The organism is Rhizobium azibense (assembly GCF_004342325.1).
GTDB lineage: Bacteria > Pseudomonadota > Alphaproteobacteria > Rhizobiales > Rhizobiaceae > Rhizobium > Rhizobium etli_B.
Window position 1 is genome coordinate 1 of sequence record NZ_SMBJ01000019.1, and the last position, 55317, is coordinate 55317.

General features: G+C 58.4%; 47 protein-coding genes and 10 pseudogenes. 30 read left to right on the forward strand and 27 right to left on the reverse strand.

Features of this window, described 5'->3' with window-relative positions; translation table 11 throughout:
- Together EV130_RS30265 and EV130_RS30270 are read right to left on the reverse strand one after the other, a co-directional pair.
- A pseudogene (locus tag EV130_RS30265) lies at nucleotides 1-287 on the reverse strand (IS3 family transposase); the annotation flags it as partial.
- Nucleotides 288-320: 33 nt separating this feature from the next.
- Nucleotides 321-1009, reverse strand: a pseudogene (locus EV130_RS30270) (transposase).
- A gap of 277 nt (nucleotides 1010-1286) precedes the next feature.
- On the opposite strand from EV130_RS30270, the gene EV130_RS33685 reads away from it, so the two are divergent.
- Complete coding sequence (locus EV130_RS33685; RefSeq protein ID WP_063824132.1) at nucleotides 1287-2903, forward strand: hypothetical protein; 1617 nt, start codon at nucleotides 1287-1289, stop codon at nucleotides 2901-2903.
- Nucleotides 2904-2934: 31 nt separating this feature from the next.
- Here the strand turns inward: EV130_RS33685 and EV130_RS30280 are convergent.
- A pseudogene (locus EV130_RS30280) lies at nucleotides 2935-4114 on the reverse strand (IS256 family transposase).
- Nucleotides 4115-4167: 53 nt separating this feature from the next.
- Here EV130_RS30280 and speD point away from each other — a divergent pair.
- From speD to EV130_RS30290, 3 genes and pseudogenes are all read left to right on the forward strand, one after another.
- Nucleotides 4168-4653, forward strand: a complete 486-nt coding sequence (gene speD, locus EV130_RS30285; protein WP_018247191.1) for an adenosylmethionine decarboxylase — start codon at nucleotides 4168-4170, stop codon at nucleotides 4651-4653.
- Between the two features lie 173 nt (nucleotides 4654-4826).
- Nucleotides 4827-4925, forward strand: a pseudogene (locus EV130_RS34315) (IS630 family transposase); the annotation flags it as partial.
- Between the two features lie 138 nt (nucleotides 4926-5063).
- Nucleotides 5064-5351: pseudogene (locus EV130_RS30290) on the forward strand (reverse transcriptase domain-containing protein); the annotation flags it as partial.
- Nucleotides 5352-5491: 140 nt separating this feature from the next.
- Here EV130_RS30290 and EV130_RS34320 read toward each other — a convergent pair.
- Nucleotides 5492-5707 carry a hypothetical protein gene (locus EV130_RS34320; protein WP_348646384.1) on the reverse strand — a complete coding sequence of 72 codons (216 nt, stop codon included), beginning with the start codon at nucleotides 5705-5707 and terminating at the stop codon, nucleotides 5492-5494.
- Here EV130_RS34320 and EV130_RS32795 point away from each other — a divergent pair.
- Nucleotides 5661-6056 (forward strand): hypothetical protein, encoded by a 396-nt coding sequence (locus EV130_RS32795; RefSeq protein ID WP_155774533.1) that lies wholly within the window; start codon nucleotides 5661-5663, stop codon nucleotides 6054-6056. The two genes, EV130_RS34320 and EV130_RS32795, sit on opposite strands and share 47 nt — an antisense overlap.
- 393 nt (nucleotides 6057-6449) lie before the next feature.
- Here the strand turns inward: EV130_RS32795 and EV130_RS30305 are convergent, their stop codons facing one another.
- The 3 genes from EV130_RS30305 to EV130_RS30315 all read right to left on the reverse strand — a co-directional run bounded on the left by EV130_RS30305 (nucleotide 6450) and on the right by EV130_RS30315 (nucleotide 8660).
- On the reverse strand, nucleotides 6450-6977 hold the full coding sequence (locus tag EV130_RS30305; protein WP_004678573.1) for a nuclear transport factor 2 family protein: 528 nt from the start codon (nucleotides 6975-6977) through the stop codon (nucleotides 6450-6452).
- A 229-nt stretch (nucleotides 6978-7206) separates the two neighbouring features.
- Nucleotides 7207-7461 (reverse strand): ferredoxin, encoded by a 255-nt coding sequence (locus EV130_RS30310; RefSeq protein WP_004678571.1) that lies wholly within the window; start codon nucleotides 7459-7461, stop codon nucleotides 7207-7209.
- 20 nt (nucleotides 7462-7481) lie between these two features.
- Nucleotides 7482-8660, reverse strand: a complete 1179-nt coding sequence (locus tag EV130_RS30315; protein ID WP_018247194.1) for a cytochrome P450 — start codon at nucleotides 8658-8660, stop codon at nucleotides 7482-7484.
- A gap of 306 nt (nucleotides 8661-8966) precedes the next feature.
- Between EV130_RS30315 and EV130_RS30320 the strand changes: the two genes are divergently transcribed.
- From EV130_RS30320 to EV130_RS30405, 17 genes are all read left to right on the forward strand, one after another.
- Nucleotides 8967-9290 carry a hypothetical protein gene (locus EV130_RS30320; protein WP_132662505.1) on the forward strand — a complete coding sequence of 108 codons (324 nt, stop codon included), beginning with the start codon at nucleotides 8967-8969 and terminating at the stop codon, nucleotides 9288-9290.
- Nucleotides 9291-9736: 446 nt separating this feature from the next.
- Nucleotides 9737-10453, forward strand: coding sequence for a Crp/Fnr family transcriptional regulator (locus EV130_RS30325; RefSeq protein ID WP_026188843.1), 717 nt, complete (start codon nucleotides 9737-9739; stop codon nucleotides 10451-10453).
- Between the two features lie 862 nt (nucleotides 10454-11315).
- The gene (locus EV130_RS30330; protein ID WP_004678566.1) at nucleotides 11316-11855 is read left to right on the forward strand and encodes a peroxiredoxin; all 540 of its coding nucleotides are present in this window, start codon (nucleotides 11316-11318) and stop codon (nucleotides 11853-11855) included.
- 75 nt (nucleotides 11856-11930) lie between these two features.
- Nucleotides 11931-13382 (forward strand): RNA polymerase factor sigma-54, encoded by a 1452-nt coding sequence (gene rpoN, locus EV130_RS30335; protein WP_004678547.1) that lies wholly within the window; start codon nucleotides 11931-11933, stop codon nucleotides 13380-13382.
- A gap of 528 nt (nucleotides 13383-13910) precedes the next feature.
- Complete coding sequence (locus tag EV130_RS30340) at nucleotides 13911-14228, forward strand: HesB/IscA family protein (protein ID WP_004678546.1); 318 nt, start codon at nucleotides 13911-13913, stop codon at nucleotides 14226-14228.
- 969 nt (nucleotides 14229-15197) lie between these two features.
- Nucleotides 15198-16394, forward strand: coding sequence for a cysteine desulfurase NifS (gene nifS / locus EV130_RS30350; RefSeq protein WP_004678544.1), 1197 nt, complete (start codon nucleotides 15198-15200; stop codon nucleotides 16392-16394).
- Between the two features lie 339 nt (nucleotides 16395-16733).
- Nucleotides 16734-17117: a nitrogenase stabilizing/protective protein NifW gene (nifW, locus tag EV130_RS30355; protein ID WP_004678534.1), complete on the forward strand. Its 384-nt coding sequence runs from the start codon at nucleotides 16734-16736 to the stop codon at nucleotides 17115-17117.
- Between the two features lie 176 nt (nucleotides 17118-17293).
- Complete coding sequence (locus EV130_RS30360) at nucleotides 17294-18142, forward strand: electron transfer flavoprotein subunit beta/FixA family protein (protein WP_004678528.1); 849 nt, start codon at nucleotides 17294-17296, stop codon at nucleotides 18140-18142.
- 15 nt (nucleotides 18143-18157) lie between these two features.
- Nucleotides 18158-19267 carry an electron transfer flavoprotein subunit alpha/FixB family protein gene (locus EV130_RS30365; protein WP_004678527.1) on the forward strand — a complete coding sequence of 370 codons (1110 nt, stop codon included), beginning with the start codon at nucleotides 18158-18160 and terminating at the stop codon, nucleotides 19265-19267.
- Nucleotides 19268-19276: 9 nt separating this feature from the next.
- Nucleotides 19277-20584: an FAD-binding protein gene (locus tag EV130_RS30370; protein ID WP_004678525.1), complete on the forward strand. Its 1308-nt coding sequence runs from the start codon at nucleotides 19277-19279 to the stop codon at nucleotides 20582-20584.
- 12 nt (nucleotides 20585-20596) lie between these two features.
- Complete coding sequence (locus EV130_RS30375) at nucleotides 20597-20896, forward strand: ferredoxin family protein (RefSeq protein ID WP_004678523.1); 300 nt, start codon at nucleotides 20597-20599, stop codon at nucleotides 20894-20896.
- Between the two features lie 220 nt (nucleotides 20897-21116).
- Nucleotides 21117-22805: a nif-specific transcriptional activator NifA gene (gene nifA / locus EV130_RS30380; protein ID WP_018247198.1), complete on the forward strand. Its 1689-nt coding sequence runs from the start codon at nucleotides 21117-21119 to the stop codon at nucleotides 22803-22805.
- A gap of 213 nt (nucleotides 22806-23018) precedes the next feature.
- Complete coding sequence (gene nifB / locus EV130_RS30385; RefSeq protein ID WP_004678520.1) at nucleotides 23019-24497, forward strand: nitrogenase cofactor biosynthesis protein NifB; 1479 nt, start codon at nucleotides 23019-23021, stop codon at nucleotides 24495-24497.
- 34 nt (nucleotides 24498-24531) lie between these two features.
- On the forward strand, nucleotides 24532-24738 hold the full coding sequence (locus EV130_RS30390) for a 4Fe-4S binding protein (RefSeq protein WP_008536545.1): 207 nt from the start codon (nucleotides 24532-24534) through the stop codon (nucleotides 24736-24738).
- 64 nt (nucleotides 24739-24802) lie between these two features.
- Nucleotides 24803-25120 carry a nitrogen fixation protein NifZ gene (locus EV130_RS30395; RefSeq protein WP_004678515.1) on the forward strand — a complete coding sequence of 106 codons (318 nt, stop codon included), beginning with the start codon at nucleotides 24803-24805 and terminating at the stop codon, nucleotides 25118-25120.
- A gap of 4 nt (nucleotides 25121-25124) precedes the next feature.
- On the forward strand, nucleotides 25125-25337 hold the full coding sequence (gene nifT / locus EV130_RS30400) for a putative nitrogen fixation protein NifT (RefSeq protein ID WP_004678514.1): 213 nt from the start codon (nucleotides 25125-25127) through the stop codon (nucleotides 25335-25337).
- Nucleotides 25338-25367: 30 nt separating this feature from the next.
- Entirely contained in the window at nucleotides 25368-26306 is a 939-nt protein-coding gene (locus EV130_RS30405; protein ID WP_004678511.1) for an SIR2 family NAD-dependent protein deacylase, read from the forward strand.
- Here EV130_RS30405 and EV130_RS30410 read toward each other — a convergent pair.
- From EV130_RS30410 to EV130_RS30425, 5 genes and pseudogenes are all read right to left on the reverse strand, one after another.
- Nucleotides 26303-27259, reverse strand: coding sequence for an IS481 family transposase (locus EV130_RS30410; protein ID WP_010030077.1), 957 nt, complete (start codon nucleotides 27257-27259; stop codon nucleotides 26303-26305). The genes EV130_RS30405 and EV130_RS30410 overlap by 4 nt on opposite strands.
- Nucleotides 27260-27792: 533 nt before the next feature.
- A complete protein-coding gene (gene hisC / locus EV130_RS30415; RefSeq protein ID WP_004671991.1) occupies nucleotides 27793-28896 on the reverse strand; it encodes a histidinol-phosphate transaminase in 1104 nt (367 codons plus the stop codon).
- A 158-nt stretch (nucleotides 28897-29054) separates the two neighbouring features.
- Nucleotides 29055-29602: pseudogene (locus EV130_RS30420) on the reverse strand (adenylyl-sulfate kinase); the annotation flags it as partial.
- A 42-nt stretch (nucleotides 29603-29644) separates the two neighbouring features.
- A pseudogene (locus EV130_RS34090) lies at nucleotides 29645-29821 on the reverse strand (hypothetical protein); the annotation flags it as partial.
- Between the two features lie 447 nt (nucleotides 29822-30268).
- Complete coding sequence (locus EV130_RS30425; protein WP_004671987.1) at nucleotides 30269-30775, reverse strand: helix-turn-helix domain-containing protein; 507 nt, start codon at nucleotides 30773-30775, stop codon at nucleotides 30269-30271.
- 442 nt (nucleotides 30776-31217) lie between these two features.
- On the opposite strand from EV130_RS30425, the pseudogene EV130_RS30430 reads away from it, so the two are divergent.
- Nucleotides 31218-31485 (forward strand): annotated as a pseudogene (locus EV130_RS30430) (IS481 family transposase); the annotation flags it as partial.
- 27 nt (nucleotides 31486-31512) lie between these two features.
- Here EV130_RS30430 and EV130_RS30435 read toward each other — a convergent pair.
- The 4 genes from EV130_RS30435 to tnpA form a co-directional block, all read right to left on the reverse strand.
- A complete protein-coding gene (locus EV130_RS30435; protein ID WP_004671980.1) occupies nucleotides 31513-31812 on the reverse strand; it encodes a hypothetical protein in 300 nt (99 codons plus the stop codon).
- Nucleotides 31812-33444, reverse strand: a protein-coding gene (gene tnpC / locus EV130_RS30440; RefSeq protein ID WP_100225622.1) for an IS66 family transposase whose coding sequence is annotated in 2 segments (ribosomal slippage) — nucleotides 31812-32973 and nucleotides 32972-33444 — 1635 coding nt in all. Because the reading frame shifts where the segments join, the coding sequence is not laid out codon by codon here. The genes EV130_RS30435 and tnpC overlap by 1 nt, the downstream gene beginning before the upstream one ends.
- Nucleotides 33420-33854 carry an IS66 family insertion sequence element accessory protein TnpB gene (gene tnpB / locus EV130_RS30445; protein ID WP_018247201.1) on the reverse strand — a complete coding sequence of 145 codons (435 nt, stop codon included), beginning with the start codon at nucleotides 33852-33854 and terminating at the stop codon, nucleotides 33420-33422. Before tnpB ends, tnpC begins: the two co-directional genes overlap by 25 nt.
- On the reverse strand, nucleotides 33851-34258 hold the full coding sequence (gene tnpA, locus EV130_RS34325; protein WP_074063725.1) for an IS66-like element accessory protein TnpA: 408 nt from the start codon (nucleotides 34256-34258) through the stop codon (nucleotides 33851-33853). Before tnpA ends, tnpB begins: the two co-directional genes overlap by 4 nt.
- Nucleotides 34259-34321: 63 nt before the next feature.
- On the opposite strand from tnpA, the pseudogene EV130_RS30460 reads away from it, so the two are divergent.
- Nucleotides 34322-35001: pseudogene (locus EV130_RS30460) on the forward strand (IS481 family transposase); the annotation flags it as partial.
- Nucleotides 35002-35513: 512 nt separating this feature from the next.
- Here the strand turns inward: EV130_RS30460 and EV130_RS30470 are convergent.
- Entirely contained in the window at nucleotides 35514-36017 is a 504-nt protein-coding gene (locus EV130_RS30470) for a helix-turn-helix transcriptional regulator (RefSeq protein WP_018247203.1), read from the reverse strand.
- A gap of 1614 nt (nucleotides 36018-37631) precedes the next feature.
- Here EV130_RS30470 and EV130_RS30480 point away from each other — a divergent pair.
- The 4 genes and pseudogenes from EV130_RS30480 (at nucleotide 37632) to EV130_RS30495 (ending at nucleotide 40048) form a co-directional block, all read left to right on the forward strand.
- Nucleotides 37632-37907, forward strand: a complete 276-nt coding sequence (locus EV130_RS30480) for a hypothetical protein (protein ID WP_004671970.1) — start codon at nucleotides 37632-37634, stop codon at nucleotides 37905-37907.
- 32 nt (nucleotides 37908-37939) lie between these two features.
- The gene (locus EV130_RS30485) at nucleotides 37940-38056 is read left to right on the forward strand and encodes a transposase (RefSeq protein WP_008536526.1); all 117 of its coding nucleotides are present in this window, start codon (nucleotides 37940-37942) and stop codon (nucleotides 38054-38056) included.
- A gap of 86 nt (nucleotides 38057-38142) precedes the next feature.
- Nucleotides 38143-38282: pseudogene (locus tag EV130_RS32990) on the forward strand (IS5/IS1182 family transposase); the annotation flags it as partial.
- An 836-nt stretch (nucleotides 38283-39118) separates the two neighbouring features.
- The gene (locus tag EV130_RS30495; RefSeq protein ID WP_004671969.1) at nucleotides 39119-40048 is read left to right on the forward strand and encodes a polyprenyl synthetase family protein; all 930 of its coding nucleotides are present in this window, start codon (nucleotides 39119-39121) and stop codon (nucleotides 40046-40048) included.
- Between the two features lie 188 nt (nucleotides 40049-40236).
- On the opposite strand, the gene fni is transcribed toward EV130_RS30495, so the two are convergent.
- The 10 genes from fni to EV130_RS30560 all read right to left on the reverse strand — a co-directional run bounded on the left by fni (nucleotide 40237) and on the right by EV130_RS30560 (nucleotide 52175).
- A complete protein-coding gene (gene fni / locus EV130_RS30500) occupies nucleotides 40237-41403 on the reverse strand; it encodes a type 2 isopentenyl-diphosphate Delta-isomerase (protein ID WP_018247206.1) in 1167 nt (388 codons plus the stop codon).
- Nucleotides 41390-42292, reverse strand: a complete 903-nt coding sequence (locus tag EV130_RS30505; protein ID WP_004671966.1) for a terpene synthase family protein — start codon at nucleotides 42290-42292, stop codon at nucleotides 41390-41392. Before EV130_RS30505 ends, fni begins: the two co-directional genes overlap by 14 nt.
- Nucleotides 42289-43842, reverse strand: a complete 1554-nt coding sequence (locus EV130_RS30510; protein ID WP_018247207.1) for a hypothetical protein — start codon at nucleotides 43840-43842, stop codon at nucleotides 42289-42291. Before EV130_RS30510 ends, EV130_RS30505 begins: the two co-directional genes overlap by 4 nt.
- A gap of 773 nt (nucleotides 43843-44615) precedes the next feature.
- Nucleotides 44616-45959 (reverse strand): cytochrome P450, encoded by a 1344-nt coding sequence (locus tag EV130_RS30520; RefSeq protein WP_018247208.1) that lies wholly within the window; start codon nucleotides 45957-45959, stop codon nucleotides 44616-44618.
- On the reverse strand, nucleotides 45959-46801 hold the full coding sequence (locus tag EV130_RS30525) for an SDR family oxidoreductase (protein WP_018247209.1): 843 nt from the start codon (nucleotides 46799-46801) through the stop codon (nucleotides 45959-45961). Before EV130_RS30525 ends, EV130_RS30520 begins: the two co-directional genes overlap by 1 nt.
- The gene (locus EV130_RS30530) at nucleotides 46788-48389 is read right to left on the reverse strand and encodes a cytochrome P450 (RefSeq protein ID WP_004673819.1); all 1602 of its coding nucleotides are present in this window, start codon (nucleotides 48387-48389) and stop codon (nucleotides 46788-46790) included. Before EV130_RS30530 ends, EV130_RS30525 begins: the two co-directional genes overlap by 14 nt.
- 5 nt (nucleotides 48390-48394) lie before the next feature.
- A complete protein-coding gene (locus EV130_RS30535; protein ID WP_004673818.1) occupies nucleotides 48395-49675 on the reverse strand; it encodes a cytochrome P450 in 1281 nt (426 codons plus the stop codon).
- A 68-nt stretch (nucleotides 49676-49743) separates the two neighbouring features.
- Nucleotides 49744-49923, reverse strand: a complete 180-nt coding sequence (locus EV130_RS30540) for a hypothetical protein (RefSeq protein ID WP_004673817.1) — start codon at nucleotides 49921-49923, stop codon at nucleotides 49744-49746.
- 1579 nt (nucleotides 49924-51502) lie between these two features.
- Nucleotides 51503-51673 carry a CCE_0567 family metalloprotein gene (locus tag EV130_RS34330; protein WP_004673816.1) on the reverse strand — a complete coding sequence of 57 codons (171 nt, stop codon included), beginning with the start codon at nucleotides 51671-51673 and terminating at the stop codon, nucleotides 51503-51505.
- 64 nt (nucleotides 51674-51737) lie between these two features.
- Nucleotides 51738-52175: a DUF3846 domain-containing protein gene (locus EV130_RS30560; protein ID WP_004673815.1), complete on the reverse strand. Its 438-nt coding sequence runs from the start codon at nucleotides 52173-52175 to the stop codon at nucleotides 51738-51740.
- 1290 nt (nucleotides 52176-53465) lie between these two features.
- Between EV130_RS30560 and EV130_RS30570 the strand changes: the two genes are divergently transcribed.
- Together EV130_RS30570 and EV130_RS30575 are read left to right on the forward strand one after the other, a co-directional pair.
- Complete coding sequence (locus EV130_RS30570; RefSeq protein WP_004673813.1) at nucleotides 53466-54170, forward strand: nitrogen fixation protein NifQ; 705 nt, start codon at nucleotides 53466-53468, stop codon at nucleotides 54168-54170.
- Nucleotides 54171-55057: 887 nt separating this feature from the next.
- A partial coding sequence (locus tag EV130_RS30575) for an AAA family ATPase (protein ID WP_165918595.1) occupies nucleotides 55058-55317 on the forward strand: 260 nt, incomplete at its 3' end.

Here is a 55317-nt window from a genome sequence, read left to right on the forward strand (position 1 = left end):
AGCACCGGCACGTAGCGCGAGAAGGTGTCGACCACCGTCAGCACGCGCAGTTTCTTACCCGTTGCGAGTTGGTCGTGAACGAAGTCCATCGCCCAGACGTCGTTGGGTCCGACGGCCATGTGCCGATCCTCGCGAAGCTGGGCTTTTACCCTCCGCTTCGGTGTCTTGTTCCGCAACTGTAGCCCCAAGTCCCTGTAAATGCGGTAGGTTCGCTTGATGTTGGTGCCCCAACCCTCGCGTTCCAAAAGCACATGCACGCGACGATAGCCGTAGCGCACCCGCGTCTCAGAGCCCGATTCAAAAGTTCATTCGTATATCCGTTATCTTGCGATGCGCCTTGTGAGCATTCTGATTGAAGCGATTTGCGCCCATGCGGTTGCGCTTTCGATCGATTTCTCCCAATCCTTGGCGAGACGGCGGCAGCGTCCAAGCCAGGCGAAAGTTCTTTCCACCACCCATCTCTTGGGCAGGACGACGAAGCCCTTGGCGTGATCCGAACGCTTGACCATTTCGATCGTCCAGTCACCATGGCCGCACATTGCTCGCCTCAACTTGGCTCCGGCGTAGCCACCATCGGCGAAGATGTGGCGCAGCCACGGAAAACGGCGGCGGATCGCCTTGAGGACATGGGGTGCGCCGTCGCTACGCTTTGGCTGTCGATAATCCCTGCCGTCGGTTGCGCCTCCCGTCCCTCGATTTCCCGCGCCGCCATCACCAGAAGCTGGTTGATGCTCTGCCACAGTCCGATCGCGCGCCAAGCATAAAAATAACCGCGCACTGTCGAAACCGGCGGAAAATCGCCCGGCAGCATGCGCCATTGGCAGCCGCTCGAGGCGATATAGAGGATCGCCTCCACGACCGAGCGCATATTCGTCGTCCGACGCCGCCCGCCACGACGCGCTGGCGGGATCAGCGGTTTGATCAACGCCCATTCCAGGTCCTTCAAATCACTTGGAAAACGAAGCACGTCTCGGTTATGCTCACGGCGAGCGATAGCAGTCCAGCTCATCGAAACCCCATTTGATTTAGCACCAATAGGGAATCACAACTGCCTGTTATCGCTCAACTTCTTTTAAATCGGGCTCTTAGGCAATTTCGGCGGAGGGCGGATTATCAAATATACCGGGCATTACCACTTGGTGTATTCTGCGTGCTTCGCGGTTATACTAGCCATATTTGTTGTATCAATACTTATGCCATCGGATACGACCGAGTCTAATACCGGAGAAAAGATCGCTTAACCGCCCGAATCATTTCAAAAATATTACAGATAGTGGAGGAAGCCCGTGGGCTTACGTGTAATCGCGTGTTCTGCTCCCCAGTTTTCTCACGGCGAGGCGGGCGAAATGGCATTATCAAGCGCCGATCCGGCAAGCCTCTACAATGCCTGCAGATATGCTGCGTCACTGGCATCCAAGGCGGAAGGTGCATGGGGCGAAAGCAATTGGCGCGGCACCAGGAGTGACAGGCGACAATCAACGCTTCTGCTATCTGACATGGACGATGTGCAGCGAAGGCTAACGCCGCTATTAGTCCGGGTCCGGCCCAATTTAGTTCTCATAGGAGCGATGTCGATATGCTTCCGCGGTGCGATTGAGACAGCGAAATACATCAGAGAGTTTCTAGGCGATGACGTTTGTATCGTTCTTGGCGGTCGCCACGCCACCGAAACAATATATCGGGATGACGAAAATCGTGTAAGACATCATCTAGCGTCCCCTCTGCGGCTAATTGCTGACGGAAAAGTTTCCAGCTGTTTCGACATCGTGCTCTCCGGAGATGGTGAACACTTTATCGCGGAAATTGGGTGCGTCGTAGCTTCCTTGGAAGCAAGAGGTTTTTCGCCAAGGCAGGCGAAATTCTCATTGGGCCACCTGACGACCACCCCGGGGCACTGGATCGCCGGCACAATCATGGACGATCAGGTCCACACTGTGTGCTCTTCGGGCATGCCGCTCGATTATAATGGGATGCCATCCCCAGCCGAAATGTTCGGAATTACAACGAGCTTTGACGTGTTTGGTGGCGCGCCTACCGCGCACGTCTTCAGCGACATCGGGCGTGGCTGTATCTATGATTGTATCTTCTGCAGTGAGAGGATCAGCGTTGTCGGGCCTCCTCGACAGTTCAAGATAAGCCCCCACCGGTTATGCGGCCAACTCGCAGCAGCCCGCCGCGTAGTCAAGGCAGATTACGGCGAAAACTTTCCTGTCTCGGCGTTCATTGAAGACTCAACTCTTCTTGGATGGAATTCGGCCCTCGTAGCCCAGTTTGAAAAGGTATTCGACCCACTCGAAAATCCTGTGCGGCTTGGCGGACAAGCGACCATTGACCAAATTGTCAATAACCCAGCCCTTGCACGAAGACTAGGCCGCATGGGCCTGGAATATCTTTTCATCGGGGTCGAGACACCGCGCCCAGAACTTGTTGGAGGTCTTCACAAGAACATCGCCACCAAGAAGGGTTCGTGGATGGAACGCGGGGACAAAGCAGTTGAGATCTTGTCCGAAGCCGGAATCAAGGTTGGGGTATCCCTCCTATTTGGCATGGGCGAGGGAGCTGCTGAAAGGCAGCAATTGTTTTCGGCCTTAGAAAGCTGGCGGAAAACGGGCTCTCTGATCACAATCAGCATGAACTGGGCCGTCCAACACCCTTTGAGAAACACGGTTCAGGGGAATGAATATACCTATTTGGATTGGGCGGTGTCGCCCGGTCCCATGCTGTCGTTGTTAAGGAATTTTGGCGAGTCCTCTGAGATCTATCCAATTGCCGGCGGTACAAGCCCAGACGAAGCCTCCGTAAAGGATATTCTCCAAGCCACCACGGAGATCATGGCTATGCCGCCTGCACACCCAATGCAAAAGCAAGAAGCGGATCATGTCCCAGGACGTGGTGTAGCTTAGACGACCACGGCTCATCCCAGCCGGATGAGTGTCAGCTTGCTGCTGGCAGGCTGATGAGGGGATCATCGCTCATTGTGGCGATTGTCTCAAGTGTCATGTAGCGGGATCGCTGGACGGCCCATTCATCGTTCTGTTCGAGCAGCAGCGCACCGACCAGGCGCACGATGGCGTCGTCGTTGGGGAAGATGCCGACGACCTCTGTCCGCCGCTTGATCTCGCCGTTCAATCGCTCAATCGGGTTGGTCGAGTGAAGTTTGGCCCAATGCTGCTTGGGACATGTAGGCGAGCACGTCTTGCTCGGCGCTGTCCATAAGACTGGCGAGCTTCGGTACCTTTGGCCTGATCTGGTCGGCGACGTTGCGCCACTGAGTGCTTGCCGCCTCCGGCGTGTCCTGAGCGAAGGCCGTGGCAATGAAGGCGGAGAAAACTCGGCGTCCGCTCTTTCCAGCATGGGCCAAGGTATTGCGCATGAAGTGGACCCTGCAGCGCTGCCAGGTGGCGGAGAGCACCTTCGATACTGCGGCCTTGATGCCCTCATGCGCATCGGAGACAACGAGCTTCACGCCACGCAGACCCCGCCTGGTCAGCTTTCGAAGAAACTCCGTCCAGGTCGCCTCGGCCTCGGACGTGCCGAGCACCTCGCGTCGACCGTCGGTGTTGACGCCGACGGCGATGATTACGGCGACGGAGACAATACGACCACCGCGCCGAACCTTGAGGGAGGTCGCATCGATCCACAGGTAGGGCCATTCTCCTTCGATGGGCCTGTCGAGGAAGACCTTCACCTTCTCATCGATTTCTTCGCACAGCCGGGATACCTGGCTTTTGGAGATGCCGCTCATGCCCATGGCCTTGACGAGGTCATCGACGGATCGGGTCGAAACGCCTTGGATATAGGCTTCTTCGATGACCGCAGTCAGGGCCTTCTCGGCCATCCGGCGTGGTTCGAGAAAGCTCGGGAAATAGCTGCCTGTGCGAAGCTTGGGAATGCGCAGCTCGACGGTGCCCGCCCGTGTCTCCCAATCCCGGTCGCGATAGCCGTTACGCTGGGCCAGTCGGAAGCCATTCTTCTCGCCATAGCCCGCGCCGGTCTTCGTGCCGACCTCCAGCGCCATCAGCTTCTCGGCAGTAAAGCCGATCATCTCGCGCAGCAAATCGGCATCGGCGCTCTTCTCAACGAGTGAGCGCAGGTTCATCATGTCGTCGGTCATCGGTGGTGTCCCTCAGGTTGGCTCAAGCAACCCGACCCTACCGGAAATCACCGATGGCTATGAAATCCAGTTACACCACTCCATTGGACACGATCAAGAAGCGGAGCATATATATGCTGAACGGAGCGCCTAAAGGCGGAATAAATTACCCTAGCTCAGACCGAGTATGCGCCGGAACCCATCTCTTTATCGATATGTGGGATGCAGAAAATACGGGAAATGCTGAAGCGATTGAGGCGGCGGTAGCGCAAGCCGTTCATGACTGCCGCGCAACGATGTTGGAATCGAGTTATAGAAAATATAGCGAAGATGGGGGCGTCACGGGCTTCGCAATTCTCGCTGAATCGCACATTTGCGTAAATACCTGGCACGAAGAACGCATGGTCGCGATAGACGTATTTTTTTGTGGTTCGCTAGACCCGTACGCGAGTATCACCGCGTTGCGCGACGTATTTCGTCCATCCCGGATCGATATTAGCGAGCACAAGCGTCTTCTTGGAACAAGAATAACGCATCCAAATATTGTGGAAGCGCTTTAGCCGAAAGTATTCTCCGAAATCGAGGCGGAACATGTCTAGACAAATCGTTTTCGTGCGCGAAAAATACCCTTCTGAATTCCGCACTATGATCGTGCCGAATGAAGTGCCGTACTACACAGAAAAGGGCTTTGAGGTATTCGTCGAGCTTGGTATCGGCGAAAAAATTGGCTTTGCGGAACCAGCCGGATGTCCTAAAGCGCCGGCGTGTCTGGTTCGACGGCCAACTGAATCTCGATCCAGAACAGCTGATCTTCATCGACGAAAGTGTGCTGCAGAGGCACGGAAGGAGTTCAGTATGAGCTAACCCCGTAACGTGAAGCTGCGTGAATGATGGAGGATGGCCCTCCGGGATCGGCTTTCAGGAGCGGGTCTCAAACCAGTCCGAGCTGCTGCGGTAAAGAGCCGTGGTGGCTGGGGCTTACTTTCCGCCGCCGGTGCGCGTCGTCTCCATTCCAAAGAAGACCGGAGGCGAAAGGGTTTTGGGTGTGCCGACGGTCAGTGATCGGATCGCTCAGATGGTGGTCAAGCAGATGATTGAGCCGGATTTAGAGCCGCTCTTCTTGCCAGACTCCTATGGCTACAGGCCGATGAAGTCGGCTTTGGATGCCGTTGGGGTAACGCGTCAGCGGTGCTGGAAGTACGATTGGGTTCTGGAATTCGACATCAAAGGGCTGTTCGACAATCTTCCGCATGATCTCTTTAATCGAAACCCCATTTTGTCGTCGAACGCTCGTTGCGTGATCGCCCTTGATGAGAAACCCTTTTAGCCAGTTCCAACGCCGCGGCCGGACATGGGGCAACCATTGCCCGATTGACCCCAGTCTCCAACTTAAGTGGCTCAGCTCTCTTCAATGAGGCCACAGCTAGCAAGGGCAGAGACGAAATCGTGAACGTCGCATTTGGTGACGTCATACCGTTCTGATTTAAGCTCGCTCAGTATCCTTGGTAGTGTATGCTCGCCGTCCAGTTTCGAAACCAAACCGGCGACCCAAGGCGGAGGAGATTGGATGATCTTTCTTGATTTCTGGGATTCCTTCCAATTCGAGCCTTTCATTTGGCCCAACCCATCGCTGGCGATTTTCCAGCTTGTCAAGAAGTATAAGGCGGCTTCGGGAGGCCCATACGGTCGTATGAAGCCCCACTTCACCATTACGGTCGACTCGGCGCCCATTGCTGATAAACAAAACTCCAATCTCTCGGCATGTGGTAGATCCAAAAATCGTGCCAGCTGCAAAAAGAGCCTAGGAAAAGTTTTCCTATTTGCTCGGAGCCTAAATGCAACTGCATCAACAGCGCCCGAACAATATCGCGTCGCGTTTCAACAAATCGGCAGCGCCGCATGCGCGCCAATCAACCGCAGACGAGGGAGAAAACTCCGAGCAGCTCCGGCAGTGTTCTGGTAAGCGCGTCGCCGTGTTCCGCAAAGCGGCGCACAACGGCAGCGCCTATGCAGTCCGCCCCGCCATGACAAGCGCAATGCGCGCAGTGGAGTGCTCGGCAGGAGGGAAGAGTTCGGCTCGTGGCGTCCCGGGCATGGCGGGTGCGCCTACCCCGGTTACTAAACGATCTCCAGCCACCGTCGACGGTCACCACAGACCCGGTGACGCTTGCGCGCTGGCGAGAAAGCGCACCGCTCGGGCAATTTTGTCTGGACGCGCCACGCGACCCATTGGCACCCGGCTGCGCACCGCGGTGAGGTCTATCTTGCCCGCGCGTTCAAGTTCCGAAACCATCGGCATGCGCACGTAAAAGTTCCCTGACCAACGTTGACGATCTCGAGGCTGAATCCTGATCGATCAAGTCTCACTTTCACCCTCTTGAAGGAATGCAGTCTTCCTAAATGCGTAGACGGGGTCATCGGGACATGATGCTCCGATCGGCTGCCGGTGGCCGAACTGCTCAGTCTCGGATGCCGCGGCCAAGATCTGCTCCTCGACTAGATCATAGACCACCGTCCGTTCGGCAATTCTCCAATCCCCTCCCTTTTTCAGGAACAGATCGCAATAGCGGCCGCAGATCAGGGCCTGACTTAGCGTTCCGGCCTTGTTCGGTGCGCGTTGCAGTGCGGCGAAGTAACTTTCGACGGCGGCTTTTTCCGGGCTGCTGAACTCAATCAGAATGTTCGTGATTTGATGGATGTTGCGCGGTCCCGTCTTGAAGACACCAAGGGCGAACTCGATGAAGCCCTCGGCCGAACCGGAATAGGTCCCGTGATTGTCACGTGCATCGGGCCAGTAGGAACTGCGCAGCGCCCTTTCATCGGCGCGGTCTATCCCGCGGCAATACCGATAGAGGCAGTCGCGGAGCGCCTCGCGGTCGAGCAATTCGGTAATTTTTTTTGTGTTTCATCGCTTGTCGCACATCTGATATTGGGGCGCTTACCCATCCAGTGACGCAGCCAGCTTTCAACTGCTCGGCTGACGTAAGGAAAAACCCTCCCTCTGCTTAGGCATGCATGTAAACAACTGCCCTTAGAAGTAGACATCAATGGGAGAGCTGCGGGTAAGGTGTTTGGACAGCGACGGCGCCGTCATGCACCAGTTGCGTTGCGTTTCAACCCCCACAATGTTGGTTGAACAAAAGGCGATCGAGCAACGCATCCGAAACGCAATCTATCTCCAGCGCACGTTCAGGGCAGGATCGAGCGCCTCGCGACGCGAACAGTTCGTCCCTCTCCTCGACATCGATTGCACCGGGCAGTATGTATCCCTCGTCGTCAAGATTGAATATTTCGGGCGCTTGGGCCCAGCATCTTGCATGACCTTGGCATTTGGAAGTGTGCACTATGACGCGCATACGGTACTCCATGTCTTTCCTCCTCTCAATTATCAGGACCAGTCCAGGATCAGATTCTCTATTCCAAACACGTGGCCCCCATAGGTGATGGGCGCCGTACCATCCTTGATACGGAAGTCAGGGATGCGCGACAGCCACTCCTCCAGGCCGATGACGATCTCTCGCCGGGCAAGGTGTGATCCAAGACAGCGATGGGGACCGTACGCAAAAGCGGTGTGGCGATTGTCTTCTCGTGCCAAATCGATCGTGTTCGGATTTTCGAATTCCACCGGATCACGATTGGCAATCATCGTGGCGCAGGAAATGTAGTCCCCCTTACGGATCGGCGCGCCTTCGAAATTGATATCTTTCGTCGCCACACGGATCATCTGCACGGTCGAATAGGCGCGAAGCAGTTCTTCGGCTGCGAGCACAATTCGATCCGGTTTGCTCCGCAGCAATTCCTGTTCTGTCGGATTGCGCGCGAGATAGGCCAGGTCAAAGCCGATCGCCGTTGCCACGGTGTCCAGTCCCGCGACGAATAGAAGCACGCCTATTCCATGGATTTCCTGGTCTCTCAACAGGCGGCCGTCGACCTTTGCCTGCACGACGAAGGTCATGAAATCGTCGGCCGGTTCTTTGCGGCGCATCGCTGCAAGTTCATCGATGAACGCCAAAATTGTTCGGGCGGCTGCGGTTCGTCTGATGCCGTCGCCGTGGAGCAGGTCCTTCCCCCAGCCCACGAATGTATTGAGGCGCTCATCGGATAAGCCGAGCAAACGGAGGAAGATACTAACCGCAAAAGGAAAGGCGAAGTCCGTCAAGATGTCGCAGCTTGTGCTCGACGCGGAAATCTTGGAAATCAACGCAATCGCCCGATCACGGACCGCCGGTTCAAGCTCCATTATCCGCCTGGGCGAAAGCAGCGGATTGAGAAGTGAGCGAAACACGCTGTGAGCCGGGGGGTCGAGTTCAAGCGGGATCAGCGGCCAGTTTTCGCCAAGCGCCGAGGCGAAAAGGCTCCGATGGCTGGAAAAGGTTCCGGTGTCCTGCAGCAATTTGCGTTGGTCCTGAGCGCGAACGATGACCCAGGTACCTCGGCCATCGCGCGTATTGCAGGGAGAATAAAAGATTCTCGGTCCATTATGGAGGCAAGCGACAGCTGCGTGCGGATCCCCATTTGGCATGCGCTCCATGCCGGGCGACGTGAACAGGCTGAAGTCCTTCACCATTTCGGGAGGGACATGTTCTGGAACCCTAATGGTAGCCACTGCTTTTCTCCTGTCATCAAAGCCCCTTCGCCGAGAACGAATTCTCCTCGGAGAGGGAGCGAGCAAAATCGTTGAGCGCCAGATTTCCAATCTCAGCAGCGCGAGGCGCCAATGACATGCGATGCAGCGATCAGATCGCCGTGCGGCTCGAAATCCACGCTGCTTTGTTGGCCGAAGTCGAAATTTCTTGGATGCCTCGCCCGCCCTTCCGGTCGACATCGGATTTTCACGGGTACCTCTCTTCCGGTAAATGCGTTCTGAGCACAGATGCATTTTGATTTCCTCCGCTCCATGGCGGTCACCAAAGAAACCGGCCGACAGTCCTTGCCGCCCCGCAAGAAGAACTTCAAAGTTCATGCCAATTTGATTGATTTGGCCGGAAAGAAATTTTTCAATTGCCTTTCAGCGCTTTGGCTCAAGGCAGAACAAAGATTGGCTGATCAAGGCCGTGTCGCGCATCTAACAAAACCCGACATCAGGTGCCGGATGCCATCTATTCAGGTGCGACTTTTTCCCAGCCACCACAGCCGGGGGCCAGAGACAGCGCGACGAGCAACGAATGTCCTGATGTACTGCGATGCAGTGGGATAGCTTGAGGGTGGGTAGCTTTGAATTGTGGCATCGAGCTAGCGGCGGAATTCCGGGAAAAGCTCGAAGCGTGCTACTCCTTTGTCCTGAATGTCAGTTCTACCAGCCCGACGACACCACCCTAAGAGTCGGCGGCAATCTGCCGATTGGGTGTTGTCTGACAGCAATGGATATGGTGGCCTACCGTCCGCCGAGACGGAAGGCGATGGCCGCAGAAAGCCCGCTCAAGCGGCGGGCCGAAAATGCCGTCCGAAACAAATCCACAAAACTGCCCTGCCTGGCACGGCAAGAGCGTGGGTACGGAGATTTGATCTGGATCAAATCGCAATCCTGATGAAATTGATAGCCATCAAAGACGCGCTGGAAGAAATAGGGATAGCCGAAGTCGCAACGGCCGCGTGGTCGTCTCGGGCATGTCCGGCATAGGCGGTTTTCGAAGGGATCAGGACATGGACGTCGCACGCGGTGAGGTTCTCGTGATTAGCACTTCCGTCGCTTGCCGTTCCTGCCAGGCGCGGCACGGCGTCGTTTGCGGCGCCTTGTCGGCTGGCCAGCTTAGCGAACTTGGCCGCCACTCGCTGCGCCGCAAGGTCGACGCAGGCTGCGAGATCATTGCACAAGGATCGGAAAACTCTTTCTATTCGAACATCACGCGCGGCGTGGTGAAGCTCTGCAAGGTGATGTCGGACGGGCGCCAGCAGATCGTTGGCCTGCAATTCGCCCCCGATTTCGTCGGCCGCCCCTTCGTGCGCGAAAGCACGCTGTCGGCCGAGGCCGCGACCGATGCGGAGATCTGCGTGTTCCCCCGCAATTTGCTCGAACGCATGATATTGGAGACTAGGGAATTGCAGCGTAGCCTGCACGCTCAGGCGCTGAACGAGCTGGATGCCGCGCGCGAATGGATGCTGACGCTCGGCCGGCGGACCGCCGAGGAGAAGGTCGCAAGCCTGCTCCACCTCATTGCCGCCCACGCCGAGACGGCGACGAGCACTGCCTTCGATCTGCCGCTATCGCGTGCCGAGATTGCCGACTTTCTCGGGCTGACGATCGAAACCGTCAGCCGCCAGTTGACCCGGCTTCGCAAAGAGGGCGTCATCCGCATCGAGAACATCCGGCATATCACCGTGCCCGACATGGATGCGCTCGCAAAGAAAATCAGCGGGTAATTGCCACCCGCGTATCGCCAGCGTAAAGAACTAGGCGGCATTGTCGGGATGCAGACGGACGTGCCGGGCGCTACCACATCGAGCATTCCGGGCGAGAAAACTTCTAGTCCCGGAGCCGCCGGCTTGCAGCTCGGGATAGCCGCCGGGCAGGTGGGTGGCGTCGCCATCGGCGCCGGGCGCCCAGCACGTCGCCAGCGAGCTGAGCGGTGAGTGGTGAATGGAACAAAATATCAGCTCCGCGGCGACGTCAGCCGAGCAACAAATGCTCGTAGGCCAAAGGCTACATAGCGCGACCCGGGTGCCGGTCGGCATCAGCCGATCGATATTGGCGGCTGCGAGCTCTTCACGCCCCCAACCTGCGGATATCCGCCATCGTCGTCTTCTGTGACGAAATTATCGGAGCCGTTTGCGTTTCACCATTTTTCGATGCGCGGTCCGAGCCTGGCGCCCCCTTTTGTCGGACCTCAAACTTTCTTGTGCAGTTTCAAACAAGAAAACGTGCGCGGGTAGACATACGCACGAGCAGAACCTCAAGCCCCGTGACCCGCGCCTTCCCGCCGCGACCGGACTGGCGGGCAGTATGCTAAGGTTCTAAAAGGCGACAGAGAAACCTTGATCGAGATGCGGTCGGAAGTAGCCGAAACAGCGCCCGGCCGTCAGCGCGGCACAACGGCTTCACAATTCGCTCGCCCGCACGAGCAGCGCACGAGTGCGGCGACGAAGGCCCTGTGCTGACCGCAAGTCCATCTCCTTCAGGCCAAATGGCATGACGCTTGCTTGCCCTGGCGTGTGGGCCGAGGTCGGATTCGTGTTAGCCGTGACTGAGAGGCCGCAAATAAATTTTCCTAGAGGAGCTTCATTGATGACCATGGAAAAGCAGGTCCCTATTGTCACCTTTCGCACGCGGGTTCGCGACGAGTCTATATCCGGTCCCAACCCCTACCGCTGGGAAGACAAGACGACCGACGACTATTTCAGCGGTAAGCGGGTAATCCTTTTTTCGCTGCCGGGCGCCTTCACGCCAATCTGCTCCACCTTCCAACTGCCTGATTTCGAAAGTCTTTATGTCGAGTTTAAGAAGAATGGCATTGACGACATCTACTGTCTCTCCGTCAACGATGCCTTCGTCATGAATGCTTGGGGCAAGTCTCAGGGGTTGAAAAATGTCAAGCTTATCCCGGACGGTTCGGGAGAATTCACTCGGAAAATGGGTATGCTCGTCGCCAAGGACAATCTCGGTTTCGGTCTGCGCTCCTGGCGCTACGCTGCCGTGATCAATAATGGCGTCGTGGAGGGGTGGTTCGAGGAAGAAGGCTTTGGCGACAACTGCGCGACCGATCCGTATGGCGTTTCTTCGCCGCAAAACATTTTGAAATGCCTTAAGGCCCCAGCCTTCGTATGAGCATTGAAGCCAACGACCAGCAGCTACGACTTGTCGTGCACACCTGCGCCGAATGATAGGAGTTTTGCTCGAACCATGAAGTCCTTTACAAGCCTTCATCAGCGTCAGCAGCAATCGCTGGTTATTACGCCCCAGCTCATCGCGTCTATTCGCTTGCTGCAGCTGGCGCACACCGAACTGAATCAGTTCGTGGAACAGGAAATCGAGAAGAACCCATTTCTCGACCTGGCGTCGAATGACGGCGGGGCTTCTGGCGTATCGCCAACTGCGGCGGATGATCCAAATATCAGCGCACGCGAAGACCACGTTGATGGACCGGCCAGGACGGACATGCCTGAGCTGTCTAGTCCCTGGAAATCAATCCGTGACACAGGCAACCTTTCGCCGGGGGAAAGGCCTTCCCTGGATGAGTTCGCCGCCTCAACTGAGACATTGCACGAACATGTCGCCCATCAGATCGCCCTCACTGCCTTCACACCCCAGGAGCGGCTGATTGCTGGCGCGCTTGCCGACCATCTGGATGACACTGGGTATCTGCAAGTGAACCTTCAGGAGCTAGCAGAGAGGCTAAATAGCCCTGAGGCTGGAGTGAAGCGGGTTCTTGAGGCTTTGCAGCTATTTGACCCGCCGGGCATATTTGCGCGAAGTCTGGGCGAATGCCTCGAGATTCAGTTGCGCCAACGAGACCGGTTCGACCCGGCCATGGCAGCTCTGGTCGCAAATCTCGAGTTGCTTGCGCGACGCGATTTTCGAGCACTGAAGCGACGTTGCCGGGTCGATGAAGACGACCTTCTCGATATGTTGAACGAAATTCGTGCACTTGACCCAAAGCCTGGAAACCAGTTCCAGTCCGCAAGGTCGGAATCCATCATACCCGACGTCTTCGTCCTACCCTCGCCGGGAGGCGGATGGCACGTCGAGCTTAATCGGGAGATTTTGCCCAAGGTACTGATCAACCAAACCTATTTTGCGCAAGTTACTCGCCTAACCGCCCAAAGCTCGAAAGATCAGTCATTCCTCAACGAATGCTTCCAGAGCGCGAGCTGGTTGGTTCGGAGTCTCGATCAGCGCGCCACGACGATCCTTAAGGTGGCGACCGAAATCGTGCGCCACCAGGATGTCTTTTTGGAAGATGGCATTGCTCATCTTCGCCCTCTCAATCTTAAGACCATCGCTGACGCGATCGACATGCACGAGTCCACTGTAAGTCGGGTAACGTCGAACAAATACATTCTCACGCCCCGCGGCGTGTTCGAGCTCAAGTATTTTTTCACCGTCGCGATCCCGTCCTCACAAGGCGGTGACGCGCACTCGGCCGAAGCTGTGCGCCATCAGATAAGGGCACTTATTGCCGCAGAGACGCTCCATGATGTGCTGTCCGACGATGGCATCGTTGCCAAGCTCAAGGAAACAGGCGTCGACATTGCTCGCCGCACAGTCGCCAAATATCGCGAGGCGATGAACATCCCCTCGTCCGCGCAACGCCGGCGGGAGAAACGGTTTGTACTGGCGGCCGCGGAGGGATAAGTCCTTTGTACCGTAGGTGATGCCCTTTTCCCAAAAACCGCGGAACTGAGGCACATGTGACATTGTGCTTAGTCCTCTCCATGGAGGATCGACTTCATATGGGCTGGCGACCGCAGCCTCGTCACGGGAGCTTCAAAAGTTGTTCCGGCCGCTTAAGCTGACGTTCCAGAAAAGATTAGATGTCTGTTCCATAGCCCAAGCGCTTAGGGGCTAAGCGGTTAATCACGAAACTCGTGCAGAATTTTTATGTCGCGCAAGCGACAAATCTAGAAGCAGTTGTCGCCTCCCATTCATTTTCGCCGAACCGCTGGGATTTCGGTGCGGCGGCAACGAGAGCCTCAACCGAAAATGATAGACGGAGATACGCGGGCAGACGTTCTGGAGTTGGCGCGCTTTCGAGATCTCCGATGTTCGACGACGCAGGAATACAACACGCGGGCTGATCGAACTCTTGGCCTTCCTTACCGCTTGGCACGACGCATGCACGGTAATCCGAAAATGCGCCATCGAACAAAAAGGAATCATCCCATGATCAAGCTCACAGAGAATGCCGCCGCCATCATGAACGTAACGCTTTCCCGAGCCGAGCAGGCGGAAGGCTTTCGCATCGCGGTCGAGGCAGGTGGATGCGCCGGCTACAAATACCTGGTGGGGCTAGAAAGCGTCCAGGGCGAGGGCGACGCGGTGATCGAAACAAATGGGGTCAAGGTGTTCGTTGACGCAGACTCCCAAGCACACATCAACGGCATGACGATCGACTTCGTGACGGGACCAGAAACCTCCGGTTTTGTCTTCGACAATCCCAATGCGCACCAGAACTGCACTTGCGGCAAATCCTTCGGCTGATCACCGAGAAAGCGAGAGAGCCATGCGGAATTATTGCGAAAAGGTCATGGTTTCCTTTTTCAATCCGAAGAACGACGGCGTGCAGGAAAATCCCCTCAGCGAGACCGCGGCAGTTTCCTACGGTAGAGGGCCTGAATTGATAATTGGAGTCGATCCAACGGTGGGAGCGTTTCTGGTGACGCCGTCGTCCTTGCGTTCCAACCCAGCGACCGCCTTCTCGCCAGCGCTGGCCGAACTCATAACCCTAAAGCCCGCCGAAGCGCCTCAAAACGTCCGTCAGGAGACAGCAGGCTTTTTAAGCGGTTTGCTGCCGGAGAAAAAGGTCTGCTCATCAACGGATTATCCTGAGGCAGCAAAATTTTTTGGCGGGCATCCGGGCCAGGATTCCAAAGGAGACGCTCCCTCTGCAAGCAGTTCCGCGCCGAGGAAAGGTGAGCGAAGACGCGTGCGTGTCAAGAGGCTTGATTTCATGACCAAGTCGCTCACTTCGCTAGATCTGGCAGTAGACGGACGACACTCGTTCAAGCCGTCGAAGACGTGTCAGCGGTTTATACAGTACTGGTCGTCGAAAGCCTCGCTCCGGCAGAGGAGGACGATCAGACCGTCACAACAGAAATCTGAGGCCTGGAGAAATTGGCAGGGTCGAAATCGATGTTGTAGCCGGCAATCGCGTAGGACAGGGTCTAAAAATCGCCGCAGCCTGCAACAGTTCAGTTCTCAGCGACAAGCTAAGCTGGCGACCCATCTAGTTAAGCAGCCGCGGCGAATCCAACCGTTGGAAAAGGCGCGAGCGCACAACGTTCTTCCCTTCCTACTGATGGCGGCGATGCGACGTTATCGATGCCAACAAGATCGCATGACGCGCCATCGCACGACTCCACCCCGCGCTGCTTGCCCGAGGTTAGCAAACAACAGCATGTGCAAGACGCCGCAGCATTGTCACCGCTTCCCCTCAGTCGAGATCCACCCATGAGAGCGATCTATCTCGACAATAATGCAACGACCAGAGTCGATCCTGAAGTGGTTGAAGCCATGCTGCCGTTCTTTGCGGATCAGTTTGGAAACCCTTCGTCGACGCACGCTTTTGGCTCCTCTATCCGCGAGGCGGTGAGGAAGGCGCGCCGGCAATTGCAAGCGCTGATCGGCGCCGAGTTCGATCATGAGATCGTGTTCACCTCGGGGGGGACGGAAAGCGACAATGCGGCGATCCTTTCGGCGCTGGAGGTGATGCCTGAGCGCACAGAGATCGTGACTTCCGCAGTCGAGCATTCAGCGGTGCTGACACTCTGCGGCCATCTGGAGAAGACGCGCGGCATTAAGGTACACAGGATCCCAGTGGATCGACATGGACGTCTCGATCTTGACGCCTATGAGACCGCCCTCACTCATCGTGTAGCGATTGCTTCGATCATGTGGGCGAACAACGAGACGGGAACCATTTTCCCGGTCGCTAAGCTTGCCGAGATGGCCAAGAGAATCGGTGCACTTTTCCACACCGACGCGGTCCAGGCGGTCGGCAAGGTTCCAATGGACCTCCAACCTACTGCAATCGACATGCTTTCGTTGTCCGGACACAAATTCCATGGACCAAAAGGCATTGGTGCACTCTATCTCAGGCGGGGCTTATCTTTCTCCTCACTGATCAAGGGAGGTCATCAGGAGCGCGACCGACGCGCAGGGACAGAAAATACGGCCGGGATTGTCGGTTTAGGCAAGGCTGCCGAACTCGCCCTGAAATCAATAGACGACGAGAGCACCCGATTAAAGTCGCTCCGAGATCGATTGGAGAACGGCATTGTCCAGCGTGTTCCAGGCGCCTTCGTAACCGGCGATAGGCTTAAGAGGTTGCCGAACACGGCGAACATCGCCTTTCAACGTGTCGAAGGAGACAGTATGCTCCTTCTTCTCAACCGCTATGGCATCGCCTGCTCTTCCGGCTCTGCTTGCTCCTCCGGTTCGCTGGAGCCGAGCCATGTCTTGAGGGCAATGGATATCCCTCATGCTATGGCGCACGGAACAATCCGCTTCTCGTTCTCGCGCGATAACTGTGACGAGGATGTCGACCGGGTGCTCGAAGTTTTACCGGGCATCGTTGAAAGGCTCCGGAGCCAATCCCGTTCCGGCCACGTGGCCGACACGAGCAGCCGGGTTCGTTCAGGGGAGTAGGAGCAGGCACGCTCATGAAACGGCAATTCCTTTTCACCGATACGACCTGCATGACGGCACCGGCATCGTATGAACGATCAGGTAAAAGCCGGGGCTCTCAGTCACATAGATCGCCGGTTCACCGCCCATGCGTGTTCATGGAGGGGGCCCAGCGCCATATCATCTTAATCAATCTCTCGACACCATCGGTGGATCGCATCCGACCATCAGCCTATGCCGACTCCAGTTGCAACGCGACTGCCTTGCGCCTAGCCGCGTCGAACCACGCATTCCGTACGTTGCAGCTTAAGCTACGGGAGAACGATCTCGCGATCACCGCTCACGACCAGGGGGAATCTTATGTGCCGTTGCTCCGCTGACAGCAGTCCCGTCGATGTCAAAGACATCCTCAATCGGCTGAAATCTCTCTCGGCTGCGGAGGAGTTCTTCGAAGCCCTAGGGGTCCCCTATGACCCGAAGGTTCTCGATGTCTCACGACTCCATATCATGAAGCGTATGGGCCAATACCTCGCGGCAGAGGACTTCTCCCATCTCCCAGACCGGGTAATCGCTGCTCGTGCCCGTGCCATACTGGAAAGGGCCTACTGTGATTTCGCGACCTCCGCGCCGCTCTCGCACCGGGTCTTCAAGGTGCTCAAGGACCACAATCCGAACAGACCTGTCACACCCGGCCGCACCGTTGTCCCGTTAGACTCTTTCCTGAAGCCGTTCGAAAAGAAGTGAGCACGGTTGCGACACGACAATGTCGGGAAGCTTACAATTCAGTCATATGCTAGCAACGTCGGAATCGAAGCCATTTCAATGTGATAGAGAACGCCAAACGGTTGGCACGAATGATGCACGCAAGCATGTGTACTGACAAGCCCGCCACCCATAGAGGGAGGGAGTAAGAAACCGCCATGCACATAGTTATCTGTATCAAACAGGTACCGGACTCCGCACAAATACGAGTGCATCCGGTGACGAACACAATCATGCGTCAGGGGGTGCCAACCATCATCAACCCCTATGATCTGTTCGCCCTTGAAGAGGCGCTCCAGTTGCGCGACCGCCATGGCGGCGAGGTGACCGTGCTCACCATGGGGCCGCCCATGGCAGAGGACGCGTTGCGCAAGGCGCTCACCTACGGCGCCGACCGCGCCGTACTCTTGACCGACCGTCATTTTGCCGGCTCCGACACTCTGGCGACCTCGTTTGCTCTTTCGCGAGCCATCGCGAAGATCGGAGAGGCCTTCGGTACGCCCGATATCGTCTTTACGGGCAAACAGACCATCGACGGCGATACCGCCCAGGTTGGGCCTGGCATCGCCAAGCGCCTCGACCTCCTGCAGCTCACCTACGTTGCCAAAATCGTCTCTGTCGACATCAATGGGCGCGAGATTACGGTGGAGCGCCGCTCGGAAGGGGGCACGCAGACGCTGATGAGCAAGCTCCCTTGCCTAATTACAATGCTCGAAGGCACAAACGAAATCCGCCGCGGCTCGCTCGATGACGCGCTACGGGCCGCGCGCAGCCAGATCGTGAAGTGGAATGCGGCCGACGCTGGCATAGAGGACCTCACCAAGTGCGGCCTGCGTGGCTCGCCAACCGTCGTTAAGAGGGTCTTTGCCCCTCCTGAGCGGGCGGAAAAGGCGGAGCAGATCGACACCGCGGAAAAAACACCGCGCGATCTCGCGGAGGAGTTGATCGCTGGGATCTTTTTGCGCCAGCCGGCGCTCGAAAGCGAACTCGCCTTTGACGGCGAATGAAGGCAAGGAGCGACGATGTTGAGCACGAATCGAGAGAGCCCTCCTCCAGCCGCTGGCCGTGCCGCCATGAAGAAAGAGCTGCCCGATCAGTTTAAGGACCATCGGCACGTTTGGGTCTTCATCGAGCTGGAGCGCGATCAGGTGCATCCCGTCTCCTTCGAGCTGCTCGGCGAAGGCCGCAAGCTCGCCGACAAGCTGGGCGTCCAGCTTGCCGGCGTCGTTCTCGGACCACCGGGAGAGGCCACGTGGTTTGCCATCGCCGAGGCTTTTGCTTATGGCGCCGACCTGGCCTACCTCGTCGAGGCCCCACTGCTCGCCGACTACCGAAATGAGCCTTTCACCAAAGCATTGACGGATCTGGTTACTAACTACAAACCGGAAATCCTTCTTTTAGGGGCAACGACGCTCGGGCGCGACCTTGCCGGTTCCGTGGCGACGACCTTGTTGACAGGGCTCACGGCGGATTGCACCGAACTTGATGTGGATGCGGACGGCTCGCTTGCGGCGACCCGGCCGACTTTCGGCGGCTCCTTGCTTTGCACGATCTACACGCTCAACTGCCGGCCGCAGATGGCAACGGTCCGGCCGAGGGTCATGGCCATGCCTCCGCGCGGGAATAATAAGATCGGACGCGTCATTCAACACAAAGTGTCGATGATCGAGGAAGAGATCGTCACTAAGGTCCTCGGTTTCTTGTCCGATGGCCAGTCGGCGACGGCGAATCTCGCCTATGCGGACGTCGTGGTTGCTGGAGGCCTCGGTCTCGGCGCGGTGGAGAACGTGAAGCTTATGAAGAAACTCGCGCGGACGATCGGGGCCGATTATGGCTGTTCGCGCCCCCTCGTCCAAAAGGGCTGGATGCCTGCTGATCGGCAGATCGGCCAAACTGGCAAAACTATCCGGCCGAAGCTTTACATAGCAGCCGGCATTTCCGGCGCCATCCAGCATCGCGTTGGCGTCGAGGGAGCTGATCTTATTTTAGCCATTAACACCGATCCTAACGCGCCGATTTTTGATTTCGCCCACCTCGGCGTCGTCACCGATGCGATCCGTTTACTGCCGTCATTAACGGAACTCTTCACCCATCGACTGTCGCCGCACAGTCGCGATAAGCTTGCAAACTGAGGGCGCCCCATGACTGAGGAAAACTTCGACGCCATAGTTATCGGGGCCGGCATGGCCGGAAACGCAGCTGCTTACACGATGTCGAACCGCGGCATGAAGGTGCTGCAGTTGGAGCGTGGCGAGTATCCGGGCTCCAAGAATGTGCAGGGCGCCATCATGTACGCGGACATGCTGGAGAAAATCCTGCCGGATTTCCGGGATGATGCGCCTCTGGAGCGGCACTTAGTCGAGCAGCGCTTCTGGATGATGGACGACTCGTCCCACATCGGTATGCAATACCGGTCGGACGACTTCAACGAGTCGAGACACAATCGCTACACGGTCATTCGCGCCCAATTCGACAAATGGTTTTCACGCAAGGTGCGCGAGGCCGGAGCGACGCTTCTATGCGAGACGACCGTGACGGAACTCGTTCGTGATCCAAAGGGCAAGGTGATTGGCGTTCGCACCGACCGCGCCGGCGACGTGATTCTTGCTGACGTGGTCGTTCTCGCAGAGGGCGTCAATGGGCTGCTCGGCACGCGTGCTGGATTGCGTGACACGCCAAAACCGGAAACTGTCGCGCTCGCCGTCAAGGAAATGCATTTCCTGGCCGAAGAGGTAATTGACCAGCGGTTCGGCCTCAAGGCCAATGAAGGCTGCGTCATCGAGGCAGTTGGCACGATCTCTCGCAACATGGCCGGGCTTGCCTTCCTCTACACCAACAAAGAATCGATCTCGATCGGCATTGGCTGCCTTGTCTCCGAATTCGCGGCAACAATGGAAAGTCCTTATGATCTGCTCGAAAAATTCAAAAGCCATCCGTCGGTAAAGCCGCTGATCGCAGGAGCGGAAGTCAAGGAATATGCGGCGCATCTCATTCCAGAAGGTGGTTACAAGGCAATTCCGCAGCTTTTTGGTGACGGCTGGGTCGTCGTCGGCGACGCGGCACAACTTAATAATGCGGTGCACCGCGAGGGGTCAAACCTCGCCATGACGTCGGGGCGCATCGCCGGCGAAGCAATCGTCCAGATCAAGAATCGCAAAAAGCCGATGGTCAAGGAGAACCTCTCCCTTTACAAGTCGATGCTTGAAAAGTCGTTCGTTATCAAAGACTTGCGGAAATACAAGGACATGCCTGCCCTGCTGCACACCAATTCCCGCAATTTCTTCACGACTTATCCAAGGTTGCTGTCGCAGGCCGCACAGAACTTTGTGCGAGTCGATGGCACCCCGAAGATCGACAAGGAACGGGCGACCACGGGCACCTTCATCAAGGCACGCTCCCGCTGGGGGCTGTTTGGTGACGCGGTTCGCTTGGCGCGCGCGTGGCGATAAAGGAGAGATGAGATGACGGTTGCAGTGACGAACATACGCGTAGAGGACAAGCTTTACCAAAATCGATACGTGGTCGATGCCGGACGCCCGCATATTAGGGTGCGTCCACACGATTGGCCAAGCGTAAATCTGTATGCCCTCACAAGTGTCTGTCCGGCCAAGTGCTACGAATTGAATGACCAGGGCCAAGTGGAGGTTATCGCCGATGGGTGCATGGAGTGCGGCACGTGCCGCGTACTCTGCGAGGCAAGTGGAGATATCGAGTGGAACTATCCGAGAGGCGGTTTCGGCGTTCTCTTCAAGTTCGGATAAGGGTTTGCAACTCCACGATTCAGAACTAACTTGGGTTTGCAGACGGGCGCATCGGAAACTTGCAGAGGTGCGCGTTGCAGATTGGCATTAGAAATTACTATATATACATGCAAGCAAGGGTTATAAGAAACGTTAGACAACCCAAGGCCATATAATGACCCACATGCCCGCCCGACCGGTCGATGGAGCGGAACCCCTATCTGCGCTACCTGCTGGACCTATGCGCCAAGCGGGCACGCAGCGCAGCGGAATCTACGAGATATCAAAGGTACTGACTGCCCCCGCCCGGCTAGAGATTACGCTTGCCAACGTCGTGAACGTCCTCTCTTCCTTTCTGCAGATTCGATGCGGAGCAATCGTTGTTCTAGACGCTGAAGGTCAGCCCGAGATTGCCGCAACTGGCGACATCCCCCCATCCTCTCAATCAGCCGCTCGAGGCGTTATACCTAAGGCCGTAATCGACCATATCGCGACGACCGGTATGCCCTTAATCGTAAAGGATGTCAGCAAGTCCGAATTATTTCAGGCTGAGCCGCAACCGCCTTGGAGCAGCGGCACCGTCCCAATTTCTTTTATTGGCGTTCCGGTAAAAGCCGATAATAAAATACTTGGCACAATATCGATCGATCGCGTCAGGAACGACGCCGCCCCCTTCCCCGCCGACGAGGACGTTCGCTTTCTGACCATGGTCGCCAATCTGGTCAGTCGGACGATCAGGCTTCATCGTTTCCTGAACCTGGAGGGTCGGCGACCTATCGGCGAACAGGAGAGATCGGAGAAGCCGATCATCGCGCAAAGGGGCGCGCCGGGCCGACATCCACCCGTCAAAATCGACGGGATTATCGGGGATAGCCCGGCTCTCCAGCAGGTGGTTGAAACCGTCTCGGTGGTGGCGAGGACGAATTCCACCGTGCTTCTGCGGGGCGAAAGCGGCACCGGCAAGGAATTTTTTGCACAGGCGATCCATGAACTTTCCCCTCGTAAAAACAAGCCGTTCGTCAAATTGAACTGCGCCGCGCTGCCCGAAGGCGTCCTGGAATCGGAGCTGTTTGGGCATGAAAAAGGGGCTTTCACCGGGGCCATCGCGCAGCGCGCCGGACGCTTCGAACTGGCAAATGGCGGAACGCTTCTGCTTGACGAGATTGGCGAGATTTCGCCCGCCTTTCAAGCCAAACTGCTGCGCGTCCTGCAGGAAGGCGAACTGGAGAGGGTGGGCGGAACCAAGACGCTTGCGGTCGACGTCCGGCTCATATGCGCCACGAATAAGAACCTCGAGATGGCTGTTGCAAACGCCGAATTCAGGGCCGACCTGTATTACCGCATCAGCGTAGTTCCAATTGTCCTGCCGCCGCTTCGAGAGCGACCCGGCGATATCCCACGCCTTGCGAACGCTCTTCTTGACCGATTCAACAAGGAGAACCAACGCGAGCTGACGTTTTCGTCGTCGGCGATCGAGGTGATGTCGCAATGCTATTTCCCAGGTAACGTCCGGGAACTCGAAAACTGCGTGCGAAGGACTGCCACCCTTGCGCGTTCAAGCTCGATCGTTTCGTCTGATTTTGCCTGCAAGAACAGCCAGTGCCTTTCGTCGCTCCTCTGGAAAACCGACGGGTCGCCCGGCGGCATCACCGTCGATGGGCATGCCCGGAGCAATGTGATGCCGACTTCATCGCCGCGCTCGGGCGGGAGCATCGGTGCGTCGGACGAGGTATCTTCCGTCAAGGCTTGTGATCCGCACGGTTCCGGTTGTCCCGCAATGGAGTCGCGCCTCACGCAACGGGACCGGTTGATCGAGGCGATGGAAAAGGCCGGGTGGGTTCAGGCCAAAGCGGCTCGTATTCTCGGCCTTACGCCTCGTCAGGTCGGCTATGCTCTACGCCAGCATCGCATCGAGGTGAAAAAGCTTTAAGCGCCTGGGTGATGTTGGACCTTCTCGATCTCCAATGCCTGGTTTGGTGGCTTACGGACAACTCTTTTGTCGACTGTCGGAAGCTTGACAAGTCTGTGTCCGAACACGGTCGGAATAGAGCAATAAACGCAAATTCTTAAAGCAAATCCCGTCCTTGGGATGGCATGGCTTTTGCGTTTTGAAAGGCGACGTCAACTAGCAACGGAGCACTCAATGTCCGCACCGATGATTTCGCTTGAAAGTGCGACCAGCACGACATCCTTGGATCAATTGCTGGCGACCGCGAAACCGAGTGGCTGCACATCCTCGTCATGTGGCGTGTCCACAAAACCGGCCGACGTGGACCAGGCTATCTGGGCGAAGATCAAAAACCACCCCTGCTATTCAGAAGAGGCTCACCATTATTTCGCGCGCATGCATGTCGCGGTCGCACCAGCCTGCAATATCCAGTGCAACTATTGCAATCGTAAATATGACTGCGCCAACGAAAGCCGCCCTGGGGTCGTCTCGGAAAAGTTGACGCCAGACCAGGCGCTGCGCAAGGTCATTGCCGTCGCCAACGAAGTGCCGCAGCTTTCCGTGCTGGGTGTCGCCGGACCGGGCGATGCCTGTTACGACTGGAAGAAGACAAAGGAAACGTTCGAACGAGTTGCGGGGGAGATCCACGACATCAAGCTGTGCATCTCCACCAACGGGCTTGCGCTGCCGGATCACGTCGCCGAACTTGTCGACATGAATGTCGATCACGTGACAATTACGATCAACATGGTTGACCCTGAAATCGGCGCAGAGATCTATCCCTGGATCTTTTACCGCAACCGTCGTTACACCGGCATCGAAGCTGCCAGAATTCTGCACGAGCGGCAAATGGTGGGCCTGGAGATGCTGACCGCGTGCGGCATCATCACCAAAGTCAATTCGGTGATGATTCCTGGTGTCAACGACGAACACCTGGTCGAGGTAAATAAATGGGTCAAGGAGCGGGGGGCGTTCCTGCACAACGTCATGCCGCTTATTTCCGATCCGGCCCATGGCACCTACTACGGCTTGACCGGACAGCGCGGCCCGCGGGCGCTCGAATTGAAGGCGCTCCAGGATCGTCTCGAAGGCGGCGCAAAGCTAATGCGCCATTGCCGGCAATGTAGGGCCGATGCCGTCGGCCTGCTTGGGGATGATCGGGGCCAGGAGTTCGCACTCGACCAGCTTCCCGGAGAGATCACCTATGACGCCCGTAAGCGCGAGGCCTATCGGGAAGTGATCGCCCGCGAACGCGGCGATCACGCGACCGCCAAGAGCGAGGCAATCGAGACAGTCAAAGCAGCCGGCGATGGGTCCCTCCACGTCGCGGTCGCGACAAAGGGTGGCGGTCGCATCAACGAGCACTTCGGCCATGCGAAGGAGTTCCAAGTATACGAAGCTTCGTCGAGAGGCATCACCTACGTCGGGCATCGCAAGATCGAACAGTATTGCCTCGGAGGCAGGGGCGAGGAAGCCACCCTCGACGGCATCATAACTGCGCTGGTCGGTATTGACGTCGTGCTATGCGCCAAGATCGGGGAGTGCCCTAAGACTAAGCTCATGGAGGCCGGGGTTCGGGCAACGGATGCTTATTGCTATGACTACATCGAGACCGCCATCGGCACCCTCTACGCCGCCAAGTTTGGCGTCGAACCACAAGCGGCGACGGCGTGAGCGCTCTTAATCCAACATCTTCAGGAGTTTAAAAATGGCCTTCAGGATCATAGCGTCCCAATGCACCCAGTGCGGTGCCTGCGAGTTCGAATGCCCCTCCGGTGCGATCAGGTTCAAAGGTGAGATCTACGTTATCGACCCGGAAAAATGCACCGAATGCAAGGGTACCTTCGAAACGCAGCAATGCGCGGAGGTTTGCCCCGTGCCGAAGACCTGCGTCCCCGCCGCACCTGCGATTTGACCTTCAGCATGGTCGGGGCTCCTGCGGAGAAGCCTTCAATGATATCCTGCAAGGAGGAATGCCCATGGGCCTTGGACGTGAACAGGAGGTCGAAATCCACAGGCCTCCACGATTTACACCCGGCGAGCGGGTGCGGGCCAGACTTCACGTAAAGAATGACGGCACCTATGCTGGCAAAAAAATTGGGGAAAATTTGGTGCGGAAGGGCGACGAAGGCTATGTGCGCGACATCGGCACCTTTCTCCAGCAGTTTTACATCTATGCCGTCGAATGGGTCGAACGTGGCACTATCGTCGGCATGCGTGCCCGTGAACTGACGAGTCTAGACAACGCCGCTGCTTGCGGCGCTGCTGAAATCGCGGGGCCCCCAACGGAGGAATAGCGACATGAAGATAATGATTCGGAGAACGAGCGCCGGCTTGTCGGCTTACGTACCAAAGAAAGATCTCGAAGAGCCGATCGTAGATGTCGAGGCTGATGACATGTGGGGCGGCACGATCACTCTCAGGAACGGCTGGAGACTCGTCTTGCCCAAGCTATCGCGGGATACGCCTCTGCCGATCACCGTCCACGCAAGGAAGATTCCTGACGAGGACTGATGCTGCAAACGAGAGGTAAGAGAAAACAGCATGAATAAAATTTTGACCTCGGACCGTCTCCTGATCATTCGCAACGGTGACGCCGAAAAAAGACTTAGGCTGCTTCAGGAAGCGCTCGCTGCGGATCGGATCGTTCCCTATCTCGGTCCGGATCTCCTTCGGCTGCAATCCACGGAACCACCTGTACCGGACACCCCGGAAGCCGTCTCCGCGGCACTCAACGAACGCACACCTGCCCCTTCCAGGATACGCAGCAATATGTGGTCAGTCGCGCAGTTTATTGAACAGCGACGGCATCGCCGGACGCTTCAGGCCTGGATGGCAGAAATATTTGGAGCACCCGTGGCGCCGACCGCCCTCCACGACTGGCTCGCAACGCTGCCGCTCTCCCTTATCGTCGACGGTTGGTACGACGGGACAATGCGTGCGGCTTTCGCGAAGACCGGTCGAACGGATGTCGTCGAGATTCAGGGCGTCACGCGTGCAAACGGCGGCGGCGACATTTGGACAAAAACTTACGATCTGTCCGGGAGAGACGTCGAATGCGTCGCAGCGCCAAAGACGGTCCTCTATGCGCCGTACGGCAGTGTTATACCAGCTTCGAACTTTCTGGTGTCCGATTCCGATTACGTGGAAGTCCTAACCGAAATCGATATCCAGACGCCAATACCTGGAATGGTGAAAGAACGGCGTATAGATCGCGGTTTTCTTTTCATTGGCTGCCGCTTCAACGATCAGATGCTCCGGATCTACGCTCGACAGATCATCAAGCGCTCTCACGGCCCCCACTTTGCAGTACTTGATGCGGAAGGCCTTACCAAAAACGAGCGCCGTTTCCTTGCAGCAAGCGGAATCACGGTGGTCGACCTGCCGATCGGCGAAGCCGCGGCTCTGCTTGTACCATTTGGTAGCAAGGCGGATGGTGACCATGGCCGCACGGCTCCCGCTTCGAATCTCTGTAGCGGCTAGATGTGGAGCCTCAACAGGTTGTCCTTGATCAGGCCGAGGCTACTGACGGGCGGTTTGGATTGTAGGCTGCCGTGCGGGCGATGCCAATTGTAACGGTGGAGCCAGAGCGGCAGGTCGGCGGCGCGCTGCTGCGAGGTTTCGTAGGCCTTGGCATATGCCCATTCGCGCAGTGCGGTCTGGACGAGGCGTTCGGCCTTACCATTTGTCTTCGGCGTATAGGGTTTGGTGCGGATGTGTTTGATGCTGAGCCGCCGCAGCGCCTTGGCGTATCGATGGGAACGGAAGCTTGTGCCGTTGTCGGTCATGACGCGCTGGACCTTGACGCCATGGGCTTTGAAGAAGCGCAAAGCATTGAAGAGAAAGCGCAGACAGGAGCGTCGCGTCTCGTCGGGTAATATTTCCAAATAGGCCAGGCGTGAGTGGTCGTCGATGGCCAGATGGACGTATTCCCAACCGATGCCGCGGCTGTTGCTCTGCCCCGTGCGATCGCCGGTGATGCGGTGGCCGGTTCGGTTGAATTTGCCGAGTTTCTTGATGTCGATATGGATGAGTTCGCCGGGCTGGTCGCGTTCGTAGCGCCGCACCGGCTCAGCCGGGGCCAAGGCCTTGAGCTTGTTCAGGCCAAGGCGCTTGAGGATGCGGCTGACTGTGGCTGGCGAGACACCCGTCTCCTTGGCGATGTGTTGGCCGGTCATGCGCAGGCGGCGTAACGTCTCGATCCGGGCGGCGGTGGCCTGCGAGGTCGGATGATACAGGCGGTGCGGTCGGGAACTGCGATCATTGAGACCGGCCTCGCCCTCCCGTCGATAGCGCCTTACCCACTTATAGACAGTCTTCACGCAGACGCCGAAAGCCGCAGCGACGGCCATCGGTCGCTGTCCTTCCATCAGCACGCGGTGCGCAATTACCGCTCGACTGAGCGGCGTGAGGCGGGCATTCATATGGATGTCCATTCGGTCCCCCGAGAATCACTGAAGCTTCGACAACCTCAGCTTTCCCGGTCCGGATCGAATGGACAACCTATTGGAAGCTCACAGCTAGAGTGCCGCAGATTGAAAAAGTTCTGTTTCTGCCAAGTTCGAATGCCATACTGCCCACGTTTGCTGGCGTAGGGGATTGCGGGTGGGATCAATGGCGATGAGCGAGCGTGATCTTTAGCGGATCGAGGTTCTGTCGCAGGTGATCGACGGAAGATCGGCGACGACCGCAGATTACTGTTCGCTCAATGTCAATGCGAAGGACCGATTATGAAGAAACCTAAACCATTCCCAATACAGCGGCAGAGCCGCGGCCGGAATCGCCAGAAATAAGCCTCGCATCGGCCACCGGGTGCTCCACTCGTGCGCCAATAACACGCGTAATCAACGGGATCGAGACGGCACACGCTTTACGGTCTTGCGCTTATTTGTGATCTTTATCCCACAATATGGACTTCGATACCTGGTGTTTCCAAGTGACAAGCAGTGTGGCCAATAATTCTAACCGCCTAGCTCTGCGTCTTCATACTTCCAGAAATGATGTCCCTGGCGGCTGAAAGGAACCCGTCCATTTGGGTTCTGGTGCCGATGCTGACGCGGATAAAATTTTCCAAACCGGCATCGGGAAAGACGGCTACAAGTATGTTCTGCCTATCCAAAGACGCTTGCCACCATTTGCCATCTCGTCCGGGTGGCACCCGAGCTAGCAAAAAGTTTGTGTGGGAGGGAATGACAGAAAAGCCCAATTGAGACAAGGCAGTGGTCGTTCTGTGTCTTTCATGTTTAATATATCTGTGGTTCTCGTCGTAGTCGGCGCGGTGCGAAAGGATACTAATGCCCACCGCATGGCCGATCACGTTCATGTTAAAGACATTTTGCAGGTTGCGTAGCCTCCCAATAAGTTCAGGATGACCAAAGCCGAAACCGACGCGAATTCCCGCGGCTGCAAAGCCTTTCGAAAGTGTTCTCAATACTAGAAGGTTTGGATGACGATCGACAAGGCGCAGGGCATCATCGGGTGCAAAGTCGACATACGCTTCATCCACCACTATCAACTGGTCCGATTGCGCGACGAGGCGGTCGATTTCAGCCACCGGAACGAAGGTTCCCGTTGGATTGTTCGGATTGGCCAGCAGTATGAATTTTGCATCTTTTGCTGGACCAAGAAGCAGCTGCTCGATTGGCAGAGAATAAGACTCGCCCCATTCGATTTCGAGAAATCTGGCACCCTGCAACTTGGCCAGTTTGCGGTTAAAGGAAAAACCTGGCGATATCATCGCAACGCTATCTCCCGGGTCGAGGAATGCTCTGTAGATGAGCCCAAGCAGCTCCGACGAGCCGTTCCCGGCGACCACCTGATCCTGGGAGAGGCCATACGCGCTGGCGGCTGCGTCGCGCAAGCTCAGATTGTCATCTTCGGGATACAGATAATGCCGTTCGAGGGCCGCCAGCGCACTTTGCATCACCATCATCGGCAACGGAAACGGATTCTCATTCGTGTTTAGTTTAACGCAGTTCGCATCTCGCCCCGGTTGATTGGAGGGTAGCGCATTTAGCTGTCTCGCCATCGGCGAAAGAGCCGAAAGCACGGCTTGCAGCTTTGCATCAGCCATATCTTTTCTCCGTTTCAGTAAGCCGAGTCGTGAGCGCGTGATCGGCTGTCTCCTGTTGAAGCCACATCGGACGTTGGCGCGGCCCGCCTGCGGGCTGCTACGGTCGCCGCGTAGTTGATAGGCCAGGGACCGCCGCGGCCGCTTCAAGCCGCCAATGGTCAAGCCTCCCCACTCTCACACTCATGCGTCACTTGCTCCATTCGCCTTTCGAGGAACTGTTCGATCTCAAACGCCAACGCCGCAGGGTCGTGGCCAACCGTTTCGAGATGTAATTCAGCGCCCTCAGGGATTTCGTACGGCGAGGAAACGCCGGTGAAATTGGCGATCTTGCCGGCGAGCGCCTTCCGATAAAGCCCCTTCGGATCGCGTCGCGCGCATTCCTCAAGCGGCGTGTCGACGAGGATTTCAATAAGCTCCCCTCCTCCATCAGCTCGGCGACCTCGGCAACGCGGCGGATGTTCTCGACGCGATCGGGTTGATTGAAGCCAGGTCGCGATTGAGCCCGTGGCGCACGTTGTCGCCGTCGAGGATGTAGGTGTGCTTCCCGTGGGCATGCAGCAGCCGGTCGAGCGCATTGGCGATTGTCGACTTGCCGGAGCCGGAAAGTCCAGTGAACAAAAGGAGGACGGCTGGCTGCTGACTCTTCATCGCCGCGCGCGCCCTTGTCAGCGTCGGTCGCCTGCCAATGCAGGTTGTCGGCGCGCCTTGCCCAGCTTTGGCTGCCACTGAAATTGAAGACCCCGGTCGGCCCTTGGGCTTTGCGAAAGAGCTCGGGAGGATCGACGTGGTCGATGAGTTCCAGCTCGTTTTCCCAGCACAGCTTCCACCGCACCTCAGAACGCATGCAAAGACCTCCTTTGGTATTTCCTGCTGCTGTTTTTGAAGCACGCACTGTGCGATCGAAGCAGTGGCCACCCCGATGCATGTCGGCGCCGTTGCTCGGGTTCGCGCTATAGCCAGTCCGGATCGTCAAATGTTTCGCCGTCACTCGCGTCTGAGATCATTCCTAATGCATCATCACGGGAGATTGGTAAAATGGATTGTATGAATGGAATTATCGATGCTTTGTATGTCGAATATACGGGTTTCTTAGACTTTGACGTGACCTCCCTGGCACTCGCGGCGTAAAGACGACCGCGCGTCCCCTCCAGCGGCCGAAAGCAGGGATACGTTGGACCAGTTGACCCAACTGCGCCCTCCCCGGTTTACCCACCTATGTCCCGGAGTGGCGATGAACGGTCGCCAGCTAGTCCTAACCGCCTGCGCAAAGCTCGCTTCGGCAACCTGCAACGGCGCGAGCGGTTGGTCGCGGTTTCTGATGGAACTTCATCAGGGACGCACGTTCTGTTTATTGAAGCTAGCGATCTACGTCCTATTCGCGATCGTCTGCAGTGGCGCTGGTAGACGCGACTTTCATGGCACGATCGCCGCTATCGCTACCGGTCTCGTCTATGCGGCTTAGTAAGCTGAAAATATCTTGCAAGATCTCTTCATCGAAAGTCCGCAACTTCACGATAGTAGCCAGCAGCAGAACCGCTTTGGTTTCCGTTTCGCCCCAAAGATAAGGTGCCGCCGGGGCGATAATTTCTTCCGGAGTGGCATCCAAAACCTCACACAGATGAATCAGTCGGCTCACGGTCAAGCGGGATACTCCATTTTCGTACCGGCCGTAGACCTGCTTAGTGATGCCAAGCAAGGGCGCCAGTTTCGAGCGCGGGAGTTTTCGCTTATCGCGGGCTTCGCGAAGGCTGATGCTGATCAAGTTTTCGAGTTCGGCGCTAAGTGCAATCCGTCCGTCAAAAGGTTTTCGATAGACCGGCTTGTCTATGCCTGGATCATCGACTTGTTGCAAACCGAGTTCATTAATCCATTGCTTCAATGGTGGTCCTGACATTGCTCCGACTGAGGTAAATGCGCCGAAGCTCTTTATACGGAAAGTGATGTGCTTGGAACCACCAATGTTTCGTTTCGATCTCATTTGGCGCATTTTGGGCCACGCGGACCTCACCCGATAGCTATCGTTCACCAAAATATATCAGTGATTGCAAGTACATACACATAGATCACACCGAAATCGCTTCACGCAAGGATTATCCACTTGCGCCAAATTGGCTATGACCCTCAGTGATTTTGGTGATAACGGTCGCTTCATTTCCTCGTCTAGCTCCCGGGACGTCGTGTGCGGGCATGGTGGCCTTTTGTCCTGCACGCGGAGCTCTCGGTTCACGGCAAACCAATCACGGCTCCGCGCGCTGGCTGCTCTGGTGTTTGGTTCCGGCATTTGATGGTGCAATATTTTCCTTGGCATGGAGGGAAGCACTATGGGCCAGGTTCTACACGGGAGCGCCACGACGACAGAGGCAATCCGTCGAGCAATAGTGAAGAGAGCCTGAGAACGCTTTCGAAGCGATACGGGATCAACCAGAAAACCGTGGCGAAATGGAAGAAGCGGACATCGTTGGTCGACCTTCCTACAGGCCCAAGGACCCACACTCGACGACCCTTTCCCTCGAAGAAGAGGCCGCTATCGTCGCCTTCCGCCGGCACACGTTGCTGCCGCTCGATGATTGCCTCTACGCTCATCAGCCGTATCCATCCGGCGAAGGCCGCGAGGGCTTATGATTTCGGCTCGTCTGCCATGATGCGTTCGATCTTGTCGCGATCGCATTGCTCGTCGACAAGGAACTGCCGAACACCTCCTTCCCAGGTGCGGATATCGGCGAGGAACTCCTTCAAGCTTTCGATGCCCCGGTCGGTGAAGGTCGTGATGCCCTCTTCGCTGCCGTCATGGGCATGGATCATCTCACCATAGTCGATGTTGTCGGAGTTGCTGGCAACCTCCTGGATGAGTTCGAGGTTCTCGCCAATCAGCGTGGCAACGTAGTCGATCGTGTAGACATGCGTCGGGCGCGCCATCAGGCCGCCACCTGCCGGGCGCTTACGGCGGACCAGTTCCACGGCAATAGTTCCGGCAGCCTTGATACTGGAAGGCTGGGCATGCGGGCGAGCACGTCCGCCAGCCAGGCCTGCGGATCGATATCGTTCATCTTTGCCGAGACGATCAGGGAATACATGAAAGCGGCACGCTCGCCTCCACGCTGGGAGCCGGCGAATAGCCATGCCGTTCTTCCGAGAGCAACGCCGCGCAGGGCTCGTTCGGCGGCATTGTTCGTCAGACACAGTCTGCCGTCGTCGAGGAACCGGGCGAAGGCTTCCCAGCGACCCTCCTTCTCGAACATGTAGTTGATCGCCTTGGCGACGGGGTTGTGCTTCGACATTTGCCCGCGCTGGGCCATGAGCCAATCGTGCAGTTCTTCGACGAGCGGGCGAGCATGTTGCAGCCTCGCTGCGAGCCTATCCTCGGCAGGCATTCCGTTTATGCCGCGCTCGATGTCGAAGAGCGCGTCGATGCGGGCAACGGCCTCGAGCGCGACAGGCGATATCTCGTGGGCAGGTTTGCCCTTGCGCACGTTGCCGGCGATGTCAGCGAGTTCGAAGAATTTGCGCCGCGCGTGGCTCCAGCAAAGTGCGCTGATCACCAGCGCGGGGCGGCGGTCGGCACGATAGAGGTGGTTGTAGCCGCCATAGGCATCGGCTTGCAGGGTGCCGTGCCATCCGGCGAGATACGTGTTGGGGTGGGTCTTCTCGCGATCGGGAGAGAAGTGGAAGAGTGCGGCGGGAGGCGCGCCGCCCGCGAAAGGGCGGTCATCGCGGACGTAAGTCCAGAGCCTCGCCTGCTTTGTTGCTCCCCTGGCCAGAAGCGGCACGGTGGTGTCGTCACCATGCAGCCGTTCGGCGGCCAGAACATGGGCACGGATCAGGTCATGGATCGGCTGCAGGGCCGTCGTGCAGGCTCCGACCTGATCGGCCAGTGTGGAGAGACTGAGAGCGACGCCTTCCCTGGCGTAGCGCTCAGCCTGGCGGTTCAATGGCTGATGTTGGCCGAACTTCTCGAACAGGATTGTCGCCAGCAGGTTGGGTCCCGCCCATCCGCGTGGTGTCGCATGGAAGGGGGCCGGTGGCTGGCTGATCTTGTCGCAGTCCCGGCAGGTGAACTTCTCGCGCACCGTCTGGATCCTTCCACTGGCGCGGAATGATCTCCAGCGTCTCGGTGATGTCTTCGCCCATCTTCACGATGCGGGGCGAGCCGCAGCAGGTGCAGGTCGACGGGGCATCGATGACCAGGCGCTCGCGCGGCAGGTGCTCGGGAAACGGCTTGCGGGCCGGCCGGCGGCGTTCGAAAGCGGAGACATTTGTGATTCTCGTCGCCACGCGTTCCGCAGCGATCTCGTCTTCGGTGGCGTCGGCTTCAAGTTCTTGGAGCTGCAATTTCATTTGCTCGATCAGCCGGGCGCGGCGCTCCGAGCTCTGGCCGTACTGCTCGCGACGTATCTTGGCGATCTCGAGCTTGAGATGCCGGATCATCGCCTCAGACGTCGTCACGACCGCGCGCACCTGTGCGAGGTCGGCCTCGGCAGAGGCGGCACGCGCTTCCGATGCCGCAAGCGCGGCGCGCAGTCTGGCTATCTCCGAAGCAGCATCATCCATGGCCGAAAGCTACCATGCCGCATGCCGAAAGCCCAACAAAAACAGAGGAATGCAGGCGGCCAGCCTGCCTTCGAAGGCCGCTGCGTCCAGCGCGGGTTGCGCCAGTCGATCCCTTCCAGGAGATAGCCGAGCTGCGCCGACGATACAGGCACGGCGGAGCCATTCTGGCTGACCGGCCAGATGAACTTTCCAGCTTCCAGCCGCTTCAGGTAAAGCGACATGCCGACGCCGTCATGCCAGAGGACCTTGATCAGGTCACCCTTGCGACCCCGGAAGCAGAAGACTTCGCCGCCATGAGGATCGCGGCCAAGACCTTGCTGAACCTTCAGCGCCAGGCTGTTCATGCCGCAACGCATGTCCGTCACCCCGCCCGCGATCCACACCTTTACCCCCGCGGAAAACGCGATCATGACCCATCCACGACGGGCAACAGGCGGGCAAGAATGGTCGGATCAAGCGAGGCTGGGATCGTCAGCCGTCGGCCATTCGGCAGGCCGATCTCGATCGTCATGTCGTCTTCAAATCGCAGCCGTGAGGCTACCTCGCAAGATGCCGCCGCCGATGGCGAAATCGTAAGTGGCACGAAGCCCGTTGTAGCGGAACTGCTCAGAAGACCACTACGGTATTCCCAACGCCAACGGGTCAACAATGACCGTGACAATCCATATCGCCGCGCCGTCACCGAGCCTTGCCGAAAGCCTTGTAGACTTTCCTCGACGATCCGAACCTTCTCTTCGTCCGACCAATCCCGTCGGCGATCAAGATCGTCGACGGACAAGACCTCAATGGGGGAAATGATTGTAGCGCATAACATAAGGCATGGACTTAAAGCCAATCAGCAAGTCAGGACAGACGGCCTTCGCCGGATGGGTACCATCAGCCGACCATTTCACATCTGACGCGTTCGTCGTTGCACAGGTGTTTGCAGCGCCACGGCATTTCACGTCTGCCGGAGGTCAGAGGCGACAAGGAGCCGAAGAAGAAGTTCAAAAGCTATCCGGTCGCTTACTTCCACATCGATATTGACGAGGTGCAGACGGCCGAGGGCAAGCTCTATCTCTTTGTCGCAATTGACCGAACATCCAAGTTCGCGTTCGCGGAACTCTACACCAAAGCCGGCAAGATGAATGCCGCTCAGTTCTTGCGCAATCTGATCACGGCAGTGCCCTACACCATTCACACCGTTTTGACCGACAATGGCATTCAGTTCACCAACCGAGCTTGTGATCGAAATGCCTTCCAGCACATCTTCGATTGGGTCTGCGACGATCACAGCATCGAGCATCGCCTGACCAAGGTGAAGCATCCCTGGACCAACGGACAGGTCGAACGGATGAACCGAACGATCAAGGAGGCGACCGTCAAGCGCTTCCACTACGACGATCATGCGCAGTTGAAAAAACATCTGGCTGACTTTATCGACGCCTACAATTTCGGGCGCCGGCTCAAGACGCTAAAGGGCCTTACGCCTTACGAGTTCATCTGCAGACAATGGACTTTGGAGCCGGATCGATTCATCATCGACCCCATCCATAAATGCCGGGACTAAACATCTAGGCGATGCCCTTACCTGAACGGCGACAGCCATGAACAGCGTTTCCAGTCTCAGCGACTCGACCCCGTTTTCGCGGAACCTGATCGTGATGTCAAAAGGCTATTTCCGAGCCGAATGGCAAAAAGGATCGGCGCGATGGAACGGAGGCGCGGAGAGGACGGGCTTAGATTCAGCAATCGAAATCAAAGCATGCGCGCCGGCGGCTCGAATACCCACATGGCATTGAGCGGGAAAACCCAACGAGGGAGTTTAACACAGCCCCTACTGTCGAAGCAAAGCGCATGCAAATAGACTTGGCGTCGCTCGCCGACGAATCGCTCGAGCATCGAGCGAGATCAACGCCAACCAAAGATCGAAAAATTGGGCAATCGGCGCGTATTGTTGATCAGACGGAAATTCGAGTGAAAAACTAAGTTGTGAGATTGCGGGTGTCTGCACACCGACGACAGCGCGTCGGCTGCGACAGCTATCACCAATACTGCTAACTACTGGGGGCGTCATAGACAAACCCAGCTCACTTCACGGGCTCCGCTACATCACTGATACCTCTGTCGCTCTCGTCGTCATCGGGGGTCATTCGCTGCAGGAGCCGAATAAGATCGCGCGTCGTGCCGTTCGGAAGTCTCCTAAGAATCCTCGCCAGTGTGAGACAATCCTCGGCCTCCTCCGATGTGCGGCCCCAAAGATGTGGCGCAGCTTCAAAGATCATATCGATAGGCATGAAGCCAAGAATCTCACACAGATGGATCATCCGAGTAACAGTCATTTTGGAAAATGCCCGCTCGTAGCGTCCGTATACAGGGATGGACAGACCAAGCATTGGAGCAACGTCTGCGCGGGACAGGCCCTGCGCTTCGCGTGTCTTTTTCAGGAACGCGCTGATCAATTCCTCCATGTGACCCAACGATGTAATTTCGCCGCCGAAACCTGGCTTTCGATAGATCGCCTTGTCAACCTCCGGATCGGCGGTGCTGACGAGGCCTCTCGAACTTCTGTAGCTTGCTAGATCTTCCGTCACCGCACGTCCCTATTTTCCTGCCACTCGTTGTAGACTTGAGCCAACCTGAACCGATTTGAACCACTTGCCATCGCCAGACTACAACCGTTTTAAATACCCATTTTGGGCATTTTTTGCGTTATAGCAAATATTTGAGAGTTTAGCCAAATTGCTTCATGAATGCATTCAAAACAGTCTCGCTAGACCGGTGGCCCAGTTCCATGAAAGATGAGTCGGCTATGGCCGCACCCGGCACTGAATCATCTAGGTTGCGTCGAATTTGAGCGAAAATTCACATTCAATGCTCAACATCTTCTAAGCGGTCTTCGTTGAGGACGATAAGACATAATCCTCGAAAACCGATCCATTTCCCCGTCCCACGATATCCCATTTGGCTAGCTGGGAAAGCTCCGCCGTGCTGGAAATCACTCAGCCAAGAACCCATATCAGTTACCGCTCCCGCTAGCGTGTAGGTTCGATGCTCTCTGAAAATTCCGGCATCATGGAGCAAGTGCCACAAACGTGAACTTTGCTAAACGAAGCCGCCACCTTATCGCATCCACACAAAGGGCTTGAAATAGTCGACCGTGAGGGTTACATCATTGTAAGCAGCAGACAACGAGGCTTCCGAAAGGTCGCTGTTGCAGGTGCACCCTTAGAGGTCGGTACACCACGGTAAGGCACACGCGTTCGGCGGAAACGCCATGGGAAGGCTTCTTTAGGGGGCCTTTTTTGTTTCTAGGGCACCCTTATTTGCTGGAAATGAGCCTTTATTACGAGTTGGCAGACGCTACACCTTCGCTTGATGCGGCTGAAATTAATTTCTTTCTGATCAGCGCTTTTTACCACCAGTTCTACGTTGTGTTCGTCTGATCTGCTCGGGAAAAGGTAATAAACAACAAGATCATTAAGGCCAGAGGTCAGGACAGGGCCTGAAACGGCAAGGTTACCTGCCCAGTAAGGCATACAGAGGTAGGCACAAGATGCTCGAACGTGAATCTACCTTGCGGATGTTCGATTGTTGGGAAGGAGTCGTTAATAGTCGTCATGAGGCGCGGTCACCCGAAGACAGCTCTCACGATCTGGACCCATTCACTGAACTGGATTAGTGATTGCGCTGGGTAGTCTGGCTCTGAGACATTGAATTTTCTCCCGATATAAGGGCACGGGTTTGACAACCTTACGAAAGTGCTAACCCCTGAACGTGGTTTCGTTCTCCTGGTAAGGGCCCTTTCATGTTCAAATCGATACGAATAGAGCACTGACCTTTCGCTTCCGTCCTTACGACGGAGTTGTCTGCTTATGTCTCGCGTATCGACCGGAAGCCTGAACATGCTGCAGGAGCGAATTCCCATCCTGAGACCGAATTCCTACGACGCCTTCTCCGCAGGAGACCGGAGGTTCGAAATACGACCAGTGCGCCTGGCCTGACCCGAGAGAGGCTTCGGGCAGCCGAGGACGACACCTACGGCCTGTTCGTCGACTTCCGTTGGCCCAAGAACGTCGGGAAGCCATATTGCCCTCGCTGTGGCTGCCTGGAGCCGTACGGCGTCGTCGTTCTGATGCTCGGAGCCGGAATGCCGCGCCGAATTTTCGGTTTTCGCCAACCGCAAGCTTTCATTCAAGAAGATCATCATGGCAATCTGGGAGGAGATCACGGCCGCCAAGGGCATGGCGGCGCTCCATCTGAGCCGCAAGGTCAACGTCCAGTATAAGACCGCCTACTTCCTGCTGCAGAAGCTCCGGGAGGCAGCCGACCTTCGCCGTGATGCGATCAAGCTGCACGGTACGGTGCAGATCGACGGCAAGTATGTGGGCGGCGTCCTCCGCAAGGTGACAAGAAGGAAGAGCGCAAGGACGGGCGCAAGAAGGAAAATCAGAACGGCAAGCGCATGTGAGTTCTGGCGCTGAGGGAGGCCAACCGCCATGCACCGAACAGAACGGTGACGCGGGTGATCCTGGACGAGAACGGCAAGGATGCATGGGCGGCCGTCGCCAAGCATGTCGAGCCGAAGGCGCTCCTGATCGCTGACGAACACAAGGCGCAACCAGGGCTTTGAAAGAAAGCGCTGTATAGATCCACCTGCTCCGCCCTTTTAGTCCGCTAGCAAAAGGCGGTAGGGGACCGACTTCTCGAAGCGGTTTCCTGCCGGCCGACAAGGGCTACGGCAGCGCTGAAATCCTCGCCAAGCCGGTCGAGTGTAAGGCTTCGGCAACATCGCGCCGAAGAACAACTGGAAGGGCTCAGTCGTCTTCTCACGCTGGGTCTATCGGCAGCGTAACCTCGGAAACGTCAAAAGCACCGGTTCGATCGTAATTGACGCAAAGCTGACAGTCGTGTGCGATCGCGCACATTGACAGGCTGGCATGATGCAAGCGCCGACGTGCATTGTGACCTCAACCCAAATCACTCCAATGCTGGGTTGGCCTTCGGACGGATCGCTCGCAAGGTTGACGCTGTTCAAATACTAGGCGGAGTGGCATAATCCGCGCCTCCCGACACACGGAGCACCGGAAGGCGCCTTCTGTCGCCATTGAAACATTCACTAACAATGATCTGGTGGCACACCAATTGCTTGTAGGAGCCCAGATCTCTGCCGGCAATGGTTCCGGTCCAAGCTCCAGTGGCTACTATCGACGATGACCAACACCTTTAGATGTAAGGCCCATCTTCGCGCATGTCGTACCGTACGAACGGAGCTCGTCAGCGATCATCACGCGCGGCGGCGTGCAGCCGATCCAAAGAGCTTTGTCACCAGCCACTGCTCAGCGCGGGAGCCTCTTCAGCTTTGGATCAAGACGTTGAGAGCGATGCCATTCTGGCCGACAGCTCCGCCGGAGCCAATGTTCTTCGCGCGCGATCGAAGTAACCGACGTTCAGATGTCATGTCGCCGCGAATGAGACTGCTTCAAGGGATTCCAGTGGGAGATCGCCTTGCCGAGTTAAGGCTCCCACTGGCACACGGTTTCATTGGTCACGCCGGTGCCGCATGTTGGCCGCCGCAATCCGCTAAACTTAACGGTGCCCTAGAACCTGAAGAGACACAGCGAAATCGGCCTTTTGTTTGGCACCGGTTGGACTAGGCCCGTTTTCGTTTTCGTCTCAAAAGTGGAGATGCGATATGATTTCGAATCACCAAGCCGACGTGGTTGGCGATAGCGACAAGCTCATCGAGCAAGCACTGCGAGCTGCCATGGATACTGCTCTAAGTCCGGCTGCGCCGGCTCACCTGCGTGGAGCGCTGGACGCGGCAGTGTTTCCAGGGGGCTCCCGGATGCGCCCCAAGCTCTGCTTGAAAGTCTCCTATGTGTGCGGCGAAAAAGATCCTGAGCTGGCGACAAGAGCCGCGGCAGCAATTGAATTGCTGCACTGTGCCTCGTTGGTGCATGACGACTTGCCTTGCTTCGATAACGCGGCGCTACGCCGCGGCAGACCAACGGTGCACCGGCTTTTCGGAGAGCCTATCGCCGTTTTGACCGGCGATGCCTTGATTGTGATGGCTTTCAAATACCTCAGCTTGCAGGCTGCGCTAACACCTGAGTTGGGCGCGCGCATGATCGAGGTGGTTGCGGAGGCGGTCGGCCCCAGTCACGGACTGATCGCCGGACAGTCGATGGAGGCAATGACGCACGTCCCAATCGACCGCTATCACCATTACAAGACCGGCTCCCTCTTTGTCGCGGCGGCCACTTGCGGTGCCCTGGCAAGTGGTGCAGATCCGGCCCCATGGTCTAAGGTGGGGGAATTGCTCGGGCACGCGTATCAGATCGCCGACGACATCGCAGATACAGTCGGCCGCGCAGAAGTGCTTGGCAAATTGCCTGCCGTGGACACGCAGCTGAATCGACCCAGTATCGTTCGCGGCCAAGGATTGGACAGCGCAGCCGCCAGATTTTATGCGTATCTCGAACAGATAGGTGACGCCATTCCTGCCAGCCCTCAAAAACGGTCCTTCGTTGACTGGCTTAATCATGCACTTTGCAAAGGCGTGGCTGGACCGGGAAAAGCCGGTCTGATTCAACAAACGGCGCTGGATTGCGCGCCTTTGTAAGCCCGAGTTACGGTACGCATAACCTAGCCGGCGGCATCATTACCGCTTCATCGTCAACAGCTGCTTCATGAACACTTCGTTCCCTGCATCGAACCGCTGGGCCAAGGTGGATTAGAGGTCTAGCTTTAGCGTTAACGGTTTTTGCAACCAGCTTGGAGGGCCGGCCGACAGAGCGGGCGACGCCGGCATCATCCGACTGGCGGATGCGCGGAGGGCAACAAGTGCGCGGAGGGCAACAAGCGCGCCTGGCGCAACGTCGCCAGATCAGGTGAGCCGGTGCAAAAGCAGGCGACGGCCAACTGGCGGATGACGACCTCGAAATGCGCAACGACCGCTTCGGTCGATACCGTAGCCGCCGGCAGCACGCCGGCTGCCTGCCCGGCAATGTCCGCTCCGAGGCGAATGGCCTTGGCCACGTCGACGCCGTCGCGGATCCCGCCGGACGCGATAAGCTTCACCGTTGGCAGTGCCCGACGGACCGCCTGCAAGCTGGCCGGTGTCGGGATCCCCCAATCGGCAAACGCCATCGCCACTGCACGGCCGGCGGCATCGCGGGCGCGCTCGCCCTCCACCGCGGCCCAACTGGTGCCGCCGGCTCCGGCGACATCAATCACCTCAACACCCGCCTCGACGAGCGCGCAGGCCACCGAGGCGGACAGGCCCCACCCGACTTCTTTGGCCACGATCGGCACGCCCACGCTACGCGCGGCGCGAGCCACCTGCGCCAGTACGCCGTGCCAGTCGCGGTCGCCATCCGGCTGTAGCACTTCCTGCAGCGGATTGAGATGGACGATCAGCCCATCAGCCTCCAGCGCATCGACAGCCCGGCGCGCCAGATCAAGGCCGTCGGCCTCGCGCAGTTGCGCAGCGCCGATATTGGCCAGCAAGGGAATGTCAGGCGCCAGGCGGCGTAGGGCGCGCGTCAGCCCCTGGGAATTGCGCGATTGCAGGCTCACGCGCTGCGAACCGACGCACATGGCGATCCCCAAGGCTTGCGCCGCCTCGCTCAGGTGCCGATTGATGGCCTCTGCGCGTGGCATTCCGCCGGTCATGGAACTGATCAGCAGCGGCGCACGCATGGGCTTGCCTAACAGCGATGTGCGCAGTTCGATCTGCGTCAGGTCCAGCTCGGGCAGTGCGCAGTGTTCGAACCGGATTTGCTCCCAGCCGGCAGCGACCGTGGCTGGCGCCGTTCGCCGATCCAGCACGAGGTCCAGATGGTCGTCCTTGCGCCGGGTCAGGGCGTCGTCGCACCCGCTCGCTCGATCCGCCGTATTGGGCGTTGGCGTTGCGTCGGATCGGACCGAGGGCGCCGCGCGCACGCCGCCGCCTCCCGCGCGTTCACGCCGGCGCACGCTGGCCTCCCCCCGCCGCATCGTTGCCGTAGCGGCTGATCGAGGTCTGGTAGTACTTCGCGCGAATGACCGCCATGGCCTCGATTAACGGTCCCCATGGTGCAGGAAAGCGTTCTTTCACCATCACTCGGTGCAGCATGCGCGCATGGCCGACCAGCTCGTCGTTGAGGAAATCCTCCACAGGCATAGCCGGATAACGCTGCAGGAGCAGGATGGCAGCGTTGTCGGCTTCTCCCGCCGCCCTATCCTTGGCGCATCCATGCAGATCGTTCTGCAGGCGCCCTATCGTGGAGATGAGCCGCAGCACCTGGCGAAACGCCGGACGCGCGCGCAGGGTCGCCATGTCCAGCCCCCATAGCAACGACAGGCAACAGAACACGTTCGCGTAGGCGATCGAATCGATGGAATTGTGCAAGTATTCGGCGTACGACCAGCGTTCAGCCCCCGCCGCCTGCGCGTGTCCGGCGCGCAGCGCCGCGCAGTAGCACCGGGTATCGTTTAGAAGCTCAGTATAGTCGCGCCTATCGTAGGCGAGCGCGGCCAGGGAAGCGCGCAGCACAGCGCAGCCCTCGAAACCGGGGACCGCGCATGGCACGCCCTGCCCCAGCGCCTGCTCCACCGCGGCCAGCTGCTCCGGCGCGATCAGGCCAAGGTCGTTGCAATCGTCGAGCCAAAACAGTAGCGCCAACTCGCAATAAAACGCCACGATCAGCTTTTCGTCCTGCGGATCTCGGCCGGTGCGGGCGCTGATATCGTGCAAGCTCGGTTGGATACACTGCAGGATGTACTGTCCGCCCCTAACTGCTTCTACGGCATGCTCGTCGGCGAATCCGGTCAGGGAACGCCCCCACTCCAGTACTTGCTGCAGCGCGCTTTCGGTCGGGATCATTGCGCTATTCCTCCTGCTCCCTCGGTCGGGATGCGCCGCCCCCAACGAAGAGCCAGCCACAAGCCGGCGAGTTCGATCACGCGCACGACCCGGGTCGGGCAATACAATTCCTTGCCGATCCACAGCGGCGTCTGCGGCAATTCATGCGCCTCATGGCGAGCGAGCATCCACTCCAGCGCGTGCGCGACCGCCAGCGCGATGCGGGCGCGCCCTGTCGGCTCTTCGCGCCCATCCATCACGTGCAACGCGAACAGCGCATAGGCGGTTTCCTCAAATGTTGACGCGCGACCCGCGCCCCAGCCGCCGTCATCGCGCTGCGCCTGCAACAGCGCCGCCAGCGCGCGCTCGTCGCGCCACTGGGGCGCGCCTTGCGCGAGCGCAGCGATTGCATGCGCGGTGGGATACAGCCACGAAACATGCCATTTGTCATTGTCCCATAGACCGTCCGCGTTGCGATTGGCCTCAAGGTAAGCGCTGGTACCGGCGGTGGGCTTTCCCAACAGTCTGAACGCATGCAGGGCGTGGATGTTGGTCGACACCGAGGCATTGCGCTCGCCGGGGAAGGTAACGAACAGCCCGCCGATTTCGAAGTGGCGCAACGCGTCGGCAGCCGGGTTGCGTCCTGCTAGGCGCAGGATGCACAACGCAACAGCAGTGTCGTCCGCATCGGCCGCGAAGTGCAAGGCCGGACCCAGACCGCGCACGCCCAGACAGGCATCGAGCTGCGCGACGATCACGCGCACCGCCTCGGCGAGCGCGGGATGCGAAAACAACCCGGCCAGATGCAGAGTGTACAGCGACCAGCATGGCTCGAACACGTTGATCGGCCAGACGCTGGGAACGACACCTTCGATGCCGCTGCGCGCCGCGCGCGATGCGGCCTGAAGATACCTGTCGGCACGCTCGACCTGTGGCGCGCTCGCCTGTGTGAGGGCGTGCGCACGCCACGCGGCGGTTGCCGCCGGGCTGATGCCGATGCTGCCGTCGTCGTCCAGGCATGCCGTGGTCGGCGACGTCCCCCAGGCTTCCCAGGAGTGCAACAACGGATGGCCGCTCGGCAGCGGTCCCACCGTCCCCAACTTAACCAGGCACGCTTGCCGCAACGGCAACAGCGCCGGGTAGCGCGGAAACACCACGTCGCCCACCAAGGATGTGGCCTCGCCGGAGATCTGCGGCAGGATCAGCTCCGCGCCTACCGGCGCGTCTTCCGGCACCGCATCCGCGTAGGGATCCGGCTGGCGCTCGAGGAACCGCGTTGCAGCCTGAACTGCGTCCGCAGCGCCGGGAAGAGAATCGGCACGCCGCAATGCAAGCAACGCCGCGCACGTGGGTACATGGCGGAACAGTGGGAAGTCAGCACTTCCCCATCCGCCATCGGCCTGTTGCTGCGCCATGAGCCACGCGTATCCGTTCTGCCGACCGGTGACGTTGCCGCTGAACTGCAAAACGCGCGCCGTGTCGTAAACGGACGGACTCACGCTGCCGCCATCGCGCGTCTCGTTCAGCAAGTGGCGCAATTCAGAAAGGATCTGTTCGGACAGCGCACTCATGCGGGATGTTCCCTCTGCAGGCAGTTGACGAGAAGCGCGGCGAAGCGCACCTATGCTGGCGGCGGTCCGCGGTGGGCAACCGCTCCGATCTGCGCCGTGGAATCGAACACAATGTAGCATCTAGCGGTGCCGCCGGCCGATCGCAGCGGTACGGCGGCGCCTCCGTGCGGACCGGCGCCAATGCGCACGGCGCGTGCTTGAACAGATACCCTTTTGGCCCGCTGCACGGCCTGCGCCAACCGCTCCGCACGCGGGCGCATCGAGGTGATGGCTTCCTCGGCCTCTGGCCATAGGCCCGGCACTGACTGGGGCGCTGCATGCAGCTTCGTGATCGGCACGCCGGTTGCTTTCTTCTCCGCCGCATGCTTGCCGGCGGCTTGCCCAGCGTCGCGTCATCCGCTGGCATGTCATCCTCGACCACCTACAATACAAGGCCGAAACAGGCGCGATAGCGATCCAGTGCGCGGTACAGCGTAACGCGCGGCATCCTCCGCGACGGCGCATAGCGCGCCCATGCCTATGGACGCGCGCACCAACAATCCGCCGCACGCCTGCGCGCCCGATCCGCCGAACGGGGAAACGCCAGTTCGGTCGTCGTTTAGCGTGGAACCCTTCTGCATGTTGTTCATCTCCTTCTACCTGACAGAGAATGCCGCGGCGAGCGGCGAGCCGCCGCGGTGCTGCCGGCGTCGCACCGCGCGCGCGCGCCGAATGCAGCAATGCCGCCCATCGTCTTCGCCGCTGCCTCTTGACACGGGGCAGAGGATCCCAGCTCATGAGAATCCGATGCGGACTGTCATGGACGGATGTGCGGTCGGGTAATAGCGCCGGCCTTTTTCGACGCCGCTCATCAATCGCGGCCGCACCCCGGCCTCCTGCATGGTCAATGCCAAGGCGATGCTGAACTGCACCAGCTCCAGCCATACAAGGTGATAGCCCATGCAGACGTGTGGGCCGGCACCGAACTGCAGCATGTCCACCGGCCGGATCGGCTCCGTGCGTTGCAGCCACCGCCCCAGACGGAACTGATCGGGCGCTTCGTGCAGCAGCGGCGAGGTCGAGAAATGCAGTAGTGGGATGCATAAATGAGTGCCCGCAGGAATGCGCCGCTGGCCGAGTTGTAGTTCCTGCATCGCGCGACGCGGTACGAGCGAGGAAGCCGGATGCATTCGTAGCGTCTCCCGAAACAGCGCCTCTGCGACCGGACATTGCGCCAGGTCCTCGTGCCCGGTCGGCACCGCGCCCACGCGTTGCGCCTCTTCGACCAGGGCGTCCCACAGCTCTGGATGCTGCGCCAGCTCGATCACCATCCAGGCTATCGTCGAGGCGGAGGTCTCGTGGCCGGCAAGCAGCAGCAAGCGGATATTGGCGACCAGGACGTCATCGGAGAGCGCGCCATCGCTGCAATCGAAGGCGCTCACCATGTCGTTGATCAACCCGGTGCGCGCGGCGCGCGCGCGCGCGTCCCGGATGAACTGGCGCGACTGCGCGTCGATCCAATCGCGGGCGGCGCGGCCGCGTCGCAAGGGCATCCCCGGCAGGTCGATCGGGGGCGCGACCATCAATTGCAGCAGTTGCCGGTACTTGCGATGCCACTCCGACAGGTCTTGAGCGGGGATGCCCATGAGACTGAAGGTGAGTTTGAGCATCAGGTTGCGTGTGTCTGGCAGGATAGCGACTTCACCGCGGTCGCGCCACGCCTTGACCTGAGCCCTAATAATTGGTTCGAACAGCTCGCCAATGCCGGCCTCGGTCAGACCCCTCGGCAGAAACGCCGCTTTTATCCCATCGCGCGCCTGCCGGTGCGCGCTACCGTCCAAAGTGACCAACGTTCCGCCAAGGATGTCGGGCGCCATCTCTTCGATCAGTGCCGAGGACACTTCCTTGTGCCGGAGCAATGCGAGCGCATCTGGATCCAGGCATGTCATCAGGTGTCCGGCCGGGCCGAAGTCCAGCCAGAAGTGGCTGCCTAGGGTCCTTTCCGCGCGCCGCAGCAGGCGCGGCAGATCGCAGACGATGGCGGGGAGATGCCCGACCAGGGGGAAAGCGCCAGGCATGACCGGGATGTCGTCCCGTAGCCGGCGCCAGCGGTTCAGCGGGTTGAGCAGCATGTCCATCACCAATGCGACGCTGCGGTTGCTTCGGCGGCGTCACCGGCCGGCCGAGCCGCGCTGTTGCCACCGTCGGCGTAGGTTGGAACATGCGCCAACATGCCGCCGTCGATGCACACCACCTGGCCGGTGATGAACGCAGCCTCCTCCGAGAGCAGGAACGCGACCAGCGCGGCTACGTCCTCGGGGCGGCCGACGTGCGGCAGGAGCTGGTGCCGGTGTAGATGCCGTTGCATGCACTCGTCCAGCTTGGCGAAGAGACGTTCAGTCATGACAAGACCTGGCGCAACCGCGTTGCAGCGGATCTTCGCGTGTCCGTATTGGGTGGCAAGCGAGGCCGACAGCATGTTCATTGCGGCCTTCGACGCGGCGTATGACGTCAGTGCGGTGTCGCCGCTGAGCCCTTGGCACGATGACATGTTCACGATCGCGCCACCACCACGGCCGATCATTTGTGGGATGGCCTGCCGGCAGCAAAGGAGCGTGCCGCGCAAATTGGTCGCCATGGTCTGGTCCCAGACCGCCACGTCCAGGTCGAGGATCGCGCGGTCGTGCGGAGTCAAATGCATGGCGCTCGCATTGTTCACAAGCACGTCGACCCCACCGAAGCGCCGCTTCGCCGTTTTGAACAGCTCTGCCACCGCCTGCGCATCTGCGATGTCCATGGCCACGGCCAGCGCTTGGCCCGCTTCGGCTGCGATCTGTGCGGTGCAGGCGATGGCAGCGGGGCCATCAATGTCGGCCACCACCACTCTGCCGCCCTCGCGCGCGATGGCGAGGGCGCATGCCTTGCCGATCCCGGCGCCGGCGCCGGTCACCACGGCCACCTTGCCTTTAAATCGTTCCATCATGTTCTCCTGGATTGCGTAGGTCTTTCGCTGCATGTCGCTCAGCGTCTGCCGGAGAGGGCGTAGGGCCGGGGTTGGTGCAATGGTCATCGCCGGCTTCGCTTTCGATCACCCGAATGGCCGCGACCGGGCACTGGCTGGCTGCTAGGCGCACGGCGGCGTGCAGCGCCTGCGGGACCGTCGCCATGCACACTTCCGCCACGCCGTCCGGCTCCCGCTGACGAAAGGTGCCCGGCAGCGTCAACACGCACTGACCAGTGGTTCCGCACAGGTCCTGGTCGACCACGACGCGAACCTCAGCCGCCGCCTGCGCGTGCAGCCGCACCGGCAGCGCGCGGAACGTCCTAAGGAACGCTGAGGGCTCCCGGGTCGGCTGCTCGGCCAAGGCCAACGTGGGGAAGCGAGCCTGGATCTGCGGCAGGCTCTCGGCCAGTTGCACCCTGGCGAGTTGAGCACCTAGGCAGAAGTGGATGCCGTGGCCGAAGCTCAGCATAATCTTTCCGTCGCTCGACATGCCAGGCCTGGTGCCGTAGAACCGCACCGGATCGAAGCGGTCGGGATCAGCGAAAGCGTCCGGGTCGCGATTGCCGGCCGCGATCAGCACGCGCACGTCCGCGTCCTTCGGGATCACCACGCCATGCAGTTCGATGTCGCGCTGGGCGATACGCGGAATGGAGCTGAACATGGCCGGCGCCTCGCAGCGCAGTACTTCTTCTACAAATGCCTCCACCCCTGCGGCGTCTCCCTGCAGCCAGTGCCGCTCCTCGGGGTAGGCCAGCATCGCCAGCACCGCATGGTCGATAGTCGCAGCAGTGGTGGCGAAGCCGCCCAGCAACATGCCCCACAGCATGCTGATCAACTCCGCGTCCGAGAGCGTATCGGCGTCGTCGGTGTGTGCGCCGACCAGTGTCGACACGATGTCGCGGCGGGGATCGGCGCGCTTGCGCAGTATGAGGTCGCCGAAATAGGCCTTCACCCTGGCGCTGGCCACGTCCGCCGCGGCGAGGTGTGGATCGCTGGCGTGCGGGCTCAGGCCTTCTAGAATGGCGCTGACGATCGCTGAGAGCTCGAAAACGTCGTCTTGGGGCATGCCGAACAATTCAGCGAAGACAAGCATGGGCAAGGCCAGTGCGAATTCCCGATGCAGGTCCACCGCCTCTCCTCGCTCCAGTGCGGGCGCCATGCCATCCAGGCGAGCTGCGACGATGCGCGCGATGCTCGGCCGCAGGTTGTCGATCTGGCCCACGGTGAAATCGCGCGAAATCAGCCGGCGCAAACGCGTATGCGTCGGTGGTTCCTTCATGGCTAGCGTAGACGCCAGCAGATTGAGCGACAGGCTGCTCGCCGCACGCGGGAAATAGCGCGCCAGTTCGGATGGCGCCGGCCCCCGAAACGCATCGCCCGTAGCCTTGAACGCCCAGTAGATGTCGGCGTGGCGGCTCAACAGAAAGAGGCCCGACGCCGCGCGGTGCACCGGATCGTGCTCTCGCAACCACCGCATGAACGGGTACGGGTCTTGGATGCATGCTGGCGACGCCAGCTCGGCGAAGGCGTCGTGGCATGCTGCCGTGGTGTCTTGCACGTCCATCTTGATTACCTGTCGAGTGGCTGATCTGACCGGTGCGCGCCAGGCGCCGCCAAATGAGAAGATTGCGATGCCGGGGGGCGTCCGCACCAGAGCACCGGCATCTCCTCGAACCCGCCGGTAATGATCTCCTTGCGCAACTTCAGTTCTTCGGGCGCCACGGCCAGGCGCAACGCGGGAAAGCGCTGGAAGATCGAACCGAATATGGCCTTCAGTTCCAGCCTCGCCAGCGCCGCCCCGATGCAATTGTGCTGCCCGTAGGAGAACGCCAGGTGGGGATTTGCGTCGCGTCCGATGTCGAAGACTTCCGGGTCTTTGAAATGGCGCGGATCAAACGAGGTCGCCGGCAGGCCGACCAGTACTTTGCTCTCCGCGGGTATATGCACGCCCGCGATGTTAACGTCGGTCCGGGGATAGCGCATGATGCCGTCCCACCCCGCGCCAGGCGAATACATGCGCAGTATTTCTTCCACCGCCTTGTCCACCAGGGAAGGATCGCGGACCAGGCGTTCGCGCTGTTGCGGATGGCGAAACATGGCCAGCAGGCCGAATTCGATCTGCGCGACGGTGCTCTCGTGCCCCGCCACCAGCACGCCCGCCGCGAGGCCGATCGCCTCTTCCTCGGTCGCTTTGCCCTGGTCGACCGCGGCTAGCAGATCCGTCAGCAGGTTATCGCCCGGATCCTGTCGCTTGCCCCGTATTTTGCCGTGGATGTAGGCGCGGAGCTCTTCCCAGGCCAGGCCGGACGCGCTGCGCGGGCCGCTTTCATGCTGGTGCGTCATCACCTCGTCGGAGAGCCCTGCGAAAAAGGCGTGTTCCTCGAAGGGCACGCCCATCAGCGCGCTGATTACCTTGGCCGGAAGCGGAAAGGAGAGATGGCGTCGCAAGTCCGCGGGCTGGGGCTGAACCGCCAGCGTATCGAACAACTGCACGGTGATCGCCTCGACCTGCTGCGTAAGCAGCTTCACCCTGCTGTTGCTGAAGGCCGGCGCCACGATCGTGCGTAACCGAGCATGCTCGTCCCCTTCGTGCGAGACCAGCCATCCCGGCGAACCGAGAATGACCGAATCTGGGGTGAAATCCGCCGGAGGCATTCCCGCGGGCCGGAATGCCGCGTCAGACAGCACCGCCTTGGCCTCGTCATAGCCTGTCACCCACCAGCATTCGTGCCCGGACGGAAGGCGCACGCGGTGGATCGGACCCTTGGCGCGTAGCGCCAACATCTCGGGCGAGGGCTCGATGTGATCGACCCGCCACATCGGCAGCGTCGGCAAGGATTGTTCGGACATGGTGACGCTTCACTCTTTAAGCCCGGAAGGGGCGGAAGATGACGGGCGGACTGCGGGCAGCAAATGAGTTAAGACAGCGTGTAGACGACGTCCTCCTTGGCGATTGCCAGCGCCAGATCCTCCGGCCGCACGAACGGCGGGGGGAAGGCACGTCCCAATTTCAGGCGCGCCAGCGCAGCGCCCACGCACAGATGCGGCCCCTGGCCGAGGGGCAGGTGCGGGTTTTGCAGCCGGTTGAAATCGAACATGTCGGTAACGCCATAGGTCGGCCGACCGTAGGAATTCGCGCAGCAGGTTCGACCCCACCCGCCCACCGACCCGTCCGCAAACATAACTTCCAAACCAGTCCCACACGCCCGGTTTCCCGCCTGGCTCAAGGTCCGCCGCTTTGGCTGTACCGCTCGCGACGTGTGTGGCTCGCAAACGAAGAACTCTAGATCGCATCCAACACTCCTCACATTTTCCCGGCGCACAACCGAGCCACTATCATTGCCACAGCAAACCATCGGACCTCACGAGACGCGAACAGCGACGCGCCGCCCGAAGACCATCGCGCTGCGATTGGCGACATACCGTGACCAGAGCAAATCGCGTGCCGAAGTGAATTCGTGGGCTCAGCAGGCATTTCGTAGCAGCGCGTAGTGTCAAGCTCCCGCCATTCAGTCTCAATGCCGACAACCGCGGAGTACATGTCTGACAAAAGCCTGATCTAACGCCGGTCTGCGTCCGACAGTCGGCGACCTGCATGGGATGCCCCGAGGCGAGCTTTCGTGCAACAATCCGCGCCATCTTCGACGTCGAAGTTGCCCCGCCAGTTTTCGTCCCATGGGCGGGAACGTCGTCGACTGCGCCGCCGCGTTAAAAGCGCCGGCTTTGGGCAAATCTGACTGGACCCGCCTCGACCCTCCGGTAATAAAGTTTGCGGAGCTTATTTCCGCCAGATGCAAGTTCCGAGCTTGCAGTCATCTCGTTGACGTTGTTCTCAATGTTTCCACCCCCGCGCTTACCGAGACGGTCGAGCTTCTCGATCGGCGTAGGTCTAAAAGGCAACGGGAAACGATCAAATTTCGAGGCATGTTCTCTTCCGGAAACATGTCATCTAATCAGAAGCGGCGGTCGGCAGCAGTCGCCTTAGTCGGAGACCTTCTAAACCAGACGATGCCCGATCCATGCCGAAGATGAAGCAATCGGGAGACCAATGCAGCATCTCATGGACCGCCGCACCGTGGTGAAAAAAGCGGTCCTCGGTTGCTGGAGGTTGTTGAATAGTTCCATGACATCGAATTGAGCTTACGCCTGATGAATTCGGTCAATACCTACACCGCTAAGGGGTGCGCCGTTTACGCCTTGGGTCAAGCTTGGGGACGTTGGACTGCTCTGTTTTATCGCGATCACGTTTTTGTGGCTGGTCTGCCTGCCGAGTTCCTGAATGTATCGATCTGTCGCTCTCGCGCGTGGGCCGGAAGGACATAAATAGCAGGCTCAAGAAATAAACGACCTGAAGGAAAACCGAAGCCGCTAAGGTTACGGCGAACGCTTTGAAGATGGAAAGCGAGGCGGCGTAGGCCGAAACAGCGCTGGTGCACGTGACCAGCAGCAGGATGCAAAAAAAGGTTCTAAAGGGCAAGGTCTTGCTCCCGTTCGTTCGTCCAATGTTTCAACTGCGTCGACGCCGATGATTTCGCCCGGTTCGTCTACGCTATGAACGTGCATGACTTCGCCGAGAGCAGGCGTTGAAACAGCGTCTGCATGCAAAGCGGGTTGCGCCGTCGACAGCGATCAACTACTTCGGCATTCAGCTGGTGCCATAGGTTGCCAAAAGCCGGGTCAGCGCGAACACGCCAAAATGGCGACTTTTTCCTTCGCGGCTTCCAACTCGGCAAATGCACTGAACGTCTTCCGCCCTTCAGTGTTGACCTTTGTCCAGTTGAACGGGAGGCCTTCGGCAACGTAGTGAACGCCGCTTTGAGGCGTCAGCTTTCCGTTTCTCCAGCCCATGTCGGCACACTCGCGGACTCTGAGCGAATCGGCGCGACCTGGATCCTATCATTCGTCATTGCGCTCATAGGAGCACCGGGGAGCGGCGATCAATACGCACTTGCAGGCTTTCCAGTGCGCCCGCAACGATGAGGCCCTTGTTCGCCACTCGGTCCATCGGAGCAAACACAGGATCAAGCACCGGCCGGCAACATTCAAAACGTCGCGCGGCTTCCGTCATCGTTATTGACGGTGAACGATAAGGTTTACTACCGTCGCCTCCCAAAAGCGCTATCTGCCCGGCAAGAGGGATCGGGTACCCGTCAAAGATCGTGAAGGCGGTTAACCCAACTCGCAAAGCTTCTTCCCCAACAAATAGCGAGTGCATGTCGTCGAAGCGGATCATCTGAATAAGATCACTGCCAATTAAACCGGAGATCGATGCAATGCTGTTGCGATCAGGGAGCTCAGCGGCGCGAAAGATCGCACTTTCCGGCTCCAACAGATACACAAAATTTTCCATATCCTTGCCTTCTAAATTCTTGAAAAGAGCCCGTGCCCAGCTGCTTTTGACGGGAGCGAAAGCGACTCGTGCATCAACTCGGGATAGCGACAACGCGCGGCAATATGCAGATTCAGCGTGCTGTGTAAATGGTCCTGCGCCAATTCGGTTCGGTTCAATTCAAGTCACGCTCCGGACGTGTCGCTCCAATGTCGCCCATATCGTTGACTTTATTTAGATATTTGAATACGCGTGGTTTTATTCCGGCGCGCCCCCATACCAATTCCGCGCCAAACATGTACGCGACGATGTTGGACCATACCAGCAGCCGCGCAGTGGACTAAGGCGAGTTCAGCAATCGAACGTGGCGGCCATCGGCGTCGCCGCTCGTATGGCTCGACATTTGTCCCAAATTTGCGGAACGGGATCCCGACCTTGGGCAGGCTATGCAAACGGGTGCGTGTTCCAAGTTTGACGAGAGCTGTACGCTGTACGAATACCCCGGCAGAATTGGAAATCATCTCCCATGCTGCAGACGCGAGAAGCTGACGAGTGGAGCTTCTATCAAGGCACCCCTTGCGACGCTGAAGCAGAAAGAAAATTTGCAATCGGCAAGTTCCATCCGAGCATCACGACATTTGGCTAGCGCAACCGGGGCAACAGCCGCGCTCACTGTTGGCTTACTTAAAGTGTGCTGAGTGCCGCGGTCGCGAGTTCGCGCTCGGTCCCCAGGCGTTTTTGGTGCCGCGTTTTTAGTGCTATTCAAAACGCGGATGACGGCATCCAATCAATCTATTTTTCCTGATTAGCGACCTTGGTGCATGATCAAAGCGTCTAACCAAACAAGGTGATCGCGACGTCAGCGGAGAAACGTAAAAAATGCAATAGATAGGAAGCGGCAGATTTTATTGCGTATCCCGGAGAGATACTGCCGCCGCCATGTTGCTCGCTATGGCGGCGGCCCTCGGAGTGTGGCGAACAGGCCCGGTCTCCAACTACTCTGAGGACTATCGAAGAGACATATGATAACTCTCATCGACGGCTAAGGCGTCGTTGCGCAGCAGTTGATCTTCGATCTTCCCTCAGATTGCCGCACTCAGACTGCTCAATCGGCGCCGCAGATTGAAAGCCTGCGTTTGTCCGTTTGACGACAGCGGGAGGCGGGATCGCCTCCCGCTGCACAGGCGATCGAGTGATTGAAAAGCCGGCTTCAATTGTCACTTGCTCAAGTTGGCACAACCTTTGAATGTTCGCCTTCCGGGGACCAAAGCAGCCAACTGAATTCGATTATTGGAGAAAGCGACGAAGCGCATGCCAAATGTGCATCACATCGGGGTCTTGACGGTAGCGGTACCAACTGTGGACGCCGCACGTCAAACCGGCCTAGCCGTCGACCACTGCGACGATTGCCAAACACTCTATTTCAGCCGACCATGCCAGATGGGTCTCAAGTTATTTGATGACTATGTGCTCTTCCGCTTTTTTTCGCGCGCACTTGAAGAAATTGAGATGGGGATTGCCACCGCGACCGAGGCAACCGGCCTTTCGCTTAGGGAGCTGCGGGATACAACCCGCAGTTTCCCAGCAAGGCTTATCCGCGCCTTTGCCCTGCAAGAGGCGAGTGATTGCGTGCCTGATGCGGAGGAGCAACTGTTGCGCGACATGCTCCTAGCGCATGTGCGGCCAGGCGACCCTGAGGGCGTGCGTTTTGCTAAGATCATTGCGCGACGTTCCATGCGTGAAGACCACCTCTGGCGGGATCTCGGCTTGCATGACAAAGCCGAACTTAGGAGATTGCTGTTCGCGCATTTTCCGGCGCTGGCGGCAGGCAACACCTGCAACATGAGGTGGAAAAAATATTTCTACCGCAAGATTTGCGAAGCTGAAGGCTTTTCCCTTTGTAGCGCTCCCAGCTGCAAGGAATGCGGCGATTTTAATGAATGCTTTCTCCCTGAGGAAAGCGGAAGTCTTTCTGGAGCGGCAGAGTTCGTCGGGCACGAGATCTTGAAAACGTAAAGGCCACAGATGCAATCTTGGCGGGCTTGTCCGGCGACGTTGAACCGATACGGGGGATTATTGCTCCCGATGTTGCGACTGTGCGGGCACGCGCAAATGTCGCTTTCCTAAATATGAGCGGTGATGTCGTCGTCGGATAATGATCATCGGTCCATTCTATAGCGCCTACTAAAATTGCCTTAAGCTCTTCGCCATATTCGACTACGCGATCTACAATTTGTCGGAGCTGAGCGTGCGGCCGGAAAAAAGCATCCGCGACTAGCGCTTTAACTTGATAGCTTGCTCACGATCTTTGCTGTAGCCTTCGAGCATTTCCTCCAGAATTTGGCCCGCTGACGATCGAAACCGGCTCCGTTGTCAATCTCGCCAATGGCGGAACAATCCGGGCCTGCAAGACTTCAGCTGCCAAGCTGTCGGCATTCCTCCTATTTGTTCGTGGAGACAGCATAACAGCGAGCTTGTTGTAAGCGACAATCTCTACTGTGCCTTCATATGCGTTCTGCTGATCATCCGGCCTTAATTCCGACGCGCGGTGCGAAGCCGATTGGCCGTCAATGCGGTGCCGATCTGTTTGGCTCTACGACTTGCCACACTACTTCTGTCCCTCGCCTGAGATGTAAGGATACGGACGAGATTTGTTGATCTTTGACGCAAGCGATTTCCAACCGACAAGACCTCGCAGCCGCTTCATCCAGTTTGGCGGTTTCGAGACAAGAGTTTGTCGATCCCGCCTTCGAAAGTTTGGAATTAAATAGCTGAAGATCAGCAAAACAACTGTTTTATATGCTGCTGCCCACATGGCACGGGTTTTGAAGATTGCCATGCGAGGCGGCGCGAGCTGCCTGCCTTTTACTCAGCGATGGATGGAACGAAAGAAGGAAGGCGATATGTCAGATTTGCGTCAAATCGCATTTTACGGCAAAGGGGGGATCGGCAAGTCCACCACCTCCCAAAATACGCTCGCAGCGCTTGTCGACCTCGGGCAGAAGATCCTGATCGTCGGATGCGACCCGAAAGCCGACTCCACCCGGCTGATCCTGAACGCCAAAGCACAGGACACGGTTCTGCATCTGGCAGCGCAGGAAGGTTCGGTGGAAGACCTTGAGCTCGAGGACGTGCTCAAGGCCGGCTACAAAGGCATCAAGTG

Bases quoted from the DNA above. Each gene is read 5' to 3' on its own strand.
- speD (WP_018247191.1), top strand. From the start codon at position 4,168: ATGGCTATGAAATCCAGTTACACCACTCCATTGGACACGATCAAGAAG.
- EV130_RS32795 (WP_155774533.1), top strand. From the start codon at position 5,661: ATGATCTTTCTTGATTTCTGGGATTCCTTCCAATTCGAGCCTTTCATT.
- EV130_RS34320 (WP_348646384.1), bottom strand. From the start codon at position 5,707: ATGAAAGGCTCGAATTGGAAGGAATCCCAGAAATCAAGAAAGATCATC.
- EV130_RS30310 (WP_004678571.1), bottom strand. From the start codon at position 7,461: ATGGAGTACCGTATGCGCGTCATAGTGCACACTTCCAAATGCCAAGGT.
- EV130_RS30315 (WP_018247194.1), bottom strand. From the start codon at position 8,660: ATGGTGAAGGACTTCAGCCTGTTCACGTCGCCCGGCATGGAGCGCATG.
- EV130_RS30320 (WP_132662505.1), top strand. From the start codon at position 8,967: ATGCATTTTGATTTCCTCCGCTCCATGGCGGTCACCAAAGAAACCGGC.
- EV130_RS30325 (WP_026188843.1), top strand. From the start codon at position 9,737: ATGGACGTCGCACGCGGTGAGGTTCTCGTGATTAGCACTTCCGTCGCT.
- EV130_RS30330 (WP_004678566.1), top strand. From the start codon at position 11,316: ATGACCATGGAAAAGCAGGTCCCTATTGTCACCTTTCGCACGCGGGTT.
- rpoN (WP_004678547.1), top strand. From the start codon at position 11,931: ATGAAGTCCTTTACAAGCCTTCATCAGCGTCAGCAGCAATCGCTGGTT.
- EV130_RS30340 (WP_004678546.1), top strand. From the start codon at position 13,911: ATGATCAAGCTCACAGAGAATGCCGCCGCCATCATGAACGTAACGCTT.
- nifS (WP_004678544.1), top strand. From the start codon at position 15,198: ATGAGAGCGATCTATCTCGACAATAATGCAACGACCAGAGTCGATCCT.
- nifW (WP_004678534.1), top strand. From the start codon at position 16,734: ATGTGCCGTTGCTCCGCTGACAGCAGTCCCGTCGATGTCAAAGACATC.
- EV130_RS30360 (WP_004678528.1), top strand. From the start codon at position 17,294: ATGCACATAGTTATCTGTATCAAACAGGTACCGGACTCCGCACAAATA.
- EV130_RS30365 (WP_004678527.1), top strand. From the start codon at position 18,158: ATGTTGAGCACGAATCGAGAGAGCCCTCCTCCAGCCGCTGGCCGTGCC.
- EV130_RS30370 (WP_004678525.1), top strand. From the start codon at position 19,277: ATGACTGAGGAAAACTTCGACGCCATAGTTATCGGGGCCGGCATGGCC.
- EV130_RS30375 (WP_004678523.1), top strand. From the start codon at position 20,597: ATGACGGTTGCAGTGACGAACATACGCGTAGAGGACAAGCTTTACCAA.
- nifA (WP_018247198.1), top strand. From the start codon at position 21,117: ATGCGCCAAGCGGGCACGCAGCGCAGCGGAATCTACGAGATATCAAAG.
- nifB (WP_004678520.1), top strand. From the start codon at position 23,019: ATGTCCGCACCGATGATTTCGCTTGAAAGTGCGACCAGCACGACATCC.
- EV130_RS30390 (WP_008536545.1), top strand. From the start codon at position 24,532: ATGGCCTTCAGGATCATAGCGTCCCAATGCACCCAGTGCGGTGCCTGC.
- EV130_RS30395 (WP_004678515.1), top strand. From the start codon at position 24,803: ATGGGCCTTGGACGTGAACAGGAGGTCGAAATCCACAGGCCTCCACGA.
- nifT (WP_004678514.1), top strand. From the start codon at position 25,125: ATGAAGATAATGATTCGGAGAACGAGCGCCGGCTTGTCGGCTTACGTA.
- EV130_RS30405 (WP_004678511.1), top strand. From the start codon at position 25,368: ATGAATAAAATTTTGACCTCGGACCGTCTCCTGATCATTCGCAACGGT.
- EV130_RS30410 (WP_010030077.1), bottom strand. From the start codon at position 27,259: ATGGACATCCATATGAATGCCCGCCTCACGCCGCTCAGTCGAGCGGTA.
- hisC (WP_004671991.1), bottom strand. From the start codon at position 28,896: ATGGCTGATGCAAAGCTGCAAGCCGTGCTTTCGGCTCTTTCGCCGATG.
- EV130_RS30435 (WP_004671980.1), bottom strand. From the start codon at position 31,812: ATGGCGCGCCCGACGCATGTCTACACGATCGACTACGTTGCCACGCTG.
- tnpB (WP_018247201.1), bottom strand. From the start codon at position 33,854: ATGATCGCGTTTTCCGCGGGGGTAAAGGTGTGGATCGCGGGCGGGGTG.
- tnpA (WP_074063725.1), bottom strand. From the start codon at position 34,258: ATGTTATGCGCTACAATCATTTCCCCCATTGAGGTCTTGTCCGTCGAC.
- EV130_RS30480 (WP_004671970.1), top strand. From the start codon at position 37,632: ATGGCAATCTGGGAGGAGATCACGGCCGCCAAGGGCATGGCGGCGCTC.
- EV130_RS30495 (WP_004671969.1), top strand. From the start codon at position 39,119: ATGATTTCGAATCACCAAGCCGACGTGGTTGGCGATAGCGACAAGCTC.
- EV130_RS30505 (WP_004671966.1), bottom strand. From the start codon at position 42,292: ATGATCCCGACCGAAAGCGCGCTGCAGCAAGTACTGGAGTGGGGGCGT.
- EV130_RS30510 (WP_018247207.1), bottom strand. From the start codon at position 43,842: ATGAGTGCGCTGTCCGAACAGATCCTTTCTGAATTGCGCCACTTGCTG.
- EV130_RS30520 (WP_018247208.1), bottom strand. From the start codon at position 45,959: ATGGACATGCTGCTCAACCCGCTGAACCGCTGGCGCCGGCTACGGGAC.
- EV130_RS30525 (WP_018247209.1), bottom strand. From the start codon at position 46,801: ATGGAACGATTTAAAGGCAAGGTGGCCGTGGTGACCGGCGCCGGCGCC.
- EV130_RS30530 (WP_004673819.1), bottom strand. From the start codon at position 48,389: ATGGACGTGCAAGACACCACGGCAGCATGCCACGACGCCTTCGCCGAG.
- EV130_RS30535 (WP_004673818.1), bottom strand. From the start codon at position 49,675: ATGTCCGAACAATCCTTGCCGACGCTGCCGATGTGGCGGGTCGATCAC.
- EV130_RS30540 (WP_004673817.1), bottom strand. From the start codon at position 49,923: ATGTTCGATTTCAACCGGCTGCAAAACCCGCACCTGCCCCTCGGCCAG.
- EV130_RS34330 (WP_004673816.1), bottom strand. From the start codon at position 51,673: ATGGGCTGGAGAAACGGAAAGCTGACGCCTCAAAGCGGCGTTCACTAC.
- EV130_RS30560 (WP_004673815.1), bottom strand. From the start codon at position 52,175: ATGGAAAATTTTGTGTATCTGTTGGAGCCGGAAAGTGCGATCTTTCGC.
- EV130_RS30570 (WP_004673813.1), top strand. From the start codon at position 53,466: ATGCCAAATGTGCATCACATCGGGGTCTTGACGGTAGCGGTACCAACT.